Source organism: Paenibacillus terreus, from assembly GCF_042138595.1.
GTDB lineage: Bacteria > Bacillota > Bacilli > Paenibacillales > Paenibacillaceae > Paenibacillus > Paenibacillus terreus.
In genome coordinates this window covers 57,672-115,342 of record NZ_JBHIRX010000013.1, presented here as the reverse complement: position 1 = coordinate 115,342, position 57,671 = coordinate 57,672, and the positions used below count along the sequence as shown (strand labels likewise).

The window sequence follows — 57,671 nt, the reverse complement described above, 5'->3', positions numbered from 1 at the left end:
CAGTTTGTTGCTCAGCACCCAGTCCTTCCTGATCGTTTCCTTTATGGTTTTACGAATGCTTTCGTTTACAGCCAATAGATCACTAAGCGTCGGCGGGACTGGCAATTTCTTTCCAGGCAAGGTACCCAGTACGTATTGCAGCTTCTCCCCCTCGGCGTTCAAAATATGGCTTAATCCCAGCTCCTCCATCGCGATGGAGGCAATGATCAAGGTGATCGATTGCTCTCTTGTTAACGTGATCGTTGGTGTAATGTTCGGCAAATTGGCTTGAGACATTCCACTCACCCCTTTTGTTGTGGTCAGTCTATTCTATTCAATTCCGGACATGCAGGCTTGGATACCAGTGGATATTGAAAAAAATCAATATAAACAAGGCCACCCCTAAGCAGCTGCGTCTGCTTAGGGGTGGCCTCGTGTCCTGATGATAGAAATCGAAGGAAGTACTCACATTGCGAGTTCTGTATGGCGTTACCATGATGGTATAGGGTTGATTTTTACGGCAAGCAATATGGATAAAAGTCTGGTGCTGGAGAGCCAGTAACATAGCCTATTTGTGTACCATCGTTATATATGAAAGTGCCTTTAACTACTGGAACACATGTCGGGCCCGATGGGCCTGTGATTTGTACACATGGTGTTGGACCATTATTTATGATTGGTAAACATTGGAATGCCCCGACTCCGAATAGATATGGTGCACACGTTGCTACGCACGTCGGGCCTGTCGGGCTTGTCGTTCCCGTTGGGCTTGTCGGGCCGGTCGGGCCCGTTGGACCTGTGGGTCCTATTGGATCTTTGGAAGCGCACAAAGCCGCTTCTAATTTGTTGCTCAGCACCCAGTCTTTCTTGACCGTTTCCTTCAAGGTTTTACGAACACTTTCGTTAACGGCCAACAAATCGCTGAGGGTCGGATTCAACGGAGAAACCCCGGGCAAGGTACCCAGCACGTATTGCAGCTTCTCCCCCTCCGCATTCAAAATGTGACTTAATCCCAGCTCCTCCATCGCGATGGAGGCAATGATCAAGGTGATCGATTCTTCTCTTGTGATCGTAATCGATGGGGTAATGTTCGGCAAATTGGCTTGAGACAATCCATTCACTCCTTTTCGTTATGTCAGTCCAGTCTATTCACCTACGAACATTTAGGCATGAGACAAGAGCGGATATTGTATAAATAACATGAACAAGGCCGCCCTCAAGCAGCTAATCTGCTTAGGGGCAGCCTCGTTTCACGACCTTGTTCGCTCTTCTCTTAAACGCGAGACTTCACGTAGTCTCAACGGAAGCGATCAAAGACGGAGCAATCTGTAAATTGAAGATGGGCCTGCAGTGCATTAGCGTCCTATATGCACTTTCTTGTATTTTCGCGTGCGTTCATCGTCAATCACACCGCTCCAGTTCAGGCCAAAGCCGAAATCGTAGACATGGTCCTCCGAATCGACATGGCACTCCATATCATGCGGCACGTCCTCGAACTGCTCCTCCACCGTCTTCATGTTGGCAGGCATCTGCATCGGCAGCAGTCCCGAAGGCTCCACCACTCCGGTCAGAATCTCAAATACAGCCTGATCCTGCACCCCGAAATTGGCGAGAATGGCGTCAACCTCTCCTTCGAATTCCTCCACCACCGTCGGATTCGACAGCAGCAGCGACACCACCACAGGCTTGCCTTTCATCTTCTGCTTCGCTTCCAGCACCGTGTCCAGATCGGCGGTATTATGGGCTGTAACTGTCTTGCCTTTGTAGGAGCGGTTGAGCACGTCCTCTGCGCGTGCATCGCCGGCAAGGCTCGCTTCGCGCGCATGCTCGGCGGTGTATGGCCGGTATTGCAGGCTCAGCGGCACATAACCGTTGCCTCCCTGATCGGCATCCTCCTGGCTGTAGCCGGTTCCCGATTTGGGGCTGCGGATGCAGACGAGCGCAAAGTCAGCCTCATCCGGGTTATCTGTGACATTGAAGTACTTGGCTGCCACTTGCATATTCACCGGATATTCGTACGATTCCGGTGTCGGATTGCCGAACCAGTCCTTGCCTGCCGGTGTCAGAATTTTCGGGATATAGACGGTGCTCTTCGGCTGTACGGGCAGCAATTGGTTTTTATTTTTCAGCATGACCACCGATTTCAGCTGTGCTTCGTAGCCTTCCTTCATAAACTCCGGATTGCCTACCACGCGCGCGCTGGTTTCGGGATCAAGGTATGGATTTTCGAACAAGCCCAGCCGGAACATATTTCGGAGCAGCCGCACGGCGGATTCCTCAAAACGTCTGCGCATATAAGCTTCGCCATGCTCGGCCACGCCCATCTGATAGGCTTCCAGCACGGGTCCCATCTCGTTGTTGCCGCCGAATTGGTCCACCCCGGCCATCAGCAGCCTGTAATGACGCTCCGCTACGCTAAGCTCTTCCACTCCCCATGGCTTGCCGCTGAGGAATGAGTCCCGCGCATCCGTTTCGTCCGCCGTAATCAGCCAGTCCGTGCAGACGACGCCGTCGTATCCATATTTGTCCCGCAGCAAATCCTTAATCAGGTATTTGTTATAAGAGTTTCCTACATTCTCGCCGTTCACGGTATCCTGATTCACCGAAATCGTATAATACGGCATCACAGCCGATGCTTTGCCCGTCTCGCCGGACAGCTTGAATGCCCCGTCTACAAAAGGAATCAGATGCTCCTCAAAGTTGTTGCCAGGATAAACGGCATATTTGCCGCAGCCGTAATGGGCGTCTCTTCCGCCCTCGCCCGATCCGCCCCCCGGCCAGTGCTTCACCATCGCGTTGACGCTGTCATAACCCCAGCCGCCGCTAATCTCCTGCTCTCCCGTGGAGGTCTGAAAGCCGTCGATATAAGCGCGGGCCATATCGGCGGACAGCTGCGAATCCTCGCCAAAGGTGCCGTTAAACCGGAACCAGCGCGGATCTGTCGCGATATCCACCTGCGGGGAGAGCGCTGTCGCAATACCGAGCGCCCGGTATTCCTTGGCCGCAATCTCGCCAAAACGTTCGGTCACGGCCGGGTCGAAGGTCGCGGCCAGCCCGAGCGTCTCCGGCCACATGGAGATTTTGCCGCCTGAGCCGGCGTTGAACTCGGAGCTGGAATCCGACCCGTGGCGTGGATCGGAGCTGTTGTTCGCCGGAATGCCCAGCCCTGTCCCTTCGGCAAAGGCCTGCACCTTATTGCTCCAGCGGGCGGCCACCTCCGGGCTCTCCACTGTCGTTATAAGAATATGCCGCAGATGGTCCTTGGCCAGAAAGGCAATTTGCTCATCCGTCAGCTCCCAGGGCTTGGCTCCACTTTCCTCGTAGCTCTTGCCGTTATATGTGCTGGCGAACCAGCCCCGGCTCACCGCCGGAATGGACTGATGACGGCTGTACAGCATCAATCCCGCAATCTGCTCAATCGTCATTTTGGACGCCAGATCCCGGGCCCGCTCTTCGGCGGGAAGCCGCCAGTCCTCATATTTATCCAGAGTGCCGTCCTTGTTCAGATCCTTGAAGTACAGCCCGTCCTGCTCCAGAATGGTAACCCCGGAAGCCGTCGAATATCCCAGGGTTGGACCTCCCGGATTGGTCACATATTGAATCGTATCCTCAACGGATTGTGGTTGTTTGTTGGTCATGATGGTTTCCTCCAATCTCCATGTAGGCGTAACGGCCACCGGCTGTTCGATATTTGATATCTGATGTTCGATATTCGATGTTCGATATTCGGTGCCCGGCGGCCTCCGCCTTTTATCTCTCTCTTTGTATTTTTGGCTCAACCTGATCATCGGCGCTTAACCGTGAACAGGTGCGAGTGTGGATCACAGCGCGAATATTCTAACGGATGTGGGCGACGCTATTTGGGCAAAAACAAGGGCTTACAAAATGTAACGGTTGCTGGCGAGCTTATTTACCGTTTTTCCACAGGTAAAAGGCTTTTTCGACTTCTTAAGCGAGCATACGACCGTTAGAAAAGAAACCTCGTCTTTTTCGCCTGAATAAGAGCTATCACAACCGTTACGCGCCCAGCTTACCCAACTTACCTAGCCTACCTAGCCTACCTAGCCTACCTAGCCAAACTAGACATAACTACACATAACTACACATAACTAACTGATGCGAGTTCAATCGAGGTAAGAGTAAGCCCTACTTCCCAACCGGTACAGCCGCATCGGCCAGGGGATCAGCCCCTGCCTGCTCATGCTTCCCCTGCCCGATTTCAGGCAGCGGCTTGACTGCCAGCATGCCGCCGATGATGCAGAGGCCCAGGAAGATGTAGAAGAACTGCCAGCTGCCGATCGCCAGCAGCAGCGGCGCAATCGCCGGCACGATCGATTGCGGCAGCGCATTGGCTACGTTCATGATGCCGAAGTCCTTCGCGGCGTCCTCCTTGCGGGGCAGAATGCGGGCCACCAGCGCCGTATCCACCGCGCCGAAGCAGCCATAACCCAGGCCCATAATGCCCGAGGCAATCATGAAAGCTGCGGCATTCGGAATAAAGGCGAACATCAGCATGCCGATCACCATAATGAAGGCGGATACATATAAGAACGGCTTTTGTTTGCGGAGCTTATCTGACAGTACTCCGCCCAGCACACTGGTCACAGCTGCACAGACCAGACCGATAATGTTGATCGTTGCCACGCTTCCCGTAGCCATTTCTTCCGTATAGCCCATACGGTTCACCAGCATGACAGTCAAATACAGCGTGCTGCAGTATCCCATCATCAGCAGAAACTTGGAAGCCACCGCCCATGAGAATTCAGGGAATTTGCGCGGACTTGGATACACTTTGCTGATCTTCTCGCCCAGCGACACCTTCGTCTGTGCCTTCTTCATGATCTCCACTTTACCGTCCCGGATCAGCAGCATGCTGAGCAGAGGGCCGGCAAAGCCAAGAACGGCCATGAACAGCCATTTGGCGGATGTAGGAACAGACGTCATGAACGTCATCAAAATCATGCCGATGGACATGGCCAGCGGAACGATCAATCCCAGCAGCCCGGACACGGTGCCCTGTTTCGTTTCCTGCACCTGGTCGGGGATCAGGGCAGTATAAGCCGCCATGGCGAAGTTGAAAAACAGCTGGGCCACCGCCCAGGCAGCAACGATCTGCCATACCTGTGTCGCCATGCCGATCCACACCAATGCGGCACAGCCGACGAATGACCCGATGAGAATCCAGGTCCGTCTGCGTCCGAATGAAATATTGGTACGGTCGCTGAGCGCTCCCCCGATCGGATTTCCGATCAAGGCAAAAAATGCGCCCACGCCTGCCACCAAACCGTAAGAAGCGGTATAACCGTTAGGATCAATTTCTATCATCTTAAAAGTAAGCAGCAGCGTGGCCGGCGTCATCAATGCCAGCATCATCAATCCGTAACCGAGCATAATTCCGGTTGTTAATCTGCGAAAAGGTGTCTTAACCTGGCCTTTAATCTGATTTACAGCCATGATGATGACCTCCCATATAGTATGAAAACGATTACAAACCCATTGTAAATGAAAACGCCTCCACAAAGAGAGGCGCCGTTTTACAGACTTTTGGGTTGTTTTTTAACTTCCTTGGGGGCCGACTTCGCCCTCCCCGGCATGAGAACATTAAAAATTGACACATCGCTAGCTCACAGGGATGAGCTGCACGCATTGCACTGCATGGGGCTCCAGGGTGGACACATGGATCAGGCTGCTGCTTGACAGTTCAAGCTCTTGGACCTGCCGCATAGGCATCGATTTGGCTTTGATAAAAGCGGCATCCTCCGCGGTTAAATAAGCGGGAGCACCCATCTCGACCCATGTGTCGAAGCTGCTGCCGTGCCGGCGGGTGACCGTATGCGTCACCTTTTTATATCTTCCGGAAGGCAAACCGAGCAGCTCCAGCGTTATTTTCAGTGTTTTTTCATCCTTAAATACGTTATAACGGTTGGTGTCCTCGACAAATGAGGTATCCCCGAGCGCATACAGATCATCAAAATGGCAGTAATTATACGTTAAAATCTGATAGCTTCCGTTCTTCTCCGTCACCAGGTACCCGTCACCCTGCGCAAGCAGGCGGTCGCCCAGCTTGTTCAGCATTTCGTAGCCGTACATGGCCGCCTTGGGGATGCCGTACTGGGCGAGCAAGCCCAGCCCGCCATGAAACAGACTCGCGGAAGCTGCTGTCTCCTCGATATTGTCGCTGAGCACCCAGTAACCAAAGCTGCTGATCCGGTCGAGATTTTCAGCAATATTTTTAACGATATAGGCGGCTTTGTACAGCGTATCATTGGTCAGCTCACGGTGATAGGTCGTGGAATTCCACTCGGTAAGGTACATTTCACATTCAGATAATCCAAGCTCATCCAGCAGGCCGCGTTCACGAATCAGCATTTCCCTTAAATAATCCGGGTTGTTCGAAATGCCCTGAAACTCCTTCAACAGCTTCTTGAACGGTTCCAGCCTGTCGTGCTGGTCCATGCTCTCAAGCCCCATTATCTCTTCCATTCCCTCATGGGGATAGAAATGAACAGGAATAAAATCCGGATCACAGCCATGCTCCTTGCATAATGCGAAAAAACGTTCAAGAAAATCGGTGGAAAGCAGCGTAATGATGCGGCCCGGCGCTCCGATCTGCAGGCGCGGCGATACTGCCTTGACGGTCTCGTAAGTCCGCAGATACAGCTCCATATACTGCTCTTCGCTTGCGGGCCAGAAGGTTCTGAATTCCGGCTCATTCCAGAACTCGAACTTCCAGCTTTCCACCGCGGCTGCCCCATACCGGTTCATGCAGTGGCGCAGGAAGCGGTCCACCAGCTCGCACCAGCGGTCCATGGATTTGGGCGGGCTGACATAGCTTGCCCGGTAAAATACCGTTTTGTCCCGATCGGCCGCGAGCGCGGAAGGCATAAAGCCCAGCTCCACGAACGGCTTAAGCCCAACAGACAGCATAAAATCGAACAGCTGGTCCACGAACCGGAAATTAAAGTGCGGCCGTCCTTCCCCATCCTCCCTGTAAATCATCATGCCATCGTCAAAGATGCCGTGAAACCGCAAATATTGAAAAGGACAATGCTGCTGAACATACCGGATTTGCTCCTGCACATCCGCATGAAGGCCTTCCTGGGCTTTGCCGATCGTGACCAGATTCCTCCACGTATGCTTGAGAGGCTTTCCTTCCACCTCAGTGTTCACGGTGAGGCACAAAGTCTGCAGCTGCTGAATCGGCTCCTCGGCAAAGGACTGGCTGCGCCGCAAATACTGGCTGATAATCCCCAATGCGCTCGATTGATTATAGGCCAGATAATTGGACGATTCCGCAGGAGCCTGTTGTCCCAGCTCAGGCCGGTAATGAGTCCGATACTCATGCGGGGTCATATGGTAACGGTTCTTGAACGCAGTATAAAAAGACTTCACATTCGGAAAGCCATGGGCCATGGCCATCTCGGCAATGGGAATATCGTCGCGCCGCAGCAGATCCTCCACCGCATTTTTCAGCCGGATATTGGTCAAATAAGATTGAAAGTTCATGCCGATATGTTCGCTGAAAAACTTGGACAAATACGGGACGGACAGGTACTCCCGCTCTGCAATGTCCTGCAGCGATACCGGCTCGTTATAATGCTCCTCGATATAGGTAATGATGCGAAGCATACGCTCCATATATTTTTCCTGAATGGCACCGCTGGTCGTAGCTCCTTTGAACTGCTTAAGCAGAGTCGAGAACACCCCCAGCATCCGGTGCTCCATCTCCAGCCTGAAGGCCTCGCCCTTTTTATATTTCAGCTGCACCATTTCAGCCAGGAGATGCCGGATGTGATCCAGCGCTTTCTTTTTATCAGAGCCAGCCGAACCGGAGTAACAATCAAACTGAATGCCGTCCAGCTGGTTGATATGCTCCCGCAAATAAGCTACTGGAATGAGGAAGGTTGCGATAATGTTATGATCCAGGCCGATCACTTCATGCACATGGCACTGGTTGATCAGCAGCACATCGCCTTCCTTCAGAGCGTATTTTCGGGGTCCAACCGTAGCCTCCAGCATGCCCCGCAGCACAAAAATAATCTCAACACTGTTATGCCAGTGGCTGGGCACATAATTCACGCTGTGCAGCGAGACGTCGAACGGCAGCGAATCATCGGTCACCACCAGCTCATATATAGAATGCTTCAAGCTGTCACTTCCTTACCTTGTCAACTACCGTCTTTCTGGAGAGAGTGTCCACCATTTTTTTGGAACCGTATTGAAAGATCAATTAACTCAATTATAGGAGATTCAAATAGTTCATTCTACGATAAAAAAACAAAGCTTCGCATGAATTTGGATAGGCTTTTAGGCGAATTATAATCGTTATCCAATGGGTGAAAAAAAGTTCATGCTGTGCTACAATACTCTAATTGTAATGTAACTTAGGGAGGGTTATTGAAACACCATGCTCATTATTGGTATAGCCGGCGGCACCGGCTCCGGCAAAACGACGGTAGCCCGCTCCGTCATTGAACGTCTTGGAACAGGCAAAGTGACCTTCATATCCCAGGATAACTATTATAAAGATCATTCATATCTCAGTATGGCCGAGCGCGAACAAATCAATTATGATCACCCGTTTGCTTTTGACAACGAGCTGCTGATCGAGCACCTCAAGCTGTTGAAGGAAGGCCAAGCCGCGCAAGCCCCCGTATACGACTTCTCGGTACATGCCCGCTCCACCACCGAGACTCTGGAACTCAAACCAAACAATATCGCTATTATCGAAGGACTGCATGTGCTGTCCGATGAACATTTGCGCGGCATGCTGGATATCAAGGTGTTTGTGGACACCGACCCGGATGTGCGCATTCTGCGCCGTGTGGTACGGGATATTCAGGAACGCGGACGGACGATTGAATCCATTCACAACCAGTATCTGAATACCGTGAAGCCGATGCACGAAGCCTTTATCGAGCCCTCCAAAAAATACGCCGATCTGATCATTCCCGAGGGCGGCGAGAACGAAGTAGGCATTCAGCTGCTGTCCGTACTGACCGAAAAATACCTGTCCGGTGACCGGCAATGGTCCGGGAATAAGTGAATTTGTCATAAAGCTGCCATGGAATACTCTAGGGCAGCTTTGTTTTTTGAGGATGATTATCCCTGCTTTGAAGCATGCTAAGAAATGCAAGTACAGAGGTAGGGCAAATTTTTATGGAAAAGGAGTCCTCAAACATGCAGCAAAACCAGACACAGGGCCAGGGACAGCAGCAGCAGTTGGTCATGACCGTCCCCCCGCAGGTGATCACGACCAAGGACCATTTATATTTGAAGGATCAGCTATCGTGGGAGCTTGTAGCGATGAAAAAATGCAGCCACTTTGCCTCCGAATGTTCCGACCCGGAAATTGCACAGTCCATTGAACAGGCCGGCCAGATGCACCAGCGGCATTACAATCTGCTGCTCAAACATCTGCAGAATGACAATTCCGCGGAAATGGAATGGGTACAGCAGCTGCAACAATGACAAGGAGGATGAGCGGCATGAATCAGAATCAGAATCAGAACCAGAACCAGAATCAGAACCAAAGCCAAAACGCCAATATGATCAAAAACCCGAAACCTCCCTACGAGCCCCAAGTCAAGGGCCCAGCAATGAACGACCGGGATCGGCTCAACGATCTGCTGGCAACGGAAAAATACCTGACTGACAGCTTTAACGTCTCCGCCCGTGAAGCAAGCCACCAGGCTCTGCATCAGGACATCATAACCGTGCTGAACGAGACGCACCAATGCCAATATGATCTGTACCAAATGATGTTCCGCAAAGGACATTACAAGCTCGAAGCGGAGGAGCAGCAGAAGCTAGATCAAACCTTTCAGCAATTCAGCAACTATTCCTCACAGTTCCCCTATCAAGGGGCGAATGTGCAATAAGACAACGGACATTTCGTTGATTAAAAAGCAGGCGGCCGGCATGTTCCCGGCGGCCTGCTGCAGTATTCCCCCTTCCCCACACCGTCTGTTTAAGCCCTTAAGCCGATCTGCCACGAACCCTTTCCACTGCTCAACAAGTGGACGATATGAAGCCAACTTAGTTGCGTTTCTCTGTAACTCCACTTTCACAGCTTGAAATCAGCAAACAGGCCTTGATGTGACTGGGCAAAACGGAGATCAACTGCTGGAGTTGACGCTGAATCAAAACAGACACTTTTTTCTAGCTTTCTTGGAAGAAGGAGATTCGTCCCGCTCAGAGTCTAGTATCCAGAGTGAGACAGGTGTCTATAGAGTATGGTGTTTGGTGTTTGGTGTTTGGTGTTTGGTGTCTGGTGCCTCGTGTCTGGTGCCTGTTGCCCGTTACCTGTTGTCCGTTACCTGTTGTCTGTTGCCTGATGCCTGATGCCTGTTGTCCGTTACCTGTTGCCTGTTGCCTCTTCATACAGCCTTGCATGATTATCCCGTTTGCTCAGAATGGGTTGAGGTGAGCCTAGGGGAAGGAATAAAGAGTAAAGAGATACGAAAAAAAGAGGCGGCTCAAGTGGGATGTTCAGCTTGAAATAGGAACATACGTTTGGTATACTGATAAAAAGATCGTATGTTCGTATTTTGTTGATTCGGGGGCGAGCAGACATGGAAATTCAAGCGGAAACAGAGCTTCAATCCTTTAGCATTCGTTATCACAACGAGCAGGACTGCATGGAGGCATTGATCGCGATGAAGTGGCCGAACGGCTTCGTCTGCCCGCGTTGCGCTCATACCCGCTGTAGCCGTCTGACTTCCCGGCGTATTCCCTTGTTCGAGTGCGCCAGGTGTGCGCATCAAACGTCGGCTTTGGTCGGCACGATTTTTGAACGCACCCATCTCCCCCTGACCAAGTGGTTCCAGGCGCTGGAGTTGTTCCTGCTGCCCGACGGCATCTCGGCGATGCGGCTGAGCCAGGTGATCCAGGTCACCTACAAGACCGCCTGGCTGATGCTGCACCGCATCCGCCATGCCATCGGGGAGTTCGACGCCCGGGAGCTGCTCTGCGGAGACGTGAAGGTGAACAGCGACCTGTATGGGCGTAATCCGGCCCGGCCACAGTTTCCTCATCCGCATGCTTCGGCAGTCGTAGCGGGATGCACGGTTACGGAATCGGGCGAGCCGGAGCAGGTCAAAATCCGCCTGGTGCCGCAGAGGAGGGGAGATGGGAACGGAGCGAATCGACTCGAACTCGCTGCGTTTATCCATGAACAGGTAGATGTCCGTGGATCGGCGGTACAGTCGTTCCCTCAAACCTTTCGGCTGTATAGACCCTTGCGGAAAGTGGTGAGAGAGGCGTGGACATCGCTGAAGCGTACGTATATAGCCTTAGGTCCGAAGCATCTGCAGGCGTACCTCAACGAGTACACCATACGCCGCCGACTGCGCCTGCCCGGAGCGAAAGAACCGATATGGCAGAAGTTGTTGTACATGGGCGTGGCGATTCCGGCGATCCCTTACCGCCGATTGATCGCGCGCCAACCGGTTCAGCTTCTTGCGGCTGCGTCCTGATCACAGGGTTTGAACGAGGAAAAGCGAGTATGATGGGCGTGGCTTGAACGGTGTGGGTTAGCATGAACGAGGACATCGGAAAAATTCAGGTTCAAGCGGCAACGGGGCCAGAGTCTTTTATTTTTTCAGGGCTTGACTGCGCTCCCTCCTTCTCTCTCGGTCGGTTTAACATCACCCAAACGCTCTGCTTTCACCTAAGATCATCTCATGATCTCGAACCGATCTGCTTTTTCCTAAGATCCCTTATGATCTCGAACCGGTCTGCATTCTTCTAATATCACCTCATAATCTCGAATCGATCTGCTTTCTTCTAAGATCGCCTCATGATCTCGAATCGATCTGCTTTCTTCTAAGATCGCCTCATGATCTCGAACCGATCTGCTTCTCCATAAGGCACGATCCCAAAATAACAAACCCGTTCGATGGTCCTGAATAGCGTAACAACAGGCATTTTCGTGCCTCATTTGATCCGTTATTTTCTTTAACGCGCCTAAAGTATATTTTCGGTTTCAGGTTTCAGGTTCCCGGTTTTCTGTTTACGTTTACCTGATCCAACGGGATAATCGTGCAAGGCTTCTGGGCAGCGAGTTCACATGCCTTGCCACGATCGACGGGCGGCTTGACTGTCAAGCACGGATGATTAGGTAGAGTCCATAAATTGAGTTCACTTAATTTTCACAGCATGAAATCGACAAGCTTGCAAGGAGGGGATTCGAATTCCTCAGAAGCCAGCCAGCAGCTACAAAGGTTTAATTGAATTTGTCCTCTGCGAAAGTTGAGTCTGTAAGAACTCAAAGAAAAACTGACAAGCTGACGCCGGTTAAATCCGACGCCAGCCAACCTGGATTGCAAGTACTTTTTCCGGTAAGATCGATTCTTAAGAGGTGTTATGAGCTGCGCTTTAGATAGCGTGAGCTTTTTTTCAGAGATCTCCCTCTTATCACATAAATGATCCTTTTCATCACAATCGGAGACTTCTTCACTGCTGGCCGTGCTTTTCTTCTCAATACATGCTGACGCTTGCTCCGTCTTACTTTTCTTATGGAGCGGCAGGAGCGGCATTTGCCGCAGGTTATTCTTCTCTTCCGCAGTCCTGGTCTTAAGCGTAGCCGCAGCTTTCTGCGGCGCTTAGGCTTGACAGGCGCTGCGGGAATTTGCGGCAGAAATCTGACCGGGATTGGAGGAACCGGTTTCACCTGAGGCTGAATGACCACCGGCTGGGCCGTTGCTGGAGCCAGTGGCTCAGGCTGGATTACCACCGGCTGGGCTGCTGAAGCCGGCGGCTCAGGCTGAGCAATCACCGGAGGCTGTGCTGCCGTGCATTCTTTCTGCGGTCCGCACTGATGGTTAGCTGCAGACGCTGGCGCACATGTCTCAGCCCAAGGCGTGATGGCAAGGAACGAACGATAGATCGGAGCGCAAGGTGAATGGTCATCCCACCACTTGTTGTCTTCTCCGGCGAAATGCACAATTTTATTGACCGGATCGAGGTCATCGTGAGCGAATGTATTGAAGCGCTGATCCAATTGCATATAATTGGAGCCAAATATGAAATTCAAGGCATCCTGATCAGGCATGGTCGTCGCGGGGTAATGACGCAAGAAATGAAGCAGCTCATCATACCACGTCTCTTTTTTGCGGATATTGTCCAAATGAAACAGAATGACGCCCGAGTTAAAGTATACGTCTCCGTTCAGCCCCATGGTGAGAAAATAATCACCCAGATTATCCTTCCCCTGATCCAGAATCGCGCCCAGATAACATTCTCCCAGGTCAATGCTCCACAATTCGCTGATATCCATATTGACCCATACGTCGCAGTCCACATAAATGACCCTGTCAGTCTGAAGAATGTTCGGCAGCAATAAACGGTACATGCTGGCTTTGGTCCAATGATCAATTTTATGCACCTCGGCTGAAGCTTGAAGCATATCCTCAGGAACCGTAACATGATAGAAAAAAATATAATGTTGGAAGGTCTTGGCGAGCTGGGCGAGCTTTAATCTGCTTTCTTCAGTTAGGGTTTCATCATGCAAAATGTGCACATTGATCGTTTGCTTAATATTGGAGAAAATGGACGCAAGAACAACAGCCGCATGCTTCGCATATTTCCCGTCCCGGTCATTGAGCGTTAAAACCAGTTCAACCATCAAGGATCACCAACTCCTTAAAGTATCATCGGGTATAGCCATCTGTTGCATTGGACTACTTTAAGTGTATGTTTGCCCTCGAGACCGGATTGGACTACTCCCCAGCAGCCTTCGATTTATTGTGAAATCTTACATATTAAACTTTCTGGAGTCCCGATCAAACAATGAATTTCATCAATATCTACTCTTTTTCAATGTCTGCTAATTTTACATAAATCTCATATTAACGGACGTTTTTAAAGCGTGTATCTCCTCTTCCCGCTCCAGATAAAGCCGTTCCGCCTCTTCCCGTGTAATTTCCCGGAGCTTCAATCTTTGACCGGGCTTTAACTGAGCGATGAACGGCACATCTGCGGCGGCGATTTGCGCAATACGCGGATATCCGCCTGCTGTCTGCCTGTCGGCCAGCAGAATGATTGGATTGCCGTCGGGCGGCACCTGCACCGTGCCCAAAGTGACCGCTTCAGAGATCATTTCGAAGGGCTGCCGCAGCTTAAAGACAGGCCCCGACAGCCTGTAGCCCATGCGGTCCGATTGTGGGGTCACGAGAAGGGGCTCCTCCCACAGGCTTTGTCTGCTGCTTTCGTCAAAGTGATCGTACTCGCTGCCCCGCAGCGCCCGCACGGTTACCCATCTGCCCTGTCCCGGGATGCCTCTCTCCCTGGCAGACCATTTCACGGAACCGAAGGAGCTTCCGGGGGCTGGTTCAAGCTTGCGCATAATGCGCAGAGAGGCTTCCTGCGGCGGCAGAACCTCCAGAACATCGCCCGTCTGCAGGGCCCTGCCCTGAAAGCCCCCGAGGCCGGCCCGCAGGTAGGTGCTCTTGCTGCCCATCACCTTCGGCACGGCGTATCCGCCGGCCACCGCCAAATAGGCGCGGCAGCCTGATTTCGCACCGCCGAGCTGGAGGACGCTGCCCGCCTTCAGCAGCACAGGCCGCCACATGGGAACAGGCTGGCCGTCCACTATCGGCGACAAATCTCCACCGGTGATGGCGACCAGCAGATCCTGCCCAGCCTTCAGGGAAGGGCCCGTCAGGGTCATCTCCAGCGCCGCCTCCCCTTCTTTATTGCCGACCAGCAGATTCGCCGCTCTCAGGGCATACGTGTCCATCGCTCCGCTCACAATGACACCGTGCTTCTGGTATCCATATCTGCCAAGGTCCTGAATACTGGTGAGCATGCCAGGACGCATCACCTCAAGGCTCATGCGCTCTCCTCCTCATGCATTCTCTTCCTCATGCACTCTCTTCTCCTCACCACTCTCTTTCTCGTGGTTCTCCTCCTCATACCGTGCAAATTCCTCCGGGGAGATCGCCCGAAATTTGACAACATCGCCGGATTGAAGCAGGCTCGGTGGGTTGGCGTCCGGCCGGAACAGCCGCAGCGGCGTACGCCCGATCAGCTGCCACCCCCCTGGAGTGGAGATCGGGTAGACCCCTGTCTGTATGCCTGCAATCCCGACCGAACCAGCCGGAATGGACGTGCGCGGGGAGGATCGTCTCGGGATAGCAATGCGTTCCGGCAAGCCGCCCAGATATGGAAACCCGGGGGCGAAACCGATCATATATACAAGATACTCGCCGCCGGTATGTATATCGATGACTTCCTCCGGCCGCAGCCGGTGATGCTCCGCTACATCCACCAGGTCCGGTCCAAACTCTCCCCCATAGCACACCGGAATTTCAACCACCCGGGGCTCCCCAGGGGCGGATTTTCCCATACCGGACAGCAGCTGTTCCAGGAGCAAAGCAACGATTTCATAGGTTGACCGGTTACCGAATTGCGGCTGGTCCTGGTGTGACATTTTCACCTGAAACGGATCGTAAAAGACCGTAATGGCTGCAAATGCAGGCACACATTCGATCATTCCCGGAAAAGGATGCCGCTCAAGGTGGTCATGCACCCTTTTGACCTTGCGGTGTATTTCCGGATGAATACGGTCCCCCAGCTCCAGACGTATGGCCGCTTCCCCAAGCGGAGACATTTCCACCAGAAGTTCGTTGTTGTTCATATTCATAAGTCCTCTCTTCAATTCACAAGCCGGAACTATAAGACGCCGAATTGCCTGTCCATCCATCGATCATTCAAACAGCTTCGGAACTTCGTTGACCAGCGTGTATCCGCTCATATAGGTCATAAGCACAACGACCAGTCCCCCAAAAATAGCAAGCCACAGCGGGTGCTTGTAATCGCCGATGATTTTCTTTTTGTATGCGGCAATGAGCAGCACGGCCAGGGAGATCGGAAGGATCATGCCGTTGAAGGCCCCGGCCAGCACCAGCACTTTGACCGGTCTGCCGACCAGCACAAAAATCAGCGTGGACACCACAATGAAGCCGATAATATACCATTTATGATTTCTTTCGATCTTTGGGCTAAAGGTGCGGATAAAGGACACGGAGGTGTACGCCGAGCCTATGACCGAAGTAATCGCCGCTCCCCACATCACGATGCCGAAAATTTTATAGCCGAGCTCGCCCACCGCGAGTCTGAATACGGAAGCGGGCGGGTTCGCCGGATCAATCGCCAGTCCCTGGGCGACAATTCCAAGCGCAGCCAGGAATAAAATGACACGCATGACGCCTGTAACCAGAATGCCATATATGGAGCTTTTGGTTACCTGCGGCAGGGCCGATTTACCGCGTATACCCGCATCAAGCAGCCGGTGACCCCCTGCAAAAGTAATATACCCTCCGACCGTGCCGCCGACGAGCGTCACGATAGCCAGCATGTCGATTTGATCCGGAACAAAGGTTTTCACGACCGCTTCCCCTACCGGAGGGGCGGAAGAAATAGCCACATATAACGTCAAGAGAATCATGACGATCCCGGCGATCTGGGTAAAGCGGTCCATCGCTTTCCCCGCGTCTTTAATCAGGAAGACGGCAATCGCAATCACGGCGCTGAGGACGGCTCCCATCTCCGGGGAGATGCCGAACACCACATTTATGCCCAACCCGGCACCGCCGATGTTCCCGATATTAAAGGCAATGCCCCCGAATACAATCAGAAAGGCCAGAAAATAACCGAGCCCCGGCAAAAGTGTATTGGCAATATCCTGTCCCCGCTTCTCGGATACGGCAATAATCCGCCAGACATTCATTTGAACCCCGATATCCAGCAGTATGGAAATAAGGATCACAAAACCAAAGCTTGCCGCAAGCTTTTCTGTAAATACGGTAGTCTGGGTCAAAAAGCCCGGACCGATCGCCGACGTAGCCATCAGGAAGGCCGCCCCCAGCAGTAAGCTCCAGTTTGTCTTTACTTTCGGGCTGTGCCCCTTGTCATTCGTCTTCAGCTCCATATACGACAACCCCTTAACCGTATAATTATGATGTTTGGCCTGCAGCCACCAATTCAATGCCTGCTTCTTCACAGCTCTTCCGGATTTGCCGAGCAAACTCCAGCGCCTGCGGACCGTCACCGTGAATACACACCGTGTCCGCTTGAATCCGGATCTCCTGCCCCTCTCTTGAGCGCACCACACCTTCACGGATCATTCGCATCACCTGCGAGATGGCCTGATCATGATCCTTGATCAAGGCATCCGGCTGGCTCCGCGGTGTTAATGAGCCGTCCTGCTCATAAGTGCGGTCCGCGAACACCTCACGCGCCGTTTGCAGCCCTATGGCTTCTCCCGCCCGAATAAGCTCGCTTCCGGACAGACCAAACAAAATAAGTTCAGGATTCACCTTGTACACCGCCTGGGCAATGGCTTCGGACAGGTCCTTCCGCTTGGCGGCCATGTTATACAGCGCTCCGTGCGGCTTCACATGCTGCAGTGTTCCTCCCTCCGCTCTGACGAAAGCGTCCAGCGCCCCAATCTGGTAAACCACCATATCATGGGCATCCTGGGTGCTGATATCCATATTTCTGCGGCCAAAACCGATCAAATCCGGCAGGCCGGGATGGGCCCCAATCGCTGTCCCCGCGGCAAGTGCAAGCTGCACCGTCCTCCGCATCACCGAAGGGTCCCCCGCATGAAAGCCGCAGGCAATATTCACGGATGTGACGTACGGCAGTATCTCTTCGTCCATGCCAAGCTTATAGGAGCCGAAGCTTTCGCCAAGATCGCAATTCAGATCAACACGATACATTATCTGACCTCCTTTTCCAGAAAATAAGATTCACTTCCTGCAAAAATCTTGCGGAAGCATAGATTTGTTCCGAATTTCGAAACAACCATTCCATTTTTTAGACTGATTATAGCGAATCCGGTCCACTTCGACAATAAGATGTCAGAAATTATTACAAAGTTATAATTTGACGCAAAACAAAGAGCCCGTCCTCCCGGAATCATACCGGAAAAACGAGCTCTGAAGGCCTCTCACATCTCCGCGTGAGCGGATGACGGGTATCCCATTTTCAGCGAAATGTCATGTGCGGCCTGCTTGACCTGCCGAATCAGCTCCGGCATACGTTCCTCCCCGAACCGGGAATCAGGGCCGGCAATACTGATGCCGCCAACGATAAGGCCTTTATAGTCAAATATGGGCGCCGCCACGGCTGTGGTGAAATTTTCAAGCTCCGAATGGCTGATGCTGTAGCCTTTGCGGCGTGACTCCCGAAGCGTTGACCGCAGCTGTTTTTTATCCGTGATCGTCCCAGTGCCAATGGGCTTCAGCTCAATCTCGCTCAAATATTGTTCAATCTCCCGCTCGGGCTGGTAGGCAAGCAGAATCCGGGAGCAGGCCCCCGCGTAGAGCGGTGCCCTGCGTCCGATCCGGGTATATAATCTGACAGGCTGGGTGGATTCCAGCTTCTCCACATACAACGATTCGCTGCCGTCCTTCACGATCAGATTGACGGCCTCCTGCACATCATCCCGAAGCGCTTTCATAACCGGAAGCGCGGTCTGACGGATATCCAGCCGGTCCGCGACGAGCTGCCCGAACTGCAGGAATAGCAGCCCAAGCGAGTAGCTTCCGTCCTCATCCTTATGCAGAAATCCCATATCTTCAAGTGAGCCTGCCATTCGATGCACCGAGGTTTTGGGCATGCCCGTCAGATTCACCATTTCATTCAGACTTAATTTGCTGCTGGTGAGAAACAGATTAAGGAGGTCCATGGATTTCACGACGGTCTTATTTTTGCTCTGCATTTTCCATCCCCTCATCTTGATCCGGCTCTTTGAAATACCGTAATTATACCTCGTAAAACCAGTATGTTTCAAACGCTTCTCTCTTTCTTTCCGTGTGCAGGATGCGCAGCGACCCCACCGTTTACCGAACGGGTGCAGAGCTTGAATCCCCGATTCCAGCAAAAAGAGCTCATACTATCGCTAGCATAAGCTCTCTTTTCATAGTTTCATTTCATTAATTCACCAGTCCCGAAGGCCAATTGCCGTACCAGGAGTAGCCTGTTCTTCTCTCTTGGTCGATATCGCTGAGCTTGTACTTCACCACACCGTCGCGGCCAACAAAGATCGGCTTATTCGCTCCGATTTCGTAGAAACGGGCCCAGATCGGCGGAGCGCTCGGGTCCTCCATCACGATCACATCATCGCTGGTCTTTACCACCTTGATGCCGGTAATTTTTACTTGCTTAAACCAATTCTCAGCGGCTTGAATGGCAGCGGTAATTTGCGGCGTGGCAGGTCTTGTTTTCAGGAATTTGACAATTCCCACGCTTTCACTGGCACACAACGATGGCACTTCATAAGCTCTGGCCCCTGCCGGCTGCAGTGTAACAGAGTCGTGCTGCTGCCCCCAGACGGTTAACTGCCCGTTCACCTTCACCTGGGTTGCCAATATCGCGCTCACACCTTTGACAACCGCCGCTTTGCTTCGATCGGCTAAGGCTGTATCTACAAAGGAAAAGTCACCCTTTTTACTGCCCACCTCATCCAGAAGAATCATGACGTTAATCATGGCGTTGTCATTGTAAGTAATATGCTTGTGATAACCTGTCCCTTGGTATACCTGCGGCCATCCCCCGTTGCTGTACTGCATGTTCAGGAGGAAGTTGATGCCTTTGATTGCCGCTTGTGAATATTTGCTGTCTTTGGTCTTGGCGTATTCGCCTGCCAATCTCCTGATTTCCGTATATGTAGCTTTGTTATCGATCGTTGATTTGGCCCATTCCCCGCTGGTGACGGAGTAATCCTTTTTCCAGCCCCCATCCGGCTGCTGATTTTTCAGAATATCCGCGATGCTGGCCGTCGTGCCGGAGGCATCAGCGGCGAGTACCGGTGAAGATGGTTTAAGCGCGAATCCGGTCACCGTCAGGACAATGGTTAAAGCCAATACGAGAGAGAGCTTGCTTCTTTTGCTTGTCAACATCATACTCAGCTCCTTTTTGTTTTTGTAAGCGATTCCAAATCTTGTCCATATCATACTTCGGAAGGTGTAACATGTCAATATTTCCCATATTTATTTTCACCTCTGTGTCCAAATTATTGGTTATAATTGGGGCATCCCTATTTTCAGTAATAGATAATCTGTTGTTACAATCCAATCATCCGAGGTGTACAAATGAAAACAATACAGGTCTGCCACTATGACGCATTCAGCAATGTTCCCAATAAAGGAAACCCGGCTGGAGTTGTGCTGGATGGGGAAAATCTGAACGATGAGCAAATGAGAGAGGTAGCGGAAAAGGTAGGGTTTAACGAGACCGCCTTCCCGCTTGCATCGGACAAGGCTGATTTAAGACTCCGTTACTTTACGCCAGGCCACGAAATCAATCTGTGCGGCCATGCCACGATCGCATCGATTTACGCGCTGAAAACAAAAGGCCTGCTGGGGGACAAGACGGATCTGACCATTGAAACCAAGGCCGGGATACTGCCGGTGAAAATTGCTGCAATGGAAAAGAATCAACTGTATATCACGATGCGCCAGGCCGCTCCCGAGTTTCGGGAATTCAAGGGCTCCCTGCCTGCGCTGGCCCATTCGATGGGCATTGAAAAAGAAGACATGGAGACAGATCTCCCGACCCTCTACGGCAGTACCGGGACATGGACTTTGCTGGTTCCCATCAAAAGCCTGGCCGCCTGCAAACGGATGAAGCCGGATAATAAACGTTTTCCGGATATTTTGCAGGAAATGCCCCGTGCCTCTGTCCATCCCTTCTGTCTGGAAACCTATGATGCGGATGCACATATGCATGCGCGCCATTTTTCATCCCCTTTCTCCGGCACGGTTGAGGACCCGGTTACGGGCACGGCCTCCGGCGTCATGGGAGCTTATTATGCAAGATATATTGCGCAAAAGCCAGCAGCCCCGCTCAATCTCCTCATTGAACAGGGTCAGGAAATTCAGCGGGATGGCAGAGTCCGGGTAGCCGTCCACGGTGAAACGATTGAGATTACGGGAAATGCAGTGCACGTCAAGGATTTCGAGGTGGCCATTCGCCCGTAAACTCCTGTTCATTATAGGCAAAAAAATTGTTCAGAATCTCCTCGCGGTCATCGAGGAAAAGCTGGTCCGCTACCGCTGACACGAGCTTCGGGATCGCATATTTCATGCCGGACAGCGCCGAGGCGGAAAGTCCGCAGCTGATCAATGCCGAGTAGTTGAAGGAAAAAAGCCCGTGCAGCAGCTTCTCTCCTTCCGCATCCCGGCCTGTAAAAGCAAAGCCCGGAGTCAGGTAGGGATGCGCGTCCAGCAGCGGATTGGCTGTATCCGCAGGCGGCGTGTAACAGTCGCCCCAGCGGGCAATATGGGCTTCCACCCGCTTCAGCTCAGGACGCAGCGCAGGTTCGGTAAGCAGCCCCGTGCTGATGATCAGGAAGTCGAACGTGTACGTTCCATGCGGGGTGGCTACTGCCGCTCCCGTGCCTGCGGGCTCCACATCGAGCCAAGGCGAGCCCAGATGCAGCTGGAACCCGGGCCATGAGGAGGCGCGCGCAAAGGTGTCATTGGTCGGCGGCTGGTTATGCTTGAAAAAGTGTGCCATCACGGCATACTTGTCGGCATCCGACAGCACCGGGAAGCGCTCGATCATGCCGGAGACCTCCATCTGGCGGATCGGATTGATGCGCGGCAGCTCCTTGCGGCGGACGAACACATGTGCCTCGGCCACCCCCTCCGTCAACGCAAAATTCGCATTGTCAAAGGCCGATGCTCCGCCGCCGAGCACAGCCACCTTTTTCCCCTTTAGCCGCTCGAAGTCAATGGACTGCGAGGTATGGGCATAGAGGTGGGACGGCAGCTTCTCCGCGATCATGGACGGCACATGCCATTCTCCCCCGCCCTGAATGCCGTTCGCCAGAATCACCTTGCGCGCCAGCAGCAGCTCGGACGGCGCCCCCGCTCCTTCGATTTGCAGGCGGTGTATGCCGTCTTCGCGCGGCTCTATCAGCTTCAATCGGACTTCGTTCAGTACTGGGAGCTGAAGCACCCTGCGGTACCAGCGCAGGTAGTTCATCCAGTCGCCCCGCGGAATCTTGTCCACCTCTTCCCAGCCCTCCGGTCCGGTCTGCGCCTCCCACCACGAGCGGAAGGTCAGGGAAGGAATGCCCAGGTCGATGGAGGTGAGATGCTTCGGCGTGCGCAGTGTCACCATGCGGGCATAGGTTTCCCACGGGCCTTCCCGTCCTTCCGGGTTCTCATCGATGACCAGAATATTGGATATCCGCTCCCGCAGCAGCCCGAAGGCAATCCCCAGGCCGCATTGACCTCCGCCCACGACAACAGCATCATACACATGCCCTTCCGCATGACGGACAGGCCGAACCCAGTCCTCACCTCCGAAGGCCAGATAAGCAAGATCCCTTTTCACTCTCTCGTTCAGCGCTTCCAAGCTCATCGTTTTTGCATCCTTTCGAACGGTCGGAATTGTGATTTTCGCGCACAAAACTTCCGCACGCCGTTATCTATTCTTCGTTTTTTTAATCATATGCCTGTCTATTCTCAGGTTCATCAAGGGTTAGTTCGGTCTTAAGTAAAGTTATGCTACATCATGCTGCCATATTCAGCTTATCGCGCACCCGGCACCATTACAATTTGTCTGCTGGTTTATTGTCATGATTTCTAATTTCCCGTTGCCCGATTATTCATCATGACCACCCGAAACAAAAAAGGCCAATCAGAAAAAATCTGATTGACCTCATCCTATGCAGTGATTCACACGAATACGTCGATGGGCTTGTGTCTGCTCAGTCGATCAAGCGGTGCGCATACCACTTTTTACCCCGGAAACGCCACAGGAAGACCGCTCCCCGCACGCCCCATTCGAGGTTCATCGCCAGCCACACGCCGAGAATGCCGAAGCCCAGCACAATGCCCATAATGTAGCCAAGCACGACCCGGAACAGCCACATGGACAGCATGGAGGTGATGGATGTAAATTTCGAGTCTCCCGCCGCCCGCAGCGCCGAAGGGAGAATGAAGCTGATCGCCCACAGCGGAACCTGGGCAATGGCATTGATCAGCACGACCCAGAATATATCGTCCACAATCTCCGCCGGAGGCTGAAACAGACCAACGAGCGGATAGAACAAGGACATGAGCAGCACGCCCATAAAGATGAAAGAGAAAGTCCCCAGCCACAGAAAGGCTTTCGTAAATTTCTTCGCATCATTAATGTTCCCTCTCCCCATACACTGGCCGACAACGGTCACAATAGTGAGGGACAAGGCATTCGCGGGAATCTGGAACACCCCCGCCAGCGAGCCGGCAATGGCGTTGGTTGCGATGGCATACGTGCCCAGGCTGACAATAAAGATCTGGGTCAGAATTTTGCCGCCGTTAAAAAACATCTGCTCCGCCGCAAAAGGTATGCCGATGAACATGATTTTCTTCAGCATGGCATAGTTTACCCGCAGCAGGTCCCTGATCCGGACATGCAGCTCTGCGTCCATTCTAACCAGATAGTAAATGGCACAAACGGCCGCCGCATATCTGGCGATATTGATGGCCAGCGTCATCCCCTGCACGCCCATATCCATGATGTTGATGAACACGATGTTCAGGAGCACGTAGGACAGGTTCATGATCAGGGAAAGCGCGAGCGCCGCCCTTGTTCTCCCGATGCCCCGCAGCACGCCGCAGACCGCCTGCTCTACCGCAACCCCCACATAGGATATACCGCTTCCGATCAGATATACTCTGGCCTGATCCAGTACATCCGGCGAGGCTGTGCCGAACAGGACGTTCAGAATCGGGCTATGGAGCAGGATCACCAGCAGGCTGATCACAACGGACAGCAGGGTTACTGATGCTACCGAGCCGGAGGCTGCCTTCGATACCATCAGGTCATTGCCGCTGCCCTTATACTGGGCCACCACCACCGTTCCCCCGGTAGCGACGGCGACAAATACGCTCACAAGGAAAATATTCAGCGAGTCGATCATATTAACCGCACTGACGGCCGCCACACCCGCCGAGCTGATCATCGCGGTATTGACAAGGTTGAGGCCGATCAGGAACATCTGATCAATCAGAAGTGGGATAAATAAGGCCCGGATCTGCTGGTAGTCAATGGACTCCCCGGTCAAATATTTTTCCAGGAAAAACGGTTTTCTGTTTTTTAGCTTGGGATTACCCATATCATCACATTCTTTTCATCATTTGGGAAATACGCTATTTTTATATATGCGCCGCATTCCGCTTTTGGACCCCGTAACTTTACATTCTTATAGGAGTATACACCCAAATGGAATCCTGTCAATGATTAGGAGGCAATTAATAATTTTCGGCAGGGTTTCAGTAAAATTTCACTGGTCATCCATCATGAATTGTTTATCCATCATGAATGATCCTGATATAAGCCCAGAACGCCGGATCGGCATTCTGGGCTTTGCAATCAGAAAGCTATTTATGTATCTTGCGGCTGAACAGTTGGGTTCATAATGTGAACTTTGAGAGATATTTCTTTCGTGGGTGGCCAAAATCAGACATGGAAGGCTAACTGGCGAATTTTCGATGAGATGATACACGTATAGGTACCACCTAAAAGAGGACGACCGGGCAGGTTAGTATGGTGATATTAGGTAATAGAACATGTTGACATATCGGTAAACGTCGATATAATGGTGATATGAGACAAATAGAGCCCATTGAAGTATTTAAGGCATTATCTAATGAAGCGCGCCTTCAAATCTTAGATTGGTTAAGAGATCCTGAAGCTCATTTTGAACCGCAGGGGGGAGTGGGAGTTGACCTTATCGAGACTGGGGTGTGCGTGAGTCAAATAACAACCAAACTCGGTATGACTCAATCGACGACATCTCAGTATATGTCTGTTCTGCAGCGTGCGGGACTTGTACACGCGACTCGAATAGGAAAGTGGACTTATTACAAGAGAAATGAAGATGCTATACAGCGAGTTGCTTCATTCATTCAGCGAGAACTCTAATGATAAGGACTGAATTCTGAAATGGATTCAGTTTTTATATAGATATTCATATCGACAATTCAAGATATGTAGTTTTATTTTTTTTCGTAATTTCATATCGACATATCTCGAATTATATTATTTTTGGGGGGGTGGTTTATGAACTTGGATTTCCATGCTTTTAAAAAGAGTATGACAGGCAAGCAGGATCACTCATTTTATTTTTATAAGGAGCTGTTATGAAAAACCATTCCAACCTTCACTCAGATCTCAAAACATTGGTTATCGTCGCCCATCCCGATTTGAAAACATCACGTATTAATCAAAGACTGACAGCGGAGCTTGAACAACGAGGTAAGGTGACAGTCCACAAGCTTTACGAAATTTATCCGGACGAGAAAATAGATGTTGGGCGTGAGCAGGCCTTATTGTTGTCTCACGACCGTATCGTATTTCAGTTTCCTTTACAATGGTACAGCTCACCCTCATTACTGAAGAAGTGGATAGATGAAATATTGTATAAAATAATTTTTGCTGACGGTCACGCCAAAGCTGACAGTCACGCCAAAGGTAGAGATAAACTGAAAGGTAAGGAGCTACTTGTTGCCATTTCCACAGGGGGGACTCGAAGCATGTTCCAGGCTGGAGGTCGCCATAATTTTACTATTAGCGAGCTACTAAGGCCATTTCAGCAGACTGCTAACTATGTTGGAATGATTTATCGTCAGCCTTTTGTTGTAAGTGGAATTCTCGAGGTGAGTGACGAACAACTAGAAAGTTATGCCCGAGAATACGCAGACTACTTAGAAAGTTAAGCAACTCTTTCTGTTACAGGATTATAATGTAAAGAAATCTAAAGGCACCCTCTAGGGTGCCTTTAGATTTAACCTGCTAAAAAATTGGCAAGATCGTTAAGCAAACGGGTACGTTAGTTCAACGACAACAGTGGCAGTCTAAGACTTTATTTTCTTTATACAATAGGCAACCTCGATCCCTTCCGCCTGCCGCTGCCGATTCTTTTTGCGCTCTTGCTCAGCCACATAAGCCAACATGCTTAAAAATTGATCCTCCAGCTGCTTTCCAATGTCACCCATCGTTTTGAACTTTCGGCTATCAAATAAGGCTTCATTATCCAAACATACAATATCCGCATCGACTTCCCGGGTGATGTACTTCCATTCACGAATGATTCCGTCATAGTCGCGCCCAAGCCGGTCTAACGCATCCATATATACCAAATCACCCTTACGAACCAGCATTCGCATAGCCTGATATTTTGGACGCTCAAAATCCTTGCCACTCATTTTATCAACAAATATGTAACGTTCCTCTACTCCAAGCTCCCGGAACTTTACGAGCTGCCTTTCCGGATTTTGATCTTTCACAGAGACCCGAGCATAAGCAAGCTTCATCGTTTTGCCTTCCTAGTGATTGATGTTCCAAAAAACAACGGTTCGTTTTCGGAACGTTCCTAAAGTCATTTCAGGGGTTTTGGTACGCTAATACAAGCTTTATTTTATCGTCTCAAAAAGCATGCTTTCTAAAACGTCCTGATACCGGTGCGAATAATCCATGAGCAGAATTATGTTGGCCGTCAGGATCCGAGACAGTAATACATTTCAATGCAACGTTTACGGAAATGGAAACCTAAAACGTGCACGTTTCAGTGGTTACTATGGGTTATATTACCGTGAGTAATGTTACCGGCGGTTCAACATCACCGTTTGTGCCTGGACGGTCCCAGTGCTGCCGGATTAATTCCGGCTACAATGTAACGGCGACAGACAGCGACGTTGTCAGTCAGGTTTGCAACAAACTCACATCGATGAATGCCTTGGGCGGTGATGTTATTTTAACGTACGAGACAAAAAAAGCCTATCTCCCCTCATGTTGAAGTGGAGATAAGCTTTTGAAAGTTCATCCAGGCCATAACTTCTATTTCGGCTGACTAATTTCTTTACCGTTATTTGCAACCAGTATCGATGGACCGCTTCTGCGTGTGCTATTTGCTCTGTTTTGAACATTACCGACAATAAACTTCCCGAACGGCAGCTTGTTCATCAGAAATGAAACGAGGATGGCCCCCGCTACTCCTATAATAAAGATGTAAATCTGATAGCCGAGCATATTCATATTGGGCAACGGCTTTAACGTGTAAAAGAACAGCAAGTGAATTGGCGCCAGCAAAACTAAAACCCGGTATTTCTCAAGTTTCATTTTTAATGCATCATAGTTCTTACCACAGTAATAACCCAGAGCAAAGTAAAAAATCCAGCCAGGAAACGGGATCCAGTAACCCTTTCCTCAAATATACCCATGCAATGGAAGCGCAGAGCTTGGCTCCACCAAATTAAAAAACATCAAGTATCCTGCATTGATTACAAACGATACGGTCAACACAACGGCCGGGGACATTCTGAGCAAAAACTTGGATAACAAGATGTGCAACCAAGCGCCAATTGCGTATTCCCAAAGAGCTTCTATTCATAGATTCGACCACTGTCACGGTAGGAAAAACGCGCTTGCCTTGGGCGTGTTTCATGGAGAACGAGCAGGCATCAAGCTACATGTTGCCTTCGCTGAAGCAACGGAGCAACCTGTTCAGGTTATTGAAACGATCGATATTAATTAAGATCTACAGTCCCCACACCAGCATAAGTTGCAAAGTTTAAAAGACGTTTATCTTTAGAGACAAGTATAAAGTTATGTTGAAAGCAAGTAGCAACCAATATGCCGTCGTTATTCTTGCAAGGTCTTCCAAGTAACCTGTGTTCGTTTAGAAACTTTCCAGCATAGAGCGCCAGCTCTGCAGTCAAATCTAAACTTGGTTTTGTTGAAAAAATTTGTTCAAACTCTTTATCATTCCCTACCCTCTTCTATAACCTCTAACATCTTTTTTCCTTGTTCTGGAGAAAGCATGCCAGAACGTTCCAAAAGAGCTTTGGCTAATGGGTCAGTAATATGAGAAAAATCTTCTTCCGTAGAAATTTTCTCAAAAACTGTCTTGTTCTCTAAATCAACACTGGTTGGATTTCTATAACCCGCCGATTGGAGTATGTCCTTTATCTGACGAACCACACTCTCGTCTATCTTTTTAGCCATTATAAAACACCTCCAGTCCATATTCTTCTTCTATTCTACTGATCTCAGTGGTCAAGTTTGAAATTTCTCATGGCTAAGTTGGTTTGATACGACTACAACGGATTGGCTTCTGTATTGCGCCAAAACACAGCTTTATCATACCACAGAACGAATGTTCTTCATAACACCTCTGTGAAGGTTTTGAATTTATAATTCCAACATAGGTGTCAGGCCTTCCCCTAGGGACTGAAGGGTAGATCCTTATGGAGTGCCAAGCTCGCTAACGTCCGAAACAAAAAATAGCTTACCTCCCCTCATGTTGAAGTGGAGATAAGCTCTTGAAAGTTTATTTAGCCCGTATCTTCTATTTCGGCTGACTAATTTCTTTACCGTTATTTGCAACCAGTATCGATGGACCGCTTCTACGTGTGCTATTTGCTCTGTTCTGAACATTACCGACAATAAACTTCCCGAACGGCAGCTTATTCATCAGAAATGAAACGAGGATGGCCCCCGCTACTCCTATAATAAAGATGTAAATCTGATAGCCGAGCATACTCATATGCGGCAGCGGCTTTAACGTGTAAAAGAACAGCAAGTGAAGCAAAAAAATACTGAATGAATAATTACTGATCAGATATATAATTCTGGGGACCGTTTTAACTCTCGAAGACAAACAAATAATCAAGAAAATCATTGAAGTTGTGTATAATAACATGTCGAATCTCTTGGATGTTCCCTCTAAAAGCAGAGACTGCTGCAATACTGCCGACAGGCTATAAAACAGAATAGGTGCCAGCAAAACCAAAATCCGGTATTTCTCAACTTTCATTTTTAAAGCATCATAGTTCTTGCCACAGTAATAACCCAGAGCAAAGTAAAAAATCCAGCCAGGAAACGGAATCCAGTAACCTTTTCCCCAAATATACCCATGCAATGGAAGCGCAGAACTGGGTTCCACTAAATTAAAAAACATCAAGTATCCTGCATTGATTATAAAAGATACTGTTAACACAACAGCCGGGGACATTCTGAGTAAGAACTTTGATAACAAGATGTGCAGGATATGAAATTGGATGATGATGAGTATAAAATAAGCGACGTAGTCAGCAAAGATCAGATTTTTGGCTACCGCAAAAATGTAAGCCCCCATGGCTCCAGCGTAAGAATGAACGCCTTCCAAATATGTATGATCCGCCAGCGGATAGACAAACCCCAAAATGATGTAGGGCGGAAGCAGAATTCTAACTCTCTTCTTCAAAAATCCATCCGGGACAGATGAACTATACGACTTGGCATTCAAGAACTCGGAAATAAATACAAAAGTCGGAGTCGAAAATAAGAAAGCCATTCGAATTAAATCTGTAAGACTGCTCCGCTCTCCCGGAAAAAAATCATATCCAAAGTTAAAAGTGTGGATCACCACGACCGACAGACAGGCTACTGCCCGCAACCAAAAAATCTCGCCAACTAGCTGTTTCTGCACCCTATCCAGCCTCCCTGCTAAAAAATACCCTTGTATCATTTAGCATTTTTATTTAAATTGTTTTGCGCTTGCAAAACCAATTTAGTGAATACACGTTCACGACAGATCGGCGGTATGACAGTTCCGGGCTTTACTCCATCATGGTTCAACAGGTCTAGGAAAAAGGTCATAAGAACCAAATAATCCATCATATGGTAAGTTAACTACTGAAAAGTATAACCCCCATAGCAGGCAAAATCAACCCGTTGAAAATAATTTCTGATTTTATTTCAGAAAAGCTCCCAAATTTCCGTTTCATTATCATCAAAGGGATGCATTTGTGGGGAGGCAAAAAAAACCAGGAGTGACTTCATGAAGTTTCCGGAATCGGTTAAATCCGGCGAACATTCAGACACCGCGCCTGGCTTTTTTAAGCGTAACATTTAGCTGATCCGTGTTTTATGCGGACGTTTCTTTGCTCGACAGAACCCCTTTTTTCAGGAACCAGCACGTCACAAATGCCGCAATGATAAATCCGAACGCAATCATGAACATATTCTGAAAGGAATCCACGAACACGTTTTGTACTCTCAGCAGCAGGTCGGCCGACAAGCCTTTAGGAATGCCGCCCGTCATGAGATGTTCCGCGTTGCCTGCAGGCAACTGGCCTGCCATGGACGATACGCCGTCCTTGATCTGTTTCGCAAGCAGACTGCCGAACACGCTGAGGCCGACCGTCGTTCCGAGCGACTGGACCAGACCTACTGTACTGATCGCGATGCCGCTGTTATCCCTGGAAACGGATTCCTGAACGATCAGGTTATCACCCCCGAACAAGGCGCCCAGACCCAGGCCCAGAATGAAGAACGAGATGACGATGTAGACGACAGATGTGTGTATGCCGAGCTGGGTCAGCAAGTAAACCCCGATGACCGGAAGGGTAAAGCAGGTAATGAACAGATTCCGGTACGGAATCCTCGTAATCAGGAACCCGTTAATGATGCTCGACGGAATCGCACCGGCCATGAAAGCAAGCATTAGATAGCCGGACTCCGTCGGGGTAAGTCCCATAACATTTTGGGCAAAGAAAGGAAAAGTTGAGATGCCGCCCATCAGACCCAGCATCAAAATAAACACAAGAACCGACAGCACGACCACATTGCGGTTCCGGAACAAATGAAGCGGGATGATCGGTTCCTTCACGCGCGATTCAATCCAGATGAACAGGCCAAGCAGCAGAACGCCGGCAATCAACATGCCGACAATGACCGGCGAAGACCAGGCGTAACCCTGGTTGTCAACGAGCACCGGGGACATCAGCAGGGAGAGCAGCCCCAGCGTAAGGACGGAAGAACCAAGCCAATCGATCGTTTTTTTCTCTTCCCCACGGGATTCCCGCATCGCGAACCCGAGCACCAGGGCGGCGATCAGGCCGACCGGAATATTGATCAGGAATACCCAATGCCAATTGATATGTCCTACAATATATCCACCCAGCGTGGGTCCAAGCAGCTGCGGTAAAATCATCATCGGCCCGAACAAGCTTTGAATTTTGGCCCTTTGCTCCAGCGGATAGGAATCGCCGATGATCACCATCGCGAGCGGCATCAGCCCCCCGGCCCCTATGCCTTGTATGCCCCGGCCGATCAGCAGCACCGTCATGGACGGCGCAAGCCCGCAAATAATGGAACCGATAATGAACAGGCCCATGCAGCTTAGATAGACGATTTTGCGTCCATAGATATCGGCCAGTTTGCCAAGGATCGGCATAAAGATCGTAGCCGCCAGCATGTAGATGCCGGCCACCCAGCCGTATAGCGCCAAACCGTGCAGATCCCGTATGATCGTCGGCATGGCGGTCGAAACGACAGTCTCGTCCAACTCGGCAAAGATCAAACCGATGATCAGACCGGTCAAAATGAATTTATTGTGGTTCGATTTCACTCCATACTCCCTCATTTCTGAATATCTAGTGTCTTTCTCGGCTGAAGCTAAAATACATGAAGATTATGAACTGAATATGAACGAAAAAGAAAGACACAAAAACTGGCGTCACTCAGCAAGTGACGCCAGTTTCGACTCCATTTTTCTCTTCTGCTTCGATAAAAAGCTCCTATTGTTTACCGCTCGCGGTGCACAATATAGTCCAATAAATGCTTCAGAAAAGCGTTGCCGCGCGGCAGCTCCTGTAAGGCGTCCATGGCGAGGCAGTAGTGGTTCCACATCTCTTTCGTGGCTTCCTCTCGGCCCAGCACTGTGACGAAGGTGGAATTGTTGTTCTCCGCGTCTTTGCCCACCGGCTTTCCGAGCAAGTGCACGTCTCCCTCCAGATCCAGCAAATCATCCTTGATCTGAAAAGCAATGCCCGTATGATAGGCGAACTTCTTCAGAGCATCGACTTCCTCCTCCGGGGCCTTGGCCAGGATGGCGGGCATCACCAGGCAGGCTTCGAACGCAATCCCTGTTTTGTAAAAACACAGCGTATTCAGCTGCTCCAGCGTTAACGCTTGGCCTTTGGAGTTCAAGTCCATCATCTGCCCCATGCACAGATCCTCCGCCTTCTGGGCCGAATACCGCATGAGTGCCAGCACGGTCTTCGGATCGAACTGCTCCAGTGAAAGTGAAGCCTGCTCCTGCGTCGCCCGCTGGATCAGGAGCAGACCGGTTAATTCGGCCGTAGAGCTGTCGTGCACCTCGTGCAGCGTTGGACGGCCCCGGCGGACGGACGCATTATCCTGTGTGGGCAGATCGTCGAAGATCAGGGACGCGGTATGCATATATTCCAGCGATCGCAGGAGCGGCATGATGGCCGCTGCATCCAGCCGGTATTGGCGGACACCCATGACCCAGGTCAGGATCGGCCGCAGACGTTTGCCGTCCCCGTTCAGGCTGTAGTTGGCCGCATCGATCAGCGGTTCTTTCATCGGCGGCATTCCGCTATGCTTCGCAATCTGCAGGGTGCTGTTGATCTGATGGCGTACTTTTTCAATAGTGGCTGAAAAGTCTTCTTTTTCCATACGGTCGTTCTTCAAATTCGCAATCACCTGATCCCGCAGCAGCTTGTCAAAGAAATCCACATCCACCGCTTTGCGCACCATATGCTGGATCAGATGATTAAATTCAGGGATGCCGGACGTCAAAATCGCCATGATTTCGTTGTACTTTTCAGCCCCGACACGTTCCCTGCAGCGCTTGAGCCCGTTGATGGCACGATCCAGGATGACCTCACGGCTCTTGGGATCGGATTGATACACATGGTGGACCAGATGAGAGATGACCGCCCAGTATAATTCAAAAGGGTTAATCAGATCGGGACGCTGCTCCCGGTACTTCAAATAATAGGTGTAAGGTGTGACAGCGCCGTCGCTCATATCGTCAAACATATCCGCAAAATCATCAGCCAGCTGGTTATAGATGCCATAATAAAAAGTCCGCTGGTCAAAGCCCTCATCCCCGGCAGCGCTCAGCACGGAACGGGCAATCAGGCGGGAGGAAGCTGATTTGAGAATGATGGGGATATAGAGATCTTCATTGGCGTAATCCGTATTTGACAGGTTCTTCATGCGGTCTATTTCCTGTGAATGAAAAAACACATAGGACTGCTCAAAAAACGTTCTCCGTGTCTCCTGTCCCTGACAGCCTTTAATATATTCAAAAGCTTCCCGCAGCTCCGCATGCACGTACCGGATCAGCTCCATGTTCGTTCCGGACCATTCTCCTATTTTCGGTACCGTACCCGTCAGCAGTGCGGTGCGTATCAGATGAGAATATTTCTTTTTCTCCTGCGGGGTCAGCACCTGTGAATCCAGCAGATCATCGATAAAAGGATAGGTCAGACCATAGGAATAGCCGAGTCGGATGGCCTCATCCAGTCTGCGGGAACGTTCCTCACGCGATGCTTCATCGCCCAGTTCTTCCAGCACATGCAGCACGACCCCGAGAATGATCTTGATCAGCTTGCGCTGGGCCTGCTCGGCATCCATGCCTTCCGGAATGTTGGCGGCCACCGCTCTAAGCTTATGGATCAGCCAGATGACGGCTGTTTCTATACCTTCCTTCTGTGCCCACCGGTACAGACTGGACAGGCTGATGAGCTGCGGCTGCTCTCCCCGTTTTGATGTGGAGGAACGAAGCAGCTGCTTCTTGATGTCGGCGGCCATACGCTGAATCCGCAGCTGCGTGTCAGGTGAATTCAGCGCTTGGCCCAGGTCCCGCATATACAGATAGGAGACGCTTCGGTCCAAATAATCATCCAGCTTGCCTGTGTAATCGAGCCATTGTATATATGCATGAACATCCCGGTGATCCGGCTTTCTTTTTGCCCGTGAAAAAAAGGACAGCCACGAATGGCGGATATGCTTCTGCTGCCACAGCTGAAAATCTTCCGTTAACGTTGATACATAAGACCTCTCGGTAACCTGCTCATAAAGGGCTGCAAAGTACCTGGCGGCCTTCTCTTCGGCCAACAAATAACATGCATCAGCGTCATTTATCATTTCCTCGTACATACGGTGCATGACCTCAACTTTTGTAGTGTATTAGCTTATTTATCATATTACGGGAAAGAATCGTTTAAGTTACGAAATTGTTGGGTATGAAGGGGAGGAGGGTATACTGCGATATACTTAATAAGCGAAAAGTGCCTACTTCTATTCACGGCCAGGACTGTTTATTATAGATATTGTGGCTGTCTTACATGAGCGGACAGCAAACCTTGAGTGATAACTACATTTCAGGAGGGAATTTTGCATGCCTAAAAATTTGCAGGATACTGTGACTTTGCATAATGGTGTAAAAATGCCATGGTTCGGCCTTGGTGTATTTAAAGTGGAGGATGGCCAGGAAGTGATTGACTCCGTTAAATATGCCATTAAAGCCGGATACAAGAGCATCGATACCGCCAAAATTTATGAAAACGAAGAAGGCGTCGGACAAGCGATCCGGGAATCCGGCATTGCCCGTGACGAGCTGTTTGTGACAACGAAGGTTTGGAACGCGGATCAAGGGTATGAATCCACATTGAAAGCCTTTGATACAAGTCTGCAGAAGCTGGGCCTGGATTATCTGGATCTGTATCTGATCCACTGGCCTGGAAAAGACAAATATAAAGAAACCTGGAAGGCGCTTGAGAAGCTGTACAAAGACGGCAGAGTCCGTGCTATCGGTGTATCGAACTTCCACGTTCATCATTTGGAGGATTTGCTGGCAGATGCCGAAGTGAAGCCAATGGTCAACCAGGTGGAGCTGCATCCGCTGCTTACGCAGGTAGAGCTTCGTGAATACTGCAAAAAGCAAGGCATTCAAATTGAAGCCTGGTCCCCGCTGGCACAGGGCCAATTGCTGGATAACGCGGTATTGAAGGAAATTGCCGATAAACACGGAAAATCCACAGCACAGGTGATTTTGCGCTGGGATCTGCAGAACGAAATCGTCACCATTCCAAAATCCATCAAAGAACACCGCATTATCGAAAATGCCGACGTGTTTGATTTTGAACTGTCCGCTGAGGACATGGATAAAATCAATGCCCTGAATCAAAATCATCGTGTAGGTCCGGATCCGGATACACTTTTATTCTAATTGTTGATGAGGCGCCCCAAAAGGTCCGTTGACCTGGGGCCCTCTTTATTCCCCCACGTGCTTTTCCAGTAAAATCTCATCCCGGATTGGGATTCCCTGTTCGGAAAACAAAGGGATGGAAGGTTTGATCTCTCTTGCTTTGTCCACGGCATTGGGATAGACCTCAACCATCTGATAGCCCCTTTTTTGATAAAAGAGCAGCGCATGAAGGTTATCGTTTGTTGTGATCACCTTAACCTGTGGCAAATTCCTCTCCTTGGCCAGCACCTCTACCTGCCGCAGCAGTCGGGTCCCGATTCCTTTGTTCTCTTCGATGGCGTCAAGAGAAATAATTTCGCAGTGATGATCATTAACAGTATAGGTTACTAAGCCGATGATCTTTTCATCTTCTCCCAGCACTGCGAAACCATCCAGTTGATCGCATTGATACACGCCGGTAGAGACGACCATTTCCGGGCTTCCCCAGTGGGTGTTGAAGAAATGAATCAGCTTCTCTCTGTCTAACTGGTGAACGGCAACCACCCTCATGATATTAAGCTCCTTTAACGTTAGCTTCTTTTATGTAAATGGACGCGAACCTCCCCATTTCTCTTCAATCTTCAAATCCGGACGTGACGTATGAAGAAAATATATTTCCATCGCATATCAACTCACAATCGGATAACTTTTTTCAAGTATAGCAAAAGAAAAACATCAATCGACGTACTTTCATAGAAGACAGACCGCGTTTAGCAGAAATTTTTCTTGCGGTTATAGATTTGTTCAGCTCCATTGAAAATTTATAACTCAACTTTCGCAGCATGAAATCGGCAAACAGGCCTTGATGTAACTGGGTAAAACGGGGATCTACTGCTGGAGTTGACGCTGAATCAGCAGACAGCTACCTGATGCCTGTTGCCTCTCCATACAGCTTTGCATGATTATCCCTTTTACTCAGACTCTCGGTCTGCTTCACACCACCTAACGCTCTGCTTTCTCCTAAGATCGCCTCATAATCTCGAACCGATCTGCTTCTCCATAAGGCACGATCCCAAAATAATAGACCCATTCGATGGTCCTGAATAACGTAACAACAGGTATTTTCATGCCACACTTGATCCGTTATTTTCTTTAACGTGCCTAAAGATATTTTCGGTTCCCGGTTTTCTGTTTTTCTTTACCTGATCCAATGGGATAATGGTGCAAGGCTCCCCGGCAGCGAGTTCATATGCCTTGCCACAGTCGACGGGCGGCTTGACTATCAAGCACGGATGATTAGGTGGAGTCCATGAAATGAGTTATAACTCAACATCTGCAGCTGGGTAGAACAAGCTGACGCCGGAAGAGCAAACCCACAACTTGCCTTTTCCTATGGTAGAATACAACAGAAACAAAATCGCCCTTTTAAGAAGGAGAGGAATCCATGACAACCCAAAGGCAAGCGGCCATGCAATCCATGATTGACTGGCTGAGCGATGAGCGCGAGCTCGGCCAGAAGCCAAGCAGAATTGAGATTGCAGGCGAATTTGATCTGCACGATATGCATTACTACATATTCAAGTACAAAAAGACCATGCTCGGCAAATGGCTGCTCGCCGTCTGCGGCGGATACGAAAGCGCCTCCGACACCGAACACTGCGGCCATATTTTCAGCGAAATGCAGCCTTATAACCCTGCGACTGCGGAACAAGAGGCCATTGCGATGGTGGAAATGATCCGTGAGTACTGGATGAAGCAGGCAGCAGCTTATGAAGCAGAGCAAGAGAATTCATCCGGCATGTTTAACGGCTTTGTGCTGCTGAACTCTCTGGAATGCGATCTCGAGCAGATCCAGACGAACCTTCTCCGGGACTGGAATATTTCCTGTGCTCCAGCTGAAGGGGAAGATGACCGCTCCGAAACGGAAAGCGAGGGAACGCTCGTCTTTCATGCGGATGGCTGCATGGTTGCCGTAAGCTTCGTCGGCGCTCCAATACCGGATGGTGAGGCTGAGTATAACGCCCGGTCAAATTATTTGTGGCCGGAGGCCGTTGAGGTGACCCAGACCCATGTCGCCCAGATCATGCTGGCGGTATTTCCGCGCACCGTTTCTGTGCAGGACAGCAGCAGAATGTACACCAAGCTGGCGGCCAGCTGCCTGAAGCTCTCTAATGCGATTGGCCTCTATTCCTCAGGCACCGTATTCCAGCCTGAATTTTTTGTGGATATGGCGGAAACCATGAAGTCTGATGATTTATTCCCGCTGCTCAACCTGGTGTACTTTGGTCTGGTTCGTACGGAAGCCGGGGTAAGCGGTTATACCTACGGGCTCAGAGCCTTCGGCAAGGATGAAATCGAGGTGCTGGACAGCCGGGTACCCCCTGCCGAGCTGCGTGAGTTCCTGATGGACATCTCACTGTACATCGTGGAGCAAAACGTCACCCTGAAGGATGGGGAAACCATCGGCTTTTCGGCGGAACAAAAGCTGGCAATTACCCGTTCCGAGGGTGTGTACCTTGACGGAGATACCCTAAAAATCGGTTACTGAAAACACAAAAAATCGCCGCCAGGCTCCAATCGTCGGAAGCAGGCGGCGATTCTTCATTCTATTTTCCTCAGATATATCTTAACGGTCGAACCTTAAACAGTCCCATATCAATCATCTGAATAAGCAGTTCTTAAATTAGACGAAAAGATCAATCAGCGTGCTGTCCCTTTTGCCAGCACTGCGATCAGGGCGATGACCACCGCGGCGGTCGCCGCCAGAAAGGCGTCGGAATACGCGACGGCATCCAGGGAATACAGAGGATTTAGCGAATGGGCAACCTCACGCCGTGCATGGAGTAAGGCTCCGATCATGCCTGCGCCTGCCCCTGCTCCAAGGTACAATGTACCCTGGAAAATTCCCATGCCCGCTCCGACCTGATCTTTCGGGAGTGCGCTTACTGCCGCATTATTGATTGGCGAATTAATGAACGCAAAGGCAATCCCCGCTCCCAGAGCCCCCACCGATACCAGTACAGGAGAAGCTCCGGAGGCAAAAGTGGACAAGAACAGCGTAGAGATACCCATTATCCCCACTCCGGCAGCAACAAGACGATTCGGCCCGAAACGGTCGGAAATACGGCCAACCCATGGCGAACATATCGCTACAGCGGCGCCTCCCGGCAGCAAAATCATTCCCGCCTCTCCAGGACTAAGCCCGTTCACTTCCACGACCAGCAAAGGTACAAAAACAAGTACAGCGAAATAAGCAAACATGGAAAAAAAGGCGATGATCACTGAACAGACATACGGTTTGTTCTTGAACAGAACTGGAGGGACAAACGGTTTATCTGCCGTGTGGATGCGCCATATGAACCCGAGCAGCGCCAACACCGACCCCAGCAGACTTCCCCAGGCAGAGATGGCGGCAAAACCGGCACTCTCCCCTTGGGTTACACCAAACAGCATCAGCCCTGCGGTAAGCCCGAGCATAATTCCACCAATAAGATCGAATCCCCGCTCGCTTCCCTCCTCCATTGAAGGTCTAATCCCCGGCAGAGCAAATATGGACCCGATCAGAATAAGGAGCGACAATGCAAATGTAATCCAGAACAGCGAGGGCCAACCCCAGATTTGACCGACACTCCCGCCGAAGATGGGGCCAAAAGCGGTGCCGATGCCGATACAGCCCGCTACCATTCCCAGAGCTGCGCCGCGCTGCCCTTCCGCAAAAACTTTAGATATCGCAACAACAGACAGGACCGGTATCGCCGACATGCCTGCACCTTGAACCATCCGCCCCAGCACCAATAAGGGCAGGCTTGAGGCGAGCGCACAGAGCAGGCTTCCAAGCGTCAGGATCGCAGCTGCAATGATAAATACCTTGCGCAGCGCGAAGAAGTCGGACATCCGGCCATACAGCGGGATTCCGATCGCGAGCACGAGAGCAATTCCGCTGACCGTCCAGCTCACCTGCGCCTTTGAAGCGTCCAAAGACTGGCTAATCAGCCCAAGAACGGGATTGACCATATCCACCGTGATGGCAGCCAGAAGAGAGGACAGGGCAAGCACCATCAGCAGCAGCTTTGCTGACACCTGTTTTTGTACCGTATCTTTGCATTTTGCCGTTATTTTCATGATTGTTAGCCTCCTAAAATAAAATGTTTTACTTTAGGAGGCTTGATCCACTGCCTTTTTGCTCAATAATCTCACTCCTTCTTTAAACACGACCTGCCTACAGCTTCTGCCCGCAGTTCGGGCAGAAGTTGGAGCCTTCGTTTTTCGTGCCGCAGTTCGGACAGAAATTGGGCTTCTTTCCGCCTTCCGAAGATGGGGAACCAGACGCAGCAGATCCTGCATCCGCCGCCGGCTTTTGGGGGGAATTTATATTCTTCATCATTTCATTCACCGCATTCATCCCAAACATCATGCCGGCGATGTCGGAAGCGGCGCCGCCTCCCTGCACACGTCCGGAGGCAATGCCGTCCGTCATGCTCACCTGCTGATATTTCTGCAGATTGCCGATCATTTCATGCGAAGCGGTTTTCGTAATCATATCCTGAATTTCCTGCGGATAATTAAAGCTCATGACCTGGAAGCCTGTTATGGTCAGGCCATCGTCCATCATCTGCATATCCAGGTCCTCCTGAATACCCTTGGCAATATCCGAAGCATTGGCCTGCAGATTGAACATATTCTTCCCTTCCCGGCTGATCCACTTCATTAACAGCTGATTCAGCACAGAAGTCATGCGCAGTTTGACGTCCTCCACCAGGTAGCTGTCCTTCACCCCGGCTACTTTATCTATAAGTCTGACATAATCATCCACCTTGAAATTGAACGTGCCGTTGGCGCGAATGGGCATCCCGCCCGGAAGCTGGGGCGTCGGGATGAGCACCGGCTGCTGCGTCCCCCATTTCACCGTAAATTCCTTCGTATTGACGAACAGCACTTCCACTCTCATGCCGCTGTTGAACCCGAATTTAAAGCCTTTTAACGTGGACAGGAATGGAATGATGTCCGAATCAACTTCGTATTCCCCTTCATTTTCGAAAATGCCTTCGATCTTCCCGTTATTGATAAAAATAGCATCCTGCCCGGAGCGAATGATCAGCTTGCTTCCCCGCTTAATCTCCTGGTTGTTCCACTTCCAGAAGATCATGTCATCGCGGAATTCTTCCCATTCCACCACATTGGCAAATTGATTTTTGAAAAACACTTATGTATTCCCCCTTAAAGTACGTGTTCAAAAAGTCAGGTTTTTAGCACCGAGAAGGTTGGATGAAGCTAGGGACTGAGGAGCGGAGCGTACTTGGGGTACGTGAGCACCGGAAGGCCCGGCTGAATTCAAGATTCGATGTCGAGTCCGCTCCCTGATTTCCTTCGTGATCAAAAGATGACTTTTTGAACTACCTCTTAAAAAGATCCTCTGCTGCCGCTGTGCGAGTGCCCCCCGCTGGTGGTCCCGCCGCCGCTTGAGCCGCTGCTGCTGCTTCTCTCAATTTTCCGGCTTGTTGTCGTGGTATGAAGATATTGGTCCCCCCGCTGTACAACTCCCGGGCTGGACGAGTCCATATAAGTCTGCCCATTCACAGTAACACGGCCGCCGGCATTGCGAACCATGCTCCAGACCGCCACTCCCCCGATTCCGAAAGACACCAGCAGCTGAAACCAGGTTTTATACAGGATATTATCCGGATTCACTCCCGGGCGGACATCCAAATAGTTATAAGCCGTAACAATATATTTCCGAAACGCTCCTTCATAGTCGCCGTCCGTCAAATTTCCGCTGATCTTATTACGGATTTTATCGAGTCTGCTGTCATCCAGGTAATGCTCCGCTTTATAGAAGCCAGCCAGATAGATCTGTCTGTTCCTCATATCCAGCGTCAAAATGACCGTATTGCCATGCGGCTTGTCATACCCAGGCGCATGCTCGTCATAAAAATCCTCTGTCATGCGCATGACATCCTCATTATCGGGGTTATTCGAGGTCACAATGATAATGTCCGTCTCACGCTGCGCCCCGTATTGATTGGCCAGCTCGTTCAGTTCTTCGTTAGCCTCCGGACTGAGCAGGCCTGCCTCATCATAAATCAGCTTCTTGGATGCCGCAGCGGACGCTGAGCCTGATATCATTCCCACGGGCACAACGAACATGACAGTCATAATTAACACAACGGCCAGAACCGCTCGATGCCTTTTCACCAAAACATCCCTCCAATCATCCAGGAGATCAGCTTCAGCGAAAGCAGCGAGACCCCGGAAATGCCTGCAAACCATGCGGTCACCTTGGCTTTGCTGATCGGCGGCTTGCCGACCACCTTGCCTGTCTGGCCGTTCATGGCAAACGAATGCTCCAGATTTTTGTGGTTATAATGGATCACCCACACCGGAAGCAGCACATAATCGGCCTGCTTGATATGCGTTTCTATTGGCCTGTCTGTAATGCTTACGGACGAATATTCCGATACGGTGGATTGAATATAATCGTCGATGTATTCACTGACTCTGCCCTTCATCCGCGGAATAAGCTGCTTATGGTCGTAGCTGTACTTTTCAGCAATATATCCGGCCAGGTAAGGAGTTTTAAAAATTTTGAGCTGATCATAATGAAAAGGCTCCAGCTTATCCATCAGCTCATCGTTCATTTTCTCCGCCGCATCTACCGGCAGTCCCGAATAATTCACACGGATTTTCCGATATATCCTGAAATGGCTCGTTTCCGTATACTCATAATCTCCGCTCGTATAACTTCTTACTTTCGTGCCTTGCCCGTGAACCTCTACCTTATTATGCAAATCATACAGCCAGAAGGGCACATACATGCCGGTGATGCTCTTGATCCGGTTCGCCGACATAAAACCGCGCGGTGTCAGGCGCCCGTTTTTGCACCATTTCTTGAAGGCCTGTATCGCCTCTTCCTTGCTGATCGTAAAAGGGATCACCTTCGCTGGAGCCAGCTTCCCGCTCAGCCGGTCGGCCAGCACAACGGCAGAACCACAAAAGCTGCATAACGTCGCCGTCGTCTCCGCTTCGGTCATAATGACCGCTCCGCAGCTGCGGCAATGATACTCCCTGACCTCACCCTCTGTAAAAACCAGGTTCACAAGAGGATCAGCAATCCGTTCAATATCGTCACTTCTGCCGCAGCTTCCGCACAACAATGTCCCTGTTGCACTATCAAAAGCCATGTCGCTGCCGCAGTTTGGACATTTATAGTCAATAATAGGCATCCGTCTTCACACCTCTGTAAAATAGCTAGTCCTTTTTCTCCGACTTGTTGTTGGTATCTTTATCTAATTGCTCGAACAGGCTGTCCAGATCATCTTTCTTTTCGGACCTCAGCTCGGCCAAGGCCGTCGCTTCATCATATTCCCTGTTCACCTGCTCTTCCAAGGCTGCAAACGCGGAATCATGGATGCCAAAGGGCGAATCCATGGAGTTCAGCGTTTGCTGTGCTTTGGTGAGCGCCATTTTGCCCTTCAATTCGGCACGCCGTGCTTCCAGTACACCGATATCGTGCACAAGCTTATCCTGCACCTGCTTCATCCCGGCGGCGTTGGCGGCAGCTAGCTCATAGGCGGTCTGCAAGTCCTGCTGCTTCTCGTTCAGCTTCAGCTTACGCTCCAGAAATCTGCGTGCTTCTTCCTCATTGCCCGCTTCCGCTGCCTTATGGGCATACTTTTCCAGCTTCCGGATTTCGGCTGAGCATTCATCCAACGCCCTTTGCGCCCGACTCTCAGCAGCCAGCATCGCAGCCGTCTCGGCTTTCACTTCGCCCAGGTCCATGTTCAGCTTGCGCATGTAGTCATCAATGACCTTATCCGGTTTATCGGTCTGATCCAGCAGGGTATTTATATTCATCCTCAGAATGTCCTTGAATCTCGATAGAATTCCCATAAGCATGATCCTTTCGCAAAGATTCACTCCACCCTATCATACACGAAACCAGGGGTAAAGGCTCCGGTTTCCAGAGGGAACTCAACTTTCGCAGCGGACAAATCCAATTAAACCTTTGTAGCTGCTGGGTTCTGAGCAATTGGAATCCCTTCCTTGCAAGTTTGCCGATTTCATGCTGCGAAAGTTGAGTTAAGTGCTTGACAGTCAAGCCGCCCGTCGATCGTGGCAAGGCATATAAACTCGCTGTTCAGGGACCTTGCATGATTATCCCATTGGATCAGGTAAAGGTAAACAGAAAACCGGGAACCGGAAATATACTTTAAGGCGCGTTAAAGAAAACAACGGATCCAATGAGACACGAAAAATGCCTGTTGTTACGCTATTCAGGACCATCGAATGGGTCTATTATGTTTTTGATCGTGCCTTATGGAGAAGCAGATCGGTTCGAGATGATGAGACGATCTTAGGAGAAAGCAGAGCGTTAGGTGGTGTGAAGCAGACCGAGAGTCTGAGTAAAAGGGATAATCATGCAAAGCAGTTCTATAACCTTTAAAAAAGGTGCAGCCTTACCGGTAATGCCGGCAGACTGCACCTTTCTGCTGCTTTTCATGTTATGCGGGATGCGGAACCTCCACGCCATTCAAAACCAGATGCGGACGAATCTCCGCTTTCAGCGAGGCCGAAACTGCGCAGTATTTCTCTTCCGCCATATGAATCGCTTTCCATACCCGGTAATCCGGGATGTTGCCCTTCACGTGGAAAGTGAGATCAATTTCCGTAAAAGCCGTAGGCATGGTTTCCGTACGAATACCGTTGGCTTCAATTTCAATGCTTTCAATATCCCCCAGAAAATGATTCAGAATCATCGTAATATCGATGCCCATGCAGCCTCCAAGCCCGGCCAGCAGCAGCTCCATCGGCGTCATGCCTTCCCCGTCGCCGCCGTATTTGTCCGTGGCATCCTGGTTCACGGAATAGCCCGACGGCCCCGTTGAAGTAAACTTGCGTTTCCCGTTCCAGACTGTTGTTACCTTCATGCTGATAATCCCCTTTGCTGTTATTTTTGTTCGATTTGTCGCAAAAATTTCTTGGTCCGTTCATGTTGAGGCTGTTGGAAAAAGACATCTGGCGCCGCTTCCTCCACAATGACGCCATCCGCCATAAACACAATCTTGTCCGCCACTTCTCTGGCGAATTTCATTTCATGGGTAACCACAAGCATGGTCATGCCATCCTTGGCCAGACCCCGCATGACGGCGAGCACCTCGCCGACAAGCTCCGGATCAAGCGCTGAAGTTGGTTCGTCGAACAGCATCACAGCCGGGTCCATCGCAAGTGCGCGTGCAATGGCGACCCGCTGCTGCTGTCCACCGGACAGTCTCGAAGGATAGGCATCTTCCTTATCCGCCAGCCCGACCCGCTTCAGCAGCTCGCGCCCGATGGGAACCGCCTGTTCACGCGGCATTTTTTTGACCGTCAGCAGGCTCTCGATCACATTACCCAGCGCCGTCTTGTGCGGATACAGGTTGAACTGCTGAAAGACCATGCCGGTATGCTTGCGGATTTCGCGGTAAGCGGCTGTGCGGGCTCGCCGTGTCGCTGCGGCATCAACGCCGATGCCATTCACTTCGAATTTGCCGCCGGACAGCTCCTCCAGTCCATTCAGGCAGCGAAGCAGCGTGCTTTTGCCCGAACCGCTGGGTCCCAGCAGCACGACAATCTCGCTCGCGTTCACCTGCAAATCTATATTTTTCAATACTTCGGTATGATTAAATTCTTTGGATAATCCGCTGACTGTAATCATCGTCTTCAACTCCATTATTAATAGGCCTCATTAAGCTTGCGCTCGATCCGTTCCAAAATGGCCGCCATGCCCGTGCTCAGCACCCAATAAATGACGGCGATCGCCAGGTAAAACGGCATATACCGGTAAAACTGCGCCTGCAAAAGCTGAGCCTGACGCAGCAGCTCGCTCACCCCGATGACCGACACGAGCGAAGTTTCCTTCAGCATGCCGATAAATGTATTGCCCATGGGCGGAATCGCAATCCGCGCCGCCTGCGGCAGAATAATGCGGCGCATCGTCTGCCAGGGCGTCATGCCTGTGGCGTAAGCGGCCTCCATTTGCCCTTTTGGAACCGCCAGAATCGCTCCCCGGAACGTTTCCGACAAATAGGCCCCCGCGTTCACACTGAGCGCGATAAAAGCAGCCGTCAGCGAGCCGAGCGAGATTCCATAATCCACGAGTCCGAAATAAATGATGACAATCTGCACCAACAGCGGCGTCCCGCGGATGATGGATACATAGACTCGGGCTATCCACTGGACAGGACGCGGCCCTTTCAGACGCGCGATTGCCGTGATGATCCCAATGATGAGGCCAAGCAGCATCGATACAATGGTGATAACGAGTGTATACAGCGCCCCTTTGAGCAGGAAGGGCAAATTCTCAAGCACTAAATTGAACATGTCCATCTTTCAGATCTCCTTTACCCGAAAAGGAAAACGGGACGATGCCGCCATCAAGCCGGCAAATTCGTCCCTGTGCTGCTTCCTTTTTTACTCGGCAGGCGGCGCTTCACCAAACCATTTTTTATAGATTTCTTCATAAGAGCCGTCGGTTTTCATATCAGCGAGCGCTTTGTTGATAGCCTCCTTCAATTGCGGGTTGTTCTGACGAATCGCTACCCCCGCCTGATCGGATTTGATGGGCTCGCCCACGGCTTTAATCTTAAAGCCATTCTCGTCCACAATCGGCTTCAAAGCATACATATTGTTGATCGTCGCATCAATCCGGCCTGCATCCAAATCCTTGAGCGATGTAATGACATCGTTGTAGGTTTTAATTTCAAAATTGCCCACCTCAGGCAGCACTTCATTGCGCAGGTAGGATTCATCGTTGGTTCCAAGTCCCACCCCAATGGTCTTGCCTTTGAAATCCTGCAGCTTGGTAATATCCGTGTTGTTCTCGCCGACAATGATTTTCACGTTATTGGTAATATACGGATCGCTGAAATCAATGACCTGCTTGCGCTCATCGGTGATCGTCACCTGGCTGACGACAGCATCCAGCTTGTTCGCCTGCAGACTTGGAATCAGACCGGAAAAGTCCTGGGCCGTGAACTCCGCCTTTACCCCAAGCTTCTCGGCAATTCCTTTGGCAATATCAACGTCAAAGCCTTCATATTCTCCATTCTTCCCGAGGGAGTTGTACGGAGGATAGGTGCCCATAATGCCGACTTTCATCACACCAGCCGCTTTAATTTTTGCCAGATCATCCGATGCTCCGGTTGTCTGTCCCGCATTGTTATTGTCGCCTGCCGTATTGGCAGCCGAACCTCCGCCGCAGGCACTAAGCAGCATGCTGAATAATGCCAGTGCCATAATTGAAACGGTCCAATTTTTTCTCGTTGTTTTCATCCTGGTTGTTCTCCCCTTGTCTATACTTGTGGTGTAATATGCAGTTTGTCTATTAAAATGGAACATTATCCATCTTGACGCTAAGGTTGTCCCATCAGGCCGTAAAATTCAAAATTGGCCGCCTCCGCCGCAAGCACGGCGCTGCTCTGACCGCTAATCCGGTCATGCGTTCCTTCCGAGCCGAACAGCCAGCGCAGCATCAAGCCTTCGATCATGCTCATTAATAAGGCCGCCCTTAGCTCAACATCCAGCTTGTCCGGAATCATCCCAAGTTCAATCGCCCGCCGGATATTCCTGCGAAAGGCCAGCTCCATGGCATCTTTGGTCTCCGCAAGCTGTCTTTGCACCGTCTCATCCACCCCGCTGCCTGTAAGCAGCAGCTTCATGAAATACCGATGATTTGCAGCGAAGTCAAACATACGGGTAAACAGGCTCTCCGAGGCTCTGACCATATCCTCAAGCGTTCCGCTGTCCTTGCGGTAGCCCTGGCCGATCGCATCAAGCAGTTGGTCGCGACCTTCGGTAATAATCTCCTGGGCCAATTCCTGTTTGCTTTTGAAATACCAGTAAAATGTCCCTTGAGCCACTCCTGCCTCCCTGACAATATCGGACACCTTGGTCTGGTGGTAGCCATATGTAGCAAAACGCTTCAGGGCAATCGACATCAGTTGGGCTCTGCGGTCATCGCCGGCAACCGATTCTTTATCCTTCAGCACCAGTATCGCCCTCCTCTCGACTGACTCATCAGTCGGGTAAGTAAATCCTATAGGTTAACACGGAATTTGTCAATACCTTCTCTACTTGTATTCTATACTGTTCTGACGACAGTCAAAAAAACAATTAAGCATACGTTATGGCGGGGGATAGTTGTCTGCACAGTGCAAAGGAGTGTATTTTAGAAGTGACACAGAAAAGAATCTGGATAGGTGTGCTAAGTAAGAGCGATTGAATTAGTAAAATAAATGCTTAAGGATCGGCTAATATCACGGCCCTTTTCGTCGAAACTTATCATAACAATCTATTAACAATCCATACAGCATGGTATAATATACCTAACAACAGAATGGCTTAGATGGGCGGTCGGCTAGTCTCCCGGAAGGGAGGTGATGCTATGGAGGTTTTTCAAGCACTATCATTGATGATTGCATTTGGAGCGTTAATTATAACGCTTATCGGTGTGATCGTTACGATAGTGATTGCTCTGAACCAAAAGAAATAGACCGCCCTCAGCAAAGGATAGCGGTCTAATTCCACAGATCAACCTTTGAACAGCCACCGCCCTTATAAGCGGCTGTTGTCAAGAGTGAGGATGTTGGTGCATCCTCACTCTTTTTTTAGTGTATGCTTCTTGATTACATTTTATCACAAGCCAACACAAGTATAAATAGTACTTTCTTTAGTTTAATGATTTTTCTGTCCCTCATGATCAATGATAACTAAGGAAGCCTCTATATATGCAAAGCCTCCAGCAGCCTGTAGACGGCTGCAATCGCTTCGGCACGCGTTACCGCACGGTCTGGCTGGAACGTGCCGTCCGGGTAGCCAGTCAGAATACCTGCATTCACCGCCGTATCGATAGAAGCACGCGCCCAGGACGGGATGCTGCTGGCATCCGTGAATTGGCTGCCTGCGCCGCTGCCGGACCCGCCCGACTCACCGGTCCCGCTGATCACATTCACTGCATTGGCCATCATGACAGCCAGTTCGGCACGTGAAATGAGCTTGTCTGCGTTAAAGACGATGCGACCATTTTCGCGCGAACCCTGAATCAATCCTGCCTCCAGAGCTGCGGCAGCCTGCTGCCTTGCCCAAGCCGGAATTTGCGCATCGTCGGCAAAGGAAGTCGCGGTATCCTGCGCGTTCATGCCGAGAGTGTCCGCCAGAATTTTGACAAACTGCGCTCTGGTCGTTTTCTCATTCGGGTGGAAATTTTGGTCCTCATACCCTTGAACCGCGTTCATCCCGATTAACCGTTCCGCAAACGGCAGCGCCCAATGATCGGCCAGATCGCTGAATGCCTTTGGCTGATAGCTGAAGACAGCGAACTTGGCAAAATGATTGACGCTGGTCGTTACGTTTCCATCGCCAATGCCGGTTCCACCGACGAAAATCCATCTTCCCTGCTGGTCATTATAATAATAGACGGCAGGTACACTATTGCCGGACAGAGCGTCCGTATCGTAGTTGAAGGTAAACTTCACAGCGGAACCGAACGTGTTGCCTGCTTCGTTGGACAGCTCCACCACCGGGCTGATCCGGGACAGACCACCTGCTTGAGGTGTCACACCGTCGGCAAGTACGGCGGCTTTGACTTGGCTGTCTGAACTCCACACCCCTGCCGGCACTTCAATGAGGATAACGCCGCTGATTTCGTCGCTAATAGCTTGTCCTGCAGGAACCTCGATCACCTTCGATGCGGGCTGTCCGTTCCCACTGCTTCCCGCTTCTCCACTGCTTGATCCGCTGCCTCCCGCCTGGCTTCCGCCTGATCCGCCGCTGCCGGAATTGCCTTTATCCGAATGATCCGAGTCATGTCCACCCGCATGATTATGATCTGAGTCGTCATCATTGGAATCGTCATTGCCGTTTCCAGGATTTCCATCTCCGGGATTCCCATTTCCCGGATTCCCGTTTCCGGGATTGTCCTCGTCTGCAAGCACATTGACCGTACGGATAACTTCTGCAGCCGGGTTGCCGGCCAGGTCATTTACGTTATAGCGCAAGGTATAAGTTCCGGCAGTATTTGTATCCACCGCCCCGCTTACCTGCACATCGCCTGCCAGGCCCACGTTATCTGTGGCATCCGCCCCCGCTTCTGTATAGGAGGAACCAACAGTCAGATTAACCGTTTGCGTCCCGCGCAGCATAATTACAGGAGGCGTGCGGTCAATGTTCACCTCCACCGCCTGTGTCTTCTGCAGATTTAAATTGTCGGTCGCCCGGAAAGTCAGCGTATGCGCACCTTCACCAGCGACTTCAATACTCTCGTCAGCCTTATAAGGCTCATATTCACCTCCATCCATGGACAATTCGAGCGAGACGTCTGTCACAGGCTCCGAGTAGACCGCATACACGCTGGTTATGACGCCTTGATTCGTCCATGCCCCGCTCGCATAACGATTCCCGTCCTCAGTGGTCATGGACGCCTTCAATTCAACAGGCGACGTATCCCCGAAGCCTTTCACAGTAACAACAAAGGTCTTGGTCACACTGACATCCCCACGTGTAATGGTCGCCGTAAGGGTCACATCCGTATCCTCTGCCGGATAACGTACAAGCAGACGGCCATCATGACTGATGAGCTCCGGATTGGAGCTTTCCCATTGAACGCCCACCCCGTGCTCGCCTGCCGCAGGCAGCTGCAGATCATCGACAATGCCGCTCGTATCGCCAAGACTTAACTGTGCAGCGATGTCTTCCACGGCCTGCTCGTCGCTGTAAGGCGCTACGTCTACAAAGATCGGATTGGAGTAGAACCAGAGATCCGAATAGTTGCGATTGTTAATTTCCGTAAAACGGGTCTCATTGTCTGCTGTTGTATTTTTCACATCAATCAGCGGCTCACCATTGCGCGTTTCCCCCGGCACATCCACGCCCAGATTGGTGCCGCGAAGACGGAAATACTGGTTTTTCTCCGCTGGGCCAAGCTTGTAGGTGATCACGTTGTAGCCGTCCTCATCCGTCGTCCACTCGTCTCTCGTAAAACGCTTCAGAACTCTGGTGGAGTCATTGGTGCTTTTCGTATATTCGGCGGTGCCAGGCTCAGCTAGCCCGGTGACGTCACCCGCAATCAGATCCACGTGATCCACGGTAACGGGATCGCCGTTATTGTTGCTTTCCGGACTTTTGAAGCGGATGGTCAGCTCCATGTCGTCCCCTTGTGTCACCTGCAGGTCTTCGCCCATCTCCGCTGCTTGACCTGCTCCGGCAATGCGGAAGTCCAGCGCGTCAATCAGGTCGCCGAACACGGAGAACGATTTACCAGAACGCATGCCGTCTACAACAGCGTGCATGTCGGAGCCGTTCACCCAGGTGTAGTTTTTGGAATAATCCCCTGGCAGGTATCCGCTGGAGTATTGACGGGTGCTGTCAATATGGAAATGATAATCCGAATTGGCAAAGTTCCAGAAGTGGCGCCCTTCCCCAAGCAGCGCATCCCAAACTCCGCCAAGCTGTGCAACCATGATATCCGTCCCGCCGTACGCCTGGGCCACCTCGCCACGGTCCGGCGCCATCTGGTTGCCCAGCATGCCCTCGAAGCCAAAGGCGATCTTCGGCGCAATATTATTGAAATCACGGATATCCTCGATTTTAAATTCCGCGGAGCTGCCTCTTTTTCTGGATGGATGGTTAATGATCATATAGCTTTCCGGATAGTTAGCCTTGAGCCATTGAACAGCCTTGCGGGCATCCTCCTTGGTGCTGTAAGCTCTGCTATCTTCCGCATTCCATCTGGCCACGTCCTGCGGATCATACAAGCTTTCGCTCCGGTTTGTGAACAGGTACTCAAAATGGCTGATCGCCTCAACGATGTTGGCTGCGTTTAACTCATCCGGCAGAACGCCGACGCCCACATGATCGTAGGTTGGCATATCCCACTCGAAGCCGGTGAAGATGGTTTTATTCTTGTATTTGCCCGCTGCCTGAAGCTGCTCGATTTTAGGAAGCTGGTACAGCTCAATACCCTTCGACAACGGAATAGAGCCGCCGGTCAGAGAAGCTCCTGTGTCATCCCGGCCTTCCATACGCAAATGGTCGGAGACGCCGAGCCAGTCCAGGTTATTCGCCTCAAAGGCATGATCCAGCACATCTTCAAGAGACGTCTGAGCGTCATCGGATTGGTAAGTGTGGGTATGGTATTCCCCCGCCATCCATCTGCCGCCGCTTGGCGCCTGATTCTCTGCCCCCGAAGCGGCATAGCCGGCCGGAACCGCGATTCCCGCTGCAAGCAGGCTGCCCGCCAGGAAGCTTACTGTCATTTTTTTAAACCATAACCCCGATTTCATGTAAGAAAACCTCTTTCGACGTATATTCACAGAAGCCAGACCGCGTTAAGCAGAATCTAAAAAAATAGCCCTCCCAGTCGGCTCGGATGATTTCAATGTATCAAGCCGCTGTTAGAGCTATGTATTAGAAAGGTAAAATCTGTGCCGTCTATTGTAAAATGATGTCGAAATATCGGGAATTCCTCAGCCGAACCGCTGCGTTTTATACCATTTGTTGCTTTGCCGCCCCGCCACTTTATCCACGATAATGGACCCGAAGGCCTTCACCGAGATGATCAGGAACAGCTGGGCATACGTGAAATAAGAGAGGCATGAAATCACAAAGTTCTCCGTATTGCTCTGTCCGATATCCGATGCAAGCGCCAAATTGATCTGCAGGACGTAGATAAAATACATCAAAGCCCAGGCCACGACCAGATAGACATAGACATCGCTAGTAAATTGGAGTGGACTGTTTATATTCGGGAAGAACAGATGAACAATCTGATAAATGACATTGATTACGAAAATGATATCCGAAATCACAATCGCCAGCATAAACCAGAAATAACTGGCGGCATAATACAGGATATGCAGCTTGATGCGCCAGCTCGTCCTGTCGAATAAATGATGGAAATTGTTCATGATGACATGGAAGTTCCCTTTGGACCACCGCCCGCGCTGTTTTGTATAAACGCTCAGCTTCTCAGGCTCCTGCTGATACGCCTCGGCCTGTGGAGCTAGCGCAATGAGCTGGCCTTTTTTCATAATTTCAAAGGATACCGCCGTATCCTCCGTAATGGCTTCCTCGTCCCAACCGCCAATGTCTCGCATCAGGTCAGCCTTCACGATAAAATTCGTGCCCGGGATGGTGCCGATCTTGAACAGCTCCCACAGCCCGGTATGATGCACCCGCTGGACGGTCACTAGTTCCTGGTTAATGGCTTTGGACAGGAAGTTCTGGCCTCGGTTGCGGGCTTTGTTGCGGCCGAAAACCGCGCCATATAATTCAGGCTCTTCCAGCGCCTTCTGCACCAGAAACAGCAGGGCGTTGCGTTCCGGTGCCGCGTCGGCATCGTACACGCAGATCCATTCTCCCTTGGCCAGCTTCAGCGCATCATTTAATGCCCCGGATTTACCGCCAGTGCCCGTTCGCTCAAAAATCGTAAAATCACGGTGCTTGTAGCTGGATCTGTTTTTCAAATCCCTCAGCTTCTCTGCCGTCTGATCAGAGCAGTTATCTGCAATCATGATGATTTGCACTTTGTCCTCGGGATAGTTCAGCCGCAGGATATGCTCCGCCGTAATAGCCACGACCAGCTCCTCGTTATGGGCCGGTACAAGTACGGTGACGGTAGGGAAATGGTCCATATTTTCCGGGATTACAAAATTGGTCCGGTTTTGCCTGTTCATGAAACGAATGGCCCCGGCCATAATGACAATCGCTTCCGATACTGCTATCCAAATGCTTATGATGGTTACAAGAAGTATAAAATCAGTCACTTGGTCTCCCCCGATCATATTTGCGATTCACTTGAGCCCGAAAGACCAATGTGGCTGCCGTCAGAATGATAATGGTAACCGTAAAAAAAGCACTGACAATAATACATAAAGGGATGAACCAATCCAAGTAGCTATCCATCTGTGTCAAACCTCTTCCCTTATATATACTCTCCGATTAAATCGGTTTCCGTATTTCTTTCTAAAGCGGCGATGACGCCCTCTATATTCTCATACTTGCTGAACTGCTCGGGATGAAATACGAGAGCACCCGAACGGACCACCAGCTTGAGCGGCCTGCCTTTCAAATCTGCAAAAGGAACATCCATCATCGCTTTTTTAATACGATCCGTCAGGGATTCCAAAAATTCCGCGGGGGTCATCGGGCAAATGATGACGAAGCGGCCGTTATCAATAAAGAACTTGTAATCCTCATAGCGGAGCTGCTTCTGGATGGTGTCGGACAAATCTCTCAGCAGCGCTGCATACCCCTGTGAGCCAAGAGACTCCTGTACTAGCGGCAAAAATTCAATTTTAAACATAGCCACACAGAAGCCGTACCTGTCCGGGTGCCTGCGGGCCAGATTGGACTGCTTGACGATCGCATCGGCAAACGCATCTTTGTTGCCCAGCGTCGTATGGGGATCAACTTGCGGATTTGTCCGCTCCAGCTCCTCCATGCGCTCCAGGAACCGGTTGCTCCGAATCAAATACGTTTTAATCAGTGCCGCTGCCAGAGCATTGCCCGGAATCAGCAGAAACGAGGAGATAACCAGCACCTCCGGCGGAGCATAAGTAGCGAGCCACACAAGATAGCATACGAGAAACACAAATATCCCGACGACCGACACTCCGACGGGCAGCAGCAGTCCGGCCACCAGAGCCACAAGCACCGCCGCATTAAAAAGCAAATCCTGCACGGTATAGGTTTGCGATACGTAGATGTCCACAAAGACAAACTGCTCCTGCAGCAGAGCAATTGCAATTAACAATATATATCCCCATACCACTCCATATAGAGGTGTTTTTTTACTAAGTTGTGCCATTCTTTCCGTTGTCATGATGTCACCTGCACATTCTGGATTTTAATTCAAGGTTTCCTCTGCGATCAGGGGAAGCAGATTGTCAAACAAATGGGTATCCTTATCAAACACATAGCCTCCGGGATAGTCCGGGTCCTGCCCGCGAAACTGCAGCATACGATCATAGAGCTGGCGGGCAAATGCCGTATCGCCTGATTTCAACGCCAGCAGAATGGACAGCCCGTAGACGGAAGGGGATTCATAGGGCGCATCAGGCTGCCTTGTTTCTCTGCTGTAACGTCCCTGGATTTGATGCTTCTGCTCGAATTCAGTTTTAAGGAATGCAAGCAGTTTGTCGGACGAGCGACCGATTTCCGCGCAGTTCAAAGCGACGAGCAGCTGGTCGATCAGATTGACTGAGTCATCGTAAATGTAGGCTTTTTTATCGATATCATATATTTTCGGGTAAAAGACACCGTCATCCGGCATATCCGTCAGCAGCTGCTTATGTCGTTCGTAAACAGACTGCTTCAGAGCCCCGCTGCGGGTCATATTCGATAGCGCGGACATGTCCACATAAGCAAGGCTGAGTGTATTCGGCGAATGGCCGTTTGAAAAATCATGAAAATCAACAAAAAAACCATCCTTCATGAGGGATGAAACGAGCGTTTTCGTCAGCCCATCTGCGGTCACCCGGTAACTTTCCTCGTCCCACTGATCCGCCGCCTTCCACAAGGCATCGATAATCCGGAAATCATCGCCAAGCGCATTGGTGGTCACCTTGGACTGCCCGTCCTCCGTCAACTTCCAGGCAATATAACCCTCAGGCATGATAAATTTGCTATTTAACACCTCGTAACTGGAATCAAACAGGGACTTGTCCTGCTTCAGCAAAGCATACTGCATCCACAGCCCTACCGATTCCGAGAGTGCCTCTCTTCCCGCAACGATCTCCGGTACCGTGGAAGTTCCTTCCTTGAGATAGCTCGCCAGTGTTCCGTTCGCATTGGTCATGTACTGCTCGATAAACTGTTCCGTGGAGGATATCTGGGATTTGTGCATATTTTCCTTCCAATATATAAATGCGGCAATGCTGCCGCCAATAAGAAGCACCGATAACAGGATCACCACGAATCCTGAGGGTCTCTTGTGCATTCAGCCACCTCTGATGAATTTGTGCTTTAGTGCTTAGCTTTTTAGAACATATCTCCTATTGAAGCACATATTATGGAAACATTCCATACATATTTATGAAACAAAAAAACCAACCATTGGCGGCTTTCAAGCCGTCAATGGTTGTAGGATTAAGAAAAGCCCAAAAGGGCAAAAAAAAATAATTATTTCATATTCTAACAAACAGAACTCTACAATAACTCTACAAGATTCTACAAAAAACAATTTTTCCGCTAAAAAACCGTCTATCGACATACTTTCACAGAGGCCAGTCCGCGTTTAGCGGAAGTTTGTAAATTCTGTATCCATAAAAAAATGTCTATCGACGCACATTCAAAGAAGCCAGACCGCGTTTGGCAGTAGTTTTTCTTGCGATTATAGAATTGTTCAGCTCCGCTGAAAACTATAAATTCTATTATCATCAAAAAAACACTGACGGCCCATTAGCCGTCAGTGTTTTCGGGAATCGTTAAGGATGTTGCAATCAAAGAGTGGATTTGCTTTTACTGATCAATCAAATTGGTGGATTTCAACATTCTGGCGATCAGCGCCGTCACTTCCGCACGCTTCATCGTCGCTTGTGGGCTGAGTTTAGTGCCATTGCCCTCGATGATGCCTGCTTCGATCAATTGCGCCACATCCGTTTTCGCCCAGTTCGACACTTTGGATCCATCTTTATATCGAGCCAGTACGGAAGTATCCTGTCCGGCTGCATTCTCGGATGTGATCAGGCGATACGCGCGGGCGATCATTGCGAAGCCTTGCTCTCTCGTGATCTGCTTGTCGCCGTAGAATTTTCCATCTTCATAACCGCGAACGATGTCAAATTCATTCGCAATCGTGACGGACTTTGCGTACCATGCAGATCCCGATACATCAGCGAAGCTAGACTGTGGCGCGTCGGGACGCATCAGACCCAGACCAAGAACCACGATCTCCGCGAATTCGGAGCGCGTTATACTGCGGTTCGGTGCGAACGTATTATTTCCGTTCCCTTTCAAGTCCAGTCTGGCCGCAATGTTATTAACATCCTCTTTACCCCAATGATTTCTTACATCATCGAAGTCTTGAGGATTCCAGATCACCGAGTACGTGCCGCTGCTGCGCAGATCGTTAATTTGCGCAAAATAACGGTCATTGATCTTTGTTACTACAGTTGGAACGTGATATACGCTGCCGTCTGGGTTCACTACTACGCCAGTCGTAATCCGGTTTGTATCAATACCTGCTGGCAGAGCGATGTATTTCACCGCATAGCCGTTCAGTTGGCCGGATTTCGCGGTTTTTCCGTCATGGCTAAACGTCAAATCCAGATCTACCGGATCGACCAGCAGCTCAAAACCTGCTGCCGCTGCCTTGCTCTTCGCAGATGCAATCACATTTTCGGATGCACGCTTAATGTCGATACGCACTCCGATGTCGCTCAGTGCGGCGTTGCCCAATTGACTTGCCACAGAGGACAGGTTCATTTTCCCAGCCGGAACCGGATAAATGGCCAGCAGATTGCTGATTTCCAGATTTGCTCCTTTATCAGCCAGTTGCTTGAGCGTATCCGCTGTCAGACCTTCTACAGTCATGTCGCCTTCATTCGGCGAATGAATCGCCAGCTTCTGACCATTACCTTGCGAAATGGCATCATTCAGCTTGCTCTGATCTACTTTTACCGACGTTGTTGTACGACCATTAGAAGTCGATACCGTTCCGGTTGCAAATGGATTGTCGTTGCCATTCAAAGTAACATCAATATTTGCCTTTGGAGCCTCAGGAGTAGCTGGAGTTGTCGGCGTAGTTGTGCTTCCGCCACCTCCGCCTCCACTGCTGCCCTTGTTATCGTCGTTATTACTGCTGCTGCCGGAGCTTCTATAGACCGTCACCGTATACTCTCTAGATTGACCGTCTTCATCCGTCACCCGGACAACAATGGTATTCGAACCGCGATTCAGCGCCAGAGGATCGCTAAGGCTGCCGCTGGCTACTTCCTGCCAATCGCCATCATTCACCCGGATTTCAATCTTGGCGTTCGGATCAAGCGACGTTGGGGTGAACTGCATTTCATACACGCTTTTCCCTACATTCATCGTATAGGTTGTCCGGTCCGGATTAAATGCCGGATCCAGGCTTCCCTCGGATGGAACGAGCGAAGTCAGCTTGCCACCAATGCTCGCTCTTTCACGGGTAATTTCAATCGTGTATTCGTTCAAAAGGTTGCCGTTCTTGTCATAGACACCAACGGTGATAACATTCTTGCCTTCCTGAAGCGGAAGGTTGTCCCAATCATCTGCGGAGACACTTACGCCATTCAGGCTGACCCGTACCTCGGTATCTTCCGGATACTGTGCAGCCGGGTTAATGCTGACGCTGTACACATCATTGCTTACCGTAGCTGTGTAGGTGGTTTGGCTTGGATCAAACTCTGGAGTCAATCCAATCTTGGAACCATCCTCGTTGTTTAATTGTAATTCCTTTAATAGGGATTTTTCCTGATTGTCCGCTTCCGGAGTCTTAACGATTGTACCCGTTACGCCCGTCGTTGGAAGCGGCTCGGCTGTATCGACAGGAATGGCCACAATTTGATAATTGGTATTCGGATCAAGGTTATCGAAAGTTATTTCCGAGCCCGTGCCTGGTACCCACTCGCTCACCACATTGCCTTGCTCATCAGCTATAGCATATTTAACGAGCTTGGATGCTGGGTTAATAGTAATGGTTGTT

The 57,671-nt window shown here is 50.5% G+C and carries 46 protein-coding genes and 2 pseudogenes (2 of these 48 cut by a window edge); 11 read left to right on the top strand and 37 right to left on the bottom strand.

Translation table 11 applies throughout. The annotated features are described in order from the left end of the window. The 5 genes from ACE5KN_RS21270 to ACE5KN_RS21250 form a co-directional block, all read right to left on the bottom strand. On the bottom strand, positions 1–276 hold the 5' portion of the coding sequence (locus ACE5KN_RS21270) for an alpha-helical endospore appendage domain-containing protein (RefSeq protein ID WP_375528878.1). Its footprint begins 33 nt before the window's first position; 276 of the gene's 309 nt are visible here — the first part of the coding sequence; it begins with the start codon at positions 274–276; its stop codon lies beyond the left edge, outside the window. 218 nt (positions 277–494) lie between these two features. Next, positions 495–1,091 (bottom strand): alpha-helical endospore appendage domain-containing protein, encoded by a 597-nt coding sequence (locus ACE5KN_RS21265; protein ID WP_375528877.1) that lies wholly within the window; start codon positions 1,089–1,091, stop codon positions 495–497. 243 nt (positions 1,092–1,334) lie between these two features. Further along, positions 1,335–3,617, bottom strand: a complete 2,283-nt coding sequence (locus ACE5KN_RS21260) for a glycoside hydrolase family 3 protein (RefSeq protein ID WP_375528876.1) — start codon at positions 3,615–3,617, stop codon at positions 1,335–1,337. A 508-nt stretch (positions 3,618–4,125) separates the two neighbouring features. Then, a complete protein-coding gene (locus tag ACE5KN_RS21255; protein WP_375528875.1) occupies positions 4,126–5,433 on the bottom strand; it encodes an MFS transporter in 1,308 nt (435 codons plus the stop codon). 165 nt (positions 5,434–5,598) lie between these two features. After that, positions 5,599–8,127, bottom strand: a complete 2,529-nt coding sequence (locus tag ACE5KN_RS21250; protein ID WP_375528874.1) for a GH39 family glycosyl hydrolase — start codon at positions 8,125–8,127, stop codon at positions 5,599–5,601. Between the two features lie 259 nt (positions 8,128–8,386). Between ACE5KN_RS21250 and udk the strand changes: the two genes are divergently transcribed. The 4 genes from udk to ACE5KN_RS21230 all read left to right on the top strand — a co-directional run bounded on the left by udk (position 8,387) and on the right by ACE5KN_RS21230 (position 11,456). Continuing rightward, on the top strand, positions 8,387–9,025 hold the full coding sequence (gene udk / locus ACE5KN_RS21245; protein ID WP_375528873.1) for a uridine kinase: 639 nt from the start codon (positions 8,387–8,389) through the stop codon (positions 9,023–9,025). Between the two features lie 134 nt (positions 9,026–9,159). Further along, positions 9,160–9,450, top strand: a complete 291-nt coding sequence (locus ACE5KN_RS21240; protein WP_375528872.1) for a ferritin family protein — start codon at positions 9,160–9,162, stop codon at positions 9,448–9,450. Between the two features lie 17 nt (positions 9,451–9,467). Continuing rightward, a complete protein-coding gene (locus tag ACE5KN_RS21235; protein ID WP_375528871.1) occupies positions 9,468–9,860 on the top strand; it encodes a spore coat protein in 393 nt (130 codons plus the stop codon). A gap of 693 nt (positions 9,861–10,553) precedes the next feature. After that, entirely contained in the window at positions 10,554–11,456 is a 903-nt protein-coding gene (locus ACE5KN_RS21230) for a transposase (protein WP_375533144.1), read from the top strand. A gap of 887 nt (positions 11,457–12,343) precedes the next feature. Here the strand turns inward: ACE5KN_RS21230 and ACE5KN_RS21225 are convergent. The 7 genes from ACE5KN_RS21225 to pelA all read right to left on the bottom strand — a co-directional run bounded on the left by ACE5KN_RS21225 (position 12,344) and on the right by pelA (position 19,889). After that, on the bottom strand, positions 12,344–13,606 hold the full coding sequence (locus ACE5KN_RS21225; RefSeq protein ID WP_375527088.1) for a glycosyltransferase: 1,263 nt from the start codon (positions 13,604–13,606) through the stop codon (positions 12,344–12,346). 207 nt (positions 13,607–13,813) lie between these two features. After that, the gene (locus ACE5KN_RS21220; RefSeq protein ID WP_375527009.1) at positions 13,814–14,815 is read right to left on the bottom strand and encodes a 5-oxoprolinase subunit C family protein; all 1,002 of its coding nucleotides are present in this window, start codon (positions 14,813–14,815) and stop codon (positions 13,814–13,816) included. A gap of 12 nt (positions 14,816–14,827) precedes the next feature. Beyond that, positions 14,828–15,625, bottom strand: coding sequence for a 5-oxoprolinase subunit PxpB (pxpB, locus tag ACE5KN_RS21215; RefSeq protein WP_375527010.1), 798 nt, complete (start codon positions 15,623–15,625; stop codon positions 14,828–14,830). A 63-nt stretch (positions 15,626–15,688) separates the two neighbouring features. Continuing rightward, the gene (locus ACE5KN_RS21210) at positions 15,689–16,912 is read right to left on the bottom strand and encodes an NRAMP family divalent metal transporter (RefSeq protein ID WP_375527089.1); all 1,224 of its coding nucleotides are present in this window, start codon (positions 16,910–16,912) and stop codon (positions 15,689–15,691) included. Between the two features lie 25 nt (positions 16,913–16,937). Beyond that, a complete protein-coding gene (locus tag ACE5KN_RS21205) occupies positions 16,938–17,705 on the bottom strand; it encodes a LamB/YcsF family protein (RefSeq protein WP_375527011.1) in 768 nt (255 codons plus the stop codon). 230 nt (positions 17,706–17,935) lie between these two features. Beyond that, positions 17,936–18,709, bottom strand: a complete 774-nt coding sequence (locus tag ACE5KN_RS21200) for an IclR family transcriptional regulator (protein WP_375527012.1) — start codon at positions 18,707–18,709, stop codon at positions 17,936–17,938. A gap of 214 nt (positions 18,710–18,923) precedes the next feature. Continuing rightward, positions 18,924–19,889, bottom strand: coding sequence for a pectate lyase (gene pelA / locus ACE5KN_RS21195; protein WP_375527013.1), 966 nt, complete (start codon positions 19,887–19,889; stop codon positions 18,924–18,926). A gap of 192 nt (positions 19,890–20,081) precedes the next feature. Here pelA and ACE5KN_RS21190 point away from each other — a divergent pair, with 192 nt between their 5' ends. Continuing rightward, entirely contained in the window at positions 20,082–20,969 is an 888-nt protein-coding gene (locus ACE5KN_RS21190) for a PhzF family protein (RefSeq protein ID WP_375527014.1), read from the top strand. Here the strand turns inward: ACE5KN_RS21190 and ACE5KN_RS21185 are convergent. After that, positions 20,938–22,359 carry an NAD(P)-binding domain-containing protein gene (locus ACE5KN_RS21185; RefSeq protein WP_375527015.1) on the bottom strand — a complete coding sequence of 474 codons (1,422 nt, stop codon included), beginning with the start codon at positions 22,357–22,359 and terminating at the stop codon, positions 20,938–20,940. The genes ACE5KN_RS21190 and ACE5KN_RS21185 overlap by 32 nt on opposite strands. A 349-nt stretch (positions 22,360–22,708) precedes the next feature. Beyond that, positions 22,709–24,100 (bottom strand): MATE family efflux transporter, encoded by a 1,392-nt coding sequence (locus ACE5KN_RS21180; RefSeq protein ID WP_375527016.1) that lies wholly within the window; start codon positions 24,098–24,100, stop codon positions 22,709–22,711. A gap of 500 nt (positions 24,101–24,600) precedes the next feature. Here ACE5KN_RS21180 and ACE5KN_RS21175 point away from each other — a divergent pair, with 500 nt between their 5' ends. Next, a complete protein-coding gene (locus ACE5KN_RS21175) occupies positions 24,601–24,909 on the top strand; it encodes an ArsR/SmtB family transcription factor (RefSeq protein ID WP_375527090.1) in 309 nt (102 codons plus the stop codon). A 218-nt stretch (positions 24,910–25,127) separates the two neighbouring features. After that, positions 25,128–25,703 (top strand): NAD(P)H-dependent oxidoreductase, encoded by a 576-nt coding sequence (locus ACE5KN_RS21170; protein ID WP_375527017.1) that lies wholly within the window; start codon positions 25,128–25,130, stop codon positions 25,701–25,703. A gap of 165 nt (positions 25,704–25,868) precedes the next feature. Here ACE5KN_RS21170 and ACE5KN_RS21165 read toward each other — a convergent pair. Further along, positions 25,869–26,300, bottom strand: a pseudogene (locus tag ACE5KN_RS21165) (recombinase family protein); the annotation flags it as partial. A 523-nt stretch (positions 26,301–26,823) separates the two neighbouring features. Further along, positions 26,824–27,105: a hypothetical protein gene (locus ACE5KN_RS21160; protein WP_375527018.1), complete on the bottom strand. Its 282-nt coding sequence runs from the start codon at positions 27,103–27,105 to the stop codon at positions 26,824–26,826. A 215-nt stretch (positions 27,106–27,320) separates the two neighbouring features. On the opposite strand from ACE5KN_RS21160, the pseudogene ACE5KN_RS21155 reads away from it, so the two are divergent. Continuing rightward, positions 27,321–27,505 (top strand): annotated as a pseudogene (locus tag ACE5KN_RS21155) (IS4 family transposase); the annotation flags it as partial. A gap of 7 nt (positions 27,506–27,512) precedes the next feature. Here the strand turns inward: ACE5KN_RS21155 and ACE5KN_RS21150 are convergent. From ACE5KN_RS21150 to ACE5KN_RS21130, 5 genes are all read right to left on the bottom strand, one after another. Beyond that, positions 27,513–27,704 (bottom strand): type II toxin-antitoxin system VapC family toxin, encoded by a 192-nt coding sequence (locus ACE5KN_RS21150; RefSeq protein ID WP_375527019.1) that lies wholly within the window; start codon positions 27,702–27,704, stop codon positions 27,513–27,515. 43 nt (positions 27,705–27,747) lie between these two features. Next, positions 27,748–27,990 carry a hypothetical protein gene (locus ACE5KN_RS21145; RefSeq protein ID WP_375527020.1) on the bottom strand — a complete coding sequence of 81 codons (243 nt, stop codon included), beginning with the start codon at positions 27,988–27,990 and terminating at the stop codon, positions 27,748–27,750. Positions 27,991–28,333: 343 nt separating this feature from the next. Then, positions 28,334–29,455, bottom strand: coding sequence for an acyltransferase family protein (locus ACE5KN_RS21140; protein WP_375527021.1), 1,122 nt, complete (start codon positions 29,453–29,455; stop codon positions 28,334–28,336). Positions 29,456–29,893: 438 nt separating this feature from the next. Beyond that, entirely contained in the window at positions 29,894–31,378 is a 1,485-nt protein-coding gene (locus ACE5KN_RS21135; protein WP_375527022.1) for an MDR family MFS transporter, read from the bottom strand. A 176-nt stretch (positions 31,379–31,554) separates the two neighbouring features. Further along, complete coding sequence (locus ACE5KN_RS21130) at positions 31,555–33,951, bottom strand: polyprenyl synthetase family protein (RefSeq protein ID WP_375527023.1); 2,397 nt, start codon at positions 33,949–33,951, stop codon at positions 31,555–31,557. A gap of 232 nt (positions 33,952–34,183) precedes the next feature. Between ACE5KN_RS21130 and pgoN the strand changes: the two genes are divergently transcribed. Then, on the top strand, positions 34,184–35,014 hold the full coding sequence (pgoN, locus tag ACE5KN_RS21125; protein ID WP_375527024.1) for a glyoxal/methylglyoxal reductase: 831 nt from the start codon (positions 34,184–34,186) through the stop codon (positions 35,012–35,014). Between the two features lie 45 nt (positions 35,015–35,059). On the opposite strand, the gene ACE5KN_RS21120 is transcribed toward pgoN, so the two are convergent. Further along, a complete protein-coding gene (locus tag ACE5KN_RS21120; protein ID WP_375527025.1) occupies positions 35,060–35,542 on the bottom strand; it encodes a GNAT family N-acetyltransferase in 483 nt (160 codons plus the stop codon). A gap of 874 nt (positions 35,543–36,416) precedes the next feature. Between ACE5KN_RS21120 and ACE5KN_RS21115 the strand changes: the two genes are divergently transcribed. Continuing rightward, positions 36,417–37,520 (top strand): DUF4261 domain-containing protein, encoded by a 1,104-nt coding sequence (locus ACE5KN_RS21115; protein WP_375527026.1) that lies wholly within the window; start codon positions 36,417–36,419, stop codon positions 37,518–37,520. A gap of 152 nt (positions 37,521–37,672) precedes the next feature. Here the strand turns inward: ACE5KN_RS21115 and ACE5KN_RS21110 are convergent, their stop codons facing one another. From ACE5KN_RS21110 to ACE5KN_RS21065, 10 genes are all read right to left on the bottom strand, one after another. Next, positions 37,673–39,094: an MFS transporter gene (locus ACE5KN_RS21110; protein ID WP_375527027.1), complete on the bottom strand. Its 1,422-nt coding sequence runs from the start codon at positions 39,092–39,094 to the stop codon at positions 37,673–37,675. Positions 39,095–39,191: 97 nt separating this feature from the next. Next, positions 39,192–40,118, bottom strand: a complete 927-nt coding sequence (locus ACE5KN_RS21105; RefSeq protein WP_375527091.1) for an SPFH domain-containing protein — start codon at positions 40,116–40,118, stop codon at positions 39,192–39,194. Between the two features lie 254 nt (positions 40,119–40,372). Beyond that, positions 40,373–41,164, bottom strand: a complete 792-nt coding sequence (locus ACE5KN_RS21100) for a TPM domain-containing protein (RefSeq protein ID WP_375527028.1) — start codon at positions 41,162–41,164, stop codon at positions 40,373–40,375. Further along, positions 41,161–42,192 carry a TFIIB-type zinc ribbon-containing protein gene (locus tag ACE5KN_RS21095; RefSeq protein WP_375527029.1) on the bottom strand — a complete coding sequence of 344 codons (1,032 nt, stop codon included), beginning with the start codon at positions 42,190–42,192 and terminating at the stop codon, positions 41,161–41,163. The genes ACE5KN_RS21100 and ACE5KN_RS21095 overlap by 4 nt, the downstream gene beginning before the upstream one ends. 25 nt (positions 42,193–42,217) lie before the next feature. Beyond that, positions 42,218–42,859: a PspA/IM30 family protein gene (locus tag ACE5KN_RS21090; protein WP_375527030.1), complete on the bottom strand. Its 642-nt coding sequence runs from the start codon at positions 42,857–42,859 to the stop codon at positions 42,218–42,220. Between the two features lie 611 nt (positions 42,860–43,470). Further along, entirely contained in the window at positions 43,471–43,896 is a 426-nt protein-coding gene (locus ACE5KN_RS21085; protein ID WP_375527031.1) for an OsmC family protein, read from the bottom strand. 20 nt (positions 43,897–43,916) lie between these two features. Continuing rightward, the gene (locus tag ACE5KN_RS21080; RefSeq protein ID WP_375527092.1) at positions 43,917–44,663 is read right to left on the bottom strand and encodes an amino acid ABC transporter ATP-binding protein; all 747 of its coding nucleotides are present in this window, start codon (positions 44,661–44,663) and stop codon (positions 43,917–43,919) included. Between the two features lie 17 nt (positions 44,664–44,680). Beyond that, positions 44,681–45,328: an amino acid ABC transporter permease gene (locus ACE5KN_RS21075; protein WP_355324025.1), complete on the bottom strand. Its 648-nt coding sequence runs from the start codon at positions 45,326–45,328 to the stop codon at positions 44,681–44,683. Between the two features lie 90 nt (positions 45,329–45,418). After that, entirely contained in the window at positions 45,419–46,279 is an 861-nt protein-coding gene (locus tag ACE5KN_RS21070) for a substrate-binding periplasmic protein (RefSeq protein WP_375527032.1), read from the bottom strand. 80 nt (positions 46,280–46,359) lie between these two features. Beyond that, positions 46,360–46,944 carry a TetR/AcrR family transcriptional regulator gene (locus tag ACE5KN_RS21065; RefSeq protein WP_375527093.1) on the bottom strand — a complete coding sequence of 195 codons (585 nt, stop codon included), beginning with the start codon at positions 46,942–46,944 and terminating at the stop codon, positions 46,360–46,362. Between the two features lie 446 nt (positions 46,945–47,390). On the opposite strand from ACE5KN_RS21065, the gene ACE5KN_RS21060 reads away from it, so the two are divergent. After that, positions 47,391–47,498, top strand: a complete 108-nt coding sequence (locus tag ACE5KN_RS21060; protein ID WP_355323965.1) for a putative holin-like toxin — start codon at positions 47,391–47,393, stop codon at positions 47,496–47,498. Positions 47,499–47,727: 229 nt separating this feature from the next. Here ACE5KN_RS21060 and ACE5KN_RS21055 read toward each other — a convergent pair whose 3' ends face one another. The 5 genes from ACE5KN_RS21055 to ACE5KN_RS21035 form a co-directional block, all read right to left on the bottom strand. After that, complete coding sequence (locus tag ACE5KN_RS21055; protein WP_375527033.1) at positions 47,728–51,285, bottom strand: S-layer homology domain-containing protein; 3,558 nt, start codon at positions 51,283–51,285, stop codon at positions 47,728–47,730. 183 nt (positions 51,286–51,468) lie between these two features. After that, positions 51,469–52,767: a glycosyltransferase family 2 protein gene (locus ACE5KN_RS21050; protein WP_375527034.1), complete on the bottom strand. Its 1,299-nt coding sequence runs from the start codon at positions 52,765–52,767 to the stop codon at positions 51,469–51,471. 158 nt (positions 52,768–52,925) lie between these two features. Further along, positions 52,926–53,825 carry a GGDEF domain-containing protein gene (locus ACE5KN_RS21045; RefSeq protein ID WP_375527035.1) on the bottom strand — a complete coding sequence of 300 codons (900 nt, stop codon included), beginning with the start codon at positions 53,823–53,825 and terminating at the stop codon, positions 52,926–52,928. Between the two features lie 24 nt (positions 53,826–53,849). Further along, positions 53,850–54,941, bottom strand: coding sequence for a glycosyl hydrolase (locus ACE5KN_RS21040; protein WP_375527036.1), 1,092 nt, complete (start codon positions 54,939–54,941; stop codon positions 53,850–53,852). A 521-nt stretch (positions 54,942–55,462) separates the two neighbouring features. After that, positions 55,463–57,671 carry the 3' portion of an S-layer homology domain-containing protein gene (locus ACE5KN_RS21035; RefSeq protein WP_375533143.1) on the bottom strand. 902 nt of this gene lie beyond the right edge of the window, so only the last 2,209 of its 3,111 coding nucleotides appear in the window; its start codon lies beyond the right edge, outside the window; it ends in the stop codon at positions 55,463–55,465.

Coding starts and splice junctions, on each gene's coding strand:
- ACE5KN_RS21260 (WP_375528876.1), bottom strand. CDS start 3,617: ATGACCAACAAACAACCACAATCCGTTGAGGATACGATTCAATATGTG.
- ACE5KN_RS21255 (WP_375528875.1), bottom strand. CDS start 5,433: ATGGCTGTAAATCAGATTAAAGGCCAGGTTAAGACACCTTTTCGCAGA.
- udk (WP_375528873.1), top strand. CDS start 8,387: ATGCTCATTATTGGTATAGCCGGCGGCACCGGCTCCGGCAAAACGACG.
- ACE5KN_RS21240 (WP_375528872.1), top strand. CDS start 9,160: ATGCAGCAAAACCAGACACAGGGCCAGGGACAGCAGCAGCAGTTGGTC.
- ACE5KN_RS21235 (WP_375528871.1), top strand. CDS start 9,468: ATGAATCAGAATCAGAATCAGAACCAGAACCAGAATCAGAACCAAAGC.
- ACE5KN_RS21230 (WP_375533144.1), top strand. CDS start 10,554: ATGGAAATTCAAGCGGAAACAGAGCTTCAATCCTTTAGCATTCGTTAT.
- ACE5KN_RS21225 (WP_375527088.1), bottom strand. CDS start 13,606: ATGGTTGAACTGGTTTTAACGCTCAATGACCGGGACGGGAAATATGCG.
- ACE5KN_RS21220 (WP_375527009.1), bottom strand. CDS start 14,815: ATGAGCCTTGAGGTGATGCGTCCTGGCATGCTCACCAGTATTCAGGAC.
- pxpB (WP_375527010.1), bottom strand. CDS start 15,625: ATGAATATGAACAACAACGAACTTCTGGTGGAAATGTCTCCGCTTGGG.
- ACE5KN_RS21210 (WP_375527089.1), bottom strand. CDS start 16,912: ATGGAGCTGAAGACGAATGACAAGGGGCACAGCCCGAAAGTAAAGACA.
- ACE5KN_RS21205 (WP_375527011.1), bottom strand. CDS start 17,705: ATGTATCGTGTTGATCTGAATTGCGATCTTGGCGAAAGCTTCGGCTCC.
- ACE5KN_RS21200 (WP_375527012.1), bottom strand. CDS start 18,709: ATGCAGAGCAAAAATAAGACCGTCGTGAAATCCATGGACCTCCTTAAT.
- pelA (WP_375527013.1), bottom strand. CDS start 19,889: ATGTTGACAAGCAAAAGAAGCAAGCTCTCTCTCGTATTGGCTTTAACC.
- ACE5KN_RS21190 (WP_375527014.1), top strand. CDS start 20,082: ATGAAAACAATACAGGTCTGCCACTATGACGCATTCAGCAATGTTCCC.
- ACE5KN_RS21185 (WP_375527015.1), bottom strand. CDS start 22,359: ATGAGCTTGGAAGCGCTGAACGAGAGAGTGAAAAGGGATCTTGCTTAT.
- ACE5KN_RS21180 (WP_375527016.1), bottom strand. CDS start 24,100: ATGGGTAATCCCAAGCTAAAAAACAGAAAACCGTTTTTCCTGGAAAAA.
- ACE5KN_RS21170 (WP_375527017.1), top strand. CDS start 25,128: ATGAAAAACCATTCCAACCTTCACTCAGATCTCAAAACATTGGTTATC.
- ACE5KN_RS21160 (WP_375527018.1), bottom strand. CDS start 27,105: ATGAAACTTGAGAAATACCGGGTTTTAGTTTTGCTGGCGCCAATTCAC.
- ACE5KN_RS21145 (WP_375527020.1), bottom strand. CDS start 27,990: ATGGCTAAAAAGATAGACGAGAGTGTGGTTCGTCAGATAAAGGACATA.
- ACE5KN_RS21130 (WP_375527023.1), bottom strand. CDS start 33,951: ATGCACCGTATGTACGAGGAAATGATAAATGACGCTGATGCATGTTAT.
- pgoN (WP_375527024.1), top strand. CDS start 34,184: ATGCCTAAAAATTTGCAGGATACTGTGACTTTGCATAATGGTGTAAAA.
- ACE5KN_RS21120 (WP_375527025.1), bottom strand. CDS start 35,542: ATGAGGGTGGTTGCCGTTCACCAGTTAGACAGAGAGAAGCTGATTCAT.
- ACE5KN_RS21115 (WP_375527026.1), top strand. CDS start 36,417: ATGACAACCCAAAGGCAAGCGGCCATGCAATCCATGATTGACTGGCTG.
- ACE5KN_RS21110 (WP_375527027.1), bottom strand. CDS start 39,094: ATGAAAATAACGGCAAAATGCAAAGATACGGTACAAAAACAGGTGTCA.
- ACE5KN_RS21105 (WP_375527091.1), bottom strand. CDS start 40,118: ATGATCTTCTGGAAGTGGAACAACCAGGAGATTAAGCGGGGAAGCAAG.
- ACE5KN_RS21095 (WP_375527029.1), bottom strand. CDS start 42,192: ATGCCTATTATTGACTATAAATGTCCAAACTGCGGCAGCGACATGGCT.
- ACE5KN_RS21090 (WP_375527030.1), bottom strand. CDS start 42,859: ATGGGAATTCTATCGAGATTCAAGGACATTCTGAGGATGAATATAAAT.
- ACE5KN_RS21085 (WP_375527031.1), bottom strand. CDS start 43,896: ATGAAGGTAACAACAGTCTGGAACGGGAAACGCAAGTTTACTTCAACG.
- ACE5KN_RS21080 (WP_375527092.1), bottom strand. CDS start 44,663: ATGATTACAGTCAGCGGATTATCCAAAGAATTTAATCATACCGAAGTA.
- ACE5KN_RS21075 (WP_355324025.1), bottom strand. CDS start 45,328: ATGTTCAATTTAGTGCTTGAGAATTTGCCCTTCCTGCTCAAAGGGGCG.
- ACE5KN_RS21070 (WP_375527032.1), bottom strand. CDS start 46,279: ATGAAAACAACGAGAAAAAATTGGACCGTTTCAATTATGGCACTGGCA.
- ACE5KN_RS21065 (WP_375527093.1), bottom strand. CDS start 46,944: ATGTCGATTGCCCTGAAGCGTTTTGCTACATATGGCTACCACCAGACC.
- ACE5KN_RS21060 (WP_355323965.1), top strand. CDS start 47,391: ATGGAGGTTTTTCAAGCACTATCATTGATGATTGCATTTGGAGCGTTA.
- ACE5KN_RS21055 (WP_375527033.1), bottom strand. CDS start 51,285: ATGAAATCGGGGTTATGGTTTAAAAAAATGACAGTAAGCTTCCTGGCG.
- ACE5KN_RS21045 (WP_375527035.1), bottom strand. CDS start 53,825: ATGACAACGGAAAGAATGGCACAACTTAGTAAAAAAACACCTCTATAT.
- ACE5KN_RS21040 (WP_375527036.1), bottom strand. CDS start 54,941: ATGCACAAGAGACCCTCAGGATTCGTGGTGATCCTGTTATCGGTGCTT.